At 72.4% G+C, this 54,346-nt stretch carries 56 protein-coding genes and 1 pseudogene (2 of these 57 only partly in view); 33 read left to right on the top strand and 24 right to left on the bottom strand.

Going from position 1 to position 54,346, the window contains the following annotated elements:
* The 5 genes from A3Q37_RS15475 to A3Q37_RS15455 form a co-directional block, all read left to right on the top strand.
* Positions 1–838, top strand: the 3' portion of a protein-coding gene (locus A3Q37_RS15475) for a winged helix DNA-binding domain-containing protein (protein ID WP_065484497.1). Its footprint begins 263 nt before the window's first position; 838 of the gene's 1,101 nt are visible here — the last part of the coding sequence; its start codon lies beyond the left edge, outside the window; the stop codon is at positions 836–838.
* 124 nt (positions 839–962) lie between these two features.
* A complete protein-coding gene (locus A3Q37_RS15470) occupies positions 963–1,667 on the top strand; it encodes a DUF4230 domain-containing protein (protein WP_065484487.1) in 705 nt (234 codons plus the stop codon).
* Between the two features lie 216 nt (positions 1,668–1,883).
* On the top strand, positions 1,884–2,399 hold the full coding sequence (locus A3Q37_RS15465) for a lytic polysaccharide monooxygenase auxiliary activity family 9 protein (RefSeq protein WP_065484478.1): 516 nt from the start codon (positions 1,884–1,886) through the stop codon (positions 2,397–2,399).
* A 184-nt stretch (positions 2,400–2,583) separates the two neighbouring features.
* On the top strand, positions 2,584–3,258 hold the full coding sequence (locus A3Q37_RS15460) for a TNT domain-containing protein (protein WP_065484472.1): 675 nt from the start codon (positions 2,584–2,586) through the stop codon (positions 3,256–3,258).
* A 6-nt stretch (positions 3,259–3,264) separates the two neighbouring features.
* The gene (locus A3Q37_RS15455) at positions 3,265–3,498 is read left to right on the top strand and encodes a hypothetical protein (protein ID WP_065484463.1); all 234 of its coding nucleotides are present in this window, start codon (positions 3,265–3,267) and stop codon (positions 3,496–3,498) included.
* A gap of 25 nt (positions 3,499–3,523) precedes the next feature.
* Here the strand turns inward: A3Q37_RS15455 and A3Q37_RS15450 are convergent, their stop codons facing one another.
* Positions 3,524–3,895: an iron chaperone gene (locus A3Q37_RS15450; RefSeq protein WP_065484457.1), complete on the bottom strand. Its 372-nt coding sequence runs from the start codon at positions 3,893–3,895 to the stop codon at positions 3,524–3,526.
* Positions 3,896–3,960: 65 nt separating this feature from the next.
* On the opposite strand from A3Q37_RS15450, the gene A3Q37_RS15445 reads away from it, so the two are divergent.
* The 3 genes from A3Q37_RS15445 to lepB all read left to right on the top strand — a co-directional run bounded on the left by A3Q37_RS15445 (position 3,961) and on the right by lepB (position 5,672).
* Complete coding sequence (locus tag A3Q37_RS15445; protein WP_065484450.1) at positions 3,961–4,470, top strand: mycothiol transferase; 510 nt, start codon at positions 3,961–3,963, stop codon at positions 4,468–4,470.
* Positions 4,471–4,582: 112 nt separating this feature from the next.
* On the top strand, positions 4,583–4,873 hold the full coding sequence (locus A3Q37_RS15440; RefSeq protein ID WP_030719604.1) for a hypothetical protein: 291 nt from the start codon (positions 4,583–4,585) through the stop codon (positions 4,871–4,873).
* 94 nt (positions 4,874–4,967) lie between these two features.
* Positions 4,968–5,672, top strand: coding sequence for a signal peptidase I (lepB, locus tag A3Q37_RS15435; RefSeq protein ID WP_065484448.1), 705 nt, complete (start codon positions 4,968–4,970; stop codon positions 5,670–5,672).
* A 3-nt stretch (positions 5,673–5,675) separates the two neighbouring features.
* Here lepB and A3Q37_RS15430 read toward each other — a convergent pair whose 3' ends face one another.
* From A3Q37_RS15430 to A3Q37_RS15405, 6 genes are all read right to left on the bottom strand, one after another.
* Positions 5,676–6,110: a protein-tyrosine phosphatase family protein gene (locus A3Q37_RS15430; protein WP_065484446.1), complete on the bottom strand. Its 435-nt coding sequence runs from the start codon at positions 6,108–6,110 to the stop codon at positions 5,676–5,678.
* 28 nt (positions 6,111–6,138) lie between these two features.
* A complete protein-coding gene (locus A3Q37_RS15425) occupies positions 6,139–6,411 on the bottom strand; it encodes an HPr family phosphocarrier protein (protein ID WP_065484444.1) in 273 nt (90 codons plus the stop codon).
* Positions 6,412–6,466: 55 nt separating this feature from the next.
* Positions 6,467–8,467, bottom strand: a complete 2,001-nt coding sequence (locus tag A3Q37_RS15420) for a fructose-specific PTS transporter subunit EIIC (protein WP_065484442.1) — start codon at positions 8,465–8,467, stop codon at positions 6,467–6,469.
* Between the two features lie 121 nt (positions 8,468–8,588).
* Positions 8,589–9,536 carry a 1-phosphofructokinase gene (pfkB, locus tag A3Q37_RS15415; protein WP_065484438.1) on the bottom strand — a complete coding sequence of 316 codons (948 nt, stop codon included), beginning with the start codon at positions 9,534–9,536 and terminating at the stop codon, positions 8,589–8,591.
* Positions 9,533–10,294, bottom strand: coding sequence for a DeoR/GlpR family DNA-binding transcription regulator (locus tag A3Q37_RS15410; RefSeq protein WP_065484435.1), 762 nt, complete (start codon positions 10,292–10,294; stop codon positions 9,533–9,535). Before A3Q37_RS15410 ends, pfkB begins: the two co-directional genes overlap by 4 nt.
* 190 nt (positions 10,295–10,484) lie before the next feature.
* Entirely contained in the window at positions 10,485–10,733 is a 249-nt protein-coding gene (locus A3Q37_RS15405; RefSeq protein ID WP_065484862.1) for a DUF6296 family protein, read from the bottom strand.
* A 199-nt stretch (positions 10,734–10,932) separates the two neighbouring features.
* Between A3Q37_RS15405 and A3Q37_RS15400 the strand changes: the two genes are divergently transcribed.
* Both A3Q37_RS15400 and A3Q37_RS15395 read left to right on the top strand, forming a co-directional pair.
* Positions 10,933–11,718 (top strand): PepSY domain-containing protein, encoded by a 786-nt coding sequence (locus A3Q37_RS15400; protein WP_079137813.1) that lies wholly within the window; start codon positions 10,933–10,935, stop codon positions 11,716–11,718.
* Positions 11,719–11,895: 177 nt separating this feature from the next.
* Positions 11,896–12,885, top strand: a complete 990-nt coding sequence (locus A3Q37_RS15395) for an alpha/beta fold hydrolase (RefSeq protein ID WP_065484429.1) — start codon at positions 11,896–11,898, stop codon at positions 12,883–12,885.
* Between the two features lie 42 nt (positions 12,886–12,927).
* Here A3Q37_RS15395 and A3Q37_RS15390 read toward each other — a convergent pair whose 3' ends face one another.
* The 3 genes from A3Q37_RS15390 to A3Q37_RS15380 all read right to left on the bottom strand — a co-directional run bounded on the left by A3Q37_RS15390 (position 12,928) and on the right by A3Q37_RS15380 (position 16,964).
* On the bottom strand, positions 12,928–14,259 hold the full coding sequence (locus A3Q37_RS15390; protein WP_079137812.1) for a serine hydrolase: 1,332 nt from the start codon (positions 14,257–14,259) through the stop codon (positions 12,928–12,930).
* Positions 14,260–14,378: 119 nt separating this feature from the next.
* Positions 14,379–14,882 carry a GNAT family N-acetyltransferase gene (locus A3Q37_RS15385; RefSeq protein WP_065484420.1) on the bottom strand — a complete coding sequence of 168 codons (504 nt, stop codon included), beginning with the start codon at positions 14,880–14,882 and terminating at the stop codon, positions 14,379–14,381.
* Positions 14,883–14,930: 48 nt separating this feature from the next.
* Positions 14,931–16,964, bottom strand: coding sequence for a regulator (locus tag A3Q37_RS15380; protein ID WP_065484411.1), 2,034 nt, complete (start codon positions 16,962–16,964; stop codon positions 14,931–14,933).
* A 224-nt stretch (positions 16,965–17,188) separates the two neighbouring features.
* Here A3Q37_RS15380 and A3Q37_RS15375 point away from each other — a divergent pair, with 224 nt between their 5' ends.
* The 9 genes from A3Q37_RS15375 (at position 17,189) to A3Q37_RS15340 (ending at position 25,621) form a co-directional block, all read left to right on the top strand.
* On the top strand, positions 17,189–17,896 hold the full coding sequence (locus A3Q37_RS15375; RefSeq protein WP_065484399.1) for an alpha/beta fold hydrolase: 708 nt from the start codon (positions 17,189–17,191) through the stop codon (positions 17,894–17,896).
* Positions 17,897–17,898: 2 nt separating this feature from the next.
* On the top strand, positions 17,899–18,102 hold the full coding sequence (locus tag A3Q37_RS15370; protein ID WP_065484389.1) for a hypothetical protein: 204 nt from the start codon (positions 17,899–17,901) through the stop codon (positions 18,100–18,102).
* A gap of 95 nt (positions 18,103–18,197) precedes the next feature.
* Positions 18,198–18,740, top strand: a complete 543-nt coding sequence (locus tag A3Q37_RS15365) for a DUF6630 family protein (protein WP_065484386.1) — start codon at positions 18,198–18,200, stop codon at positions 18,738–18,740.
* Between the two features lie 173 nt (positions 18,741–18,913).
* Positions 18,914–19,075 carry a hypothetical protein gene (locus tag A3Q37_RS37245; protein WP_164494013.1) on the top strand — a complete coding sequence of 54 codons (162 nt, stop codon included), beginning with the start codon at positions 18,914–18,916 and terminating at the stop codon, positions 19,073–19,075.
* Positions 19,076–19,702: 627 nt separating this feature from the next.
* Positions 19,703–21,055 carry an ABC transporter substrate-binding protein gene (locus A3Q37_RS15360; RefSeq protein ID WP_065484383.1) on the top strand — a complete coding sequence of 451 codons (1,353 nt, stop codon included), beginning with the start codon at positions 19,703–19,705 and terminating at the stop codon, positions 21,053–21,055.
* 5 nt (positions 21,056–21,060) lie between these two features.
* Complete coding sequence (locus A3Q37_RS15355; protein WP_065484380.1) at positions 21,061–22,029, top strand: carbohydrate ABC transporter permease; 969 nt, start codon at positions 21,061–21,063, stop codon at positions 22,027–22,029.
* Positions 22,030–22,047: 18 nt separating this feature from the next.
* Positions 22,048–23,001, top strand: a complete 954-nt coding sequence (locus A3Q37_RS15350) for a carbohydrate ABC transporter permease (RefSeq protein WP_176711421.1) — start codon at positions 22,048–22,050, stop codon at positions 22,999–23,001.
* Positions 23,002–23,173: 172 nt separating this feature from the next.
* A complete protein-coding gene (locus A3Q37_RS15345; RefSeq protein WP_065484377.1) occupies positions 23,174–24,775 on the top strand; it encodes a glycoside hydrolase family 13 protein in 1,602 nt (533 codons plus the stop codon).
* A 180-nt stretch (positions 24,776–24,955) separates the two neighbouring features.
* Positions 24,956–25,621, top strand: coding sequence for a 1-acyl-sn-glycerol-3-phosphate acyltransferase (locus A3Q37_RS15340; protein WP_065484374.1), 666 nt, complete (start codon positions 24,956–24,958; stop codon positions 25,619–25,621).
* 109 nt (positions 25,622–25,730) lie between these two features.
* On the opposite strand, the gene A3Q37_RS15335 is transcribed toward A3Q37_RS15340, so the two are convergent.
* Positions 25,731–26,315 (bottom strand): DinB family protein, encoded by a 585-nt coding sequence (locus tag A3Q37_RS15335; RefSeq protein ID WP_065484369.1) that lies wholly within the window; start codon positions 26,313–26,315, stop codon positions 25,731–25,733.
* A 260-nt stretch (positions 26,316–26,575) separates the two neighbouring features.
* On the opposite strand from A3Q37_RS15335, the gene A3Q37_RS15330 reads away from it, so the two are divergent.
* The gene (locus tag A3Q37_RS15330) at positions 26,576–27,364 is read left to right on the top strand and encodes a VOC family protein (protein ID WP_065484367.1); all 789 of its coding nucleotides are present in this window, start codon (positions 26,576–26,578) and stop codon (positions 27,362–27,364) included.
* A 12-nt stretch (positions 27,365–27,376) separates the two neighbouring features.
* Here A3Q37_RS15330 and A3Q37_RS15325 read toward each other — a convergent pair whose 3' ends face one another.
* From A3Q37_RS15325 to A3Q37_RS15315, 3 genes are read right to left on the bottom strand one after another with little or no spacing between them, the layout of a single operon-like run.
* On the bottom strand, positions 27,377–28,237 hold the full coding sequence (locus A3Q37_RS15325; protein WP_065484364.1) for an endo alpha-1,4 polygalactosaminidase: 861 nt from the start codon (positions 28,235–28,237) through the stop codon (positions 27,377–27,379).
* A 42-nt stretch (positions 28,238–28,279) separates the two neighbouring features.
* Complete coding sequence (locus A3Q37_RS15320; RefSeq protein WP_065484361.1) at positions 28,280–29,350, bottom strand: methyltransferase; 1,071 nt, start codon at positions 29,348–29,350, stop codon at positions 28,280–28,282.
* A 31-nt stretch (positions 29,351–29,381) separates the two neighbouring features.
* Positions 29,382–30,323, bottom strand: coding sequence for a LysR family transcriptional regulator ArgP (locus A3Q37_RS15315; RefSeq protein WP_065484358.1), 942 nt, complete (start codon positions 30,321–30,323; stop codon positions 29,382–29,384).
* 67 nt (positions 30,324–30,390) lie between these two features.
* On the opposite strand from A3Q37_RS15315, the gene A3Q37_RS15310 reads away from it, so the two are divergent.
* The gene (locus A3Q37_RS15310; protein WP_065484355.1) at positions 30,391–31,002 is read left to right on the top strand and encodes a LysE/ArgO family amino acid transporter; all 612 of its coding nucleotides are present in this window, start codon (positions 30,391–30,393) and stop codon (positions 31,000–31,002) included.
* An 85-nt stretch (positions 31,003–31,087) separates the two neighbouring features.
* Here A3Q37_RS15310 and A3Q37_RS15305 read toward each other — a convergent pair whose 3' ends face one another.
* Entirely contained in the window at positions 31,088–32,020 is a 933-nt protein-coding gene (locus A3Q37_RS15305; protein WP_065484855.1) for an NADP-dependent oxidoreductase, read from the bottom strand.
* Between the two features lie 87 nt (positions 32,021–32,107).
* On the opposite strand from A3Q37_RS15305, the gene A3Q37_RS15300 reads away from it, so the two are divergent.
* Complete coding sequence (locus A3Q37_RS15300) at positions 32,108–33,073, top strand: GlxA family transcriptional regulator (protein ID WP_065484352.1); 966 nt, start codon at positions 32,108–32,110, stop codon at positions 33,071–33,073.
* Positions 33,074–33,094: 21 nt separating this feature from the next.
* On the opposite strand, the gene A3Q37_RS15295 is transcribed toward A3Q37_RS15300, so the two are convergent.
* Positions 33,095–33,733, bottom strand: coding sequence for a ScbR family autoregulator-binding transcription factor (locus A3Q37_RS15295; protein WP_065484349.1), 639 nt, complete (start codon positions 33,731–33,733; stop codon positions 33,095–33,097).
* A 217-nt stretch (positions 33,734–33,950) separates the two neighbouring features.
* On the opposite strand from A3Q37_RS15295, the gene A3Q37_RS15290 reads away from it, so the two are divergent.
* From A3Q37_RS15290 to A3Q37_RS15275, 4 genes are all read left to right on the top strand, one after another.
* On the top strand, positions 33,951–34,838 hold the full coding sequence (locus tag A3Q37_RS15290; protein ID WP_255311826.1) for a ScbA/BarX family gamma-butyrolactone biosynthesis protein: 888 nt from the start codon (positions 33,951–33,953) through the stop codon (positions 34,836–34,838).
* Between the two features lie 14 nt (positions 34,839–34,852).
* The gene (locus A3Q37_RS15285) at positions 34,853–35,701 is read left to right on the top strand and encodes an NAD(P)H-binding protein (RefSeq protein ID WP_065484341.1); all 849 of its coding nucleotides are present in this window, start codon (positions 34,853–34,855) and stop codon (positions 35,699–35,701) included.
* Between the two features lie 135 nt (positions 35,702–35,836).
* Positions 35,837–36,550: a ScbR family autoregulator-binding transcription factor gene (locus A3Q37_RS15280; protein ID WP_079137811.1), complete on the top strand. Its 714-nt coding sequence runs from the start codon at positions 35,837–35,839 to the stop codon at positions 36,548–36,550.
* 46 nt (positions 36,551–36,596) lie between these two features.
* The gene (locus A3Q37_RS15275) at positions 36,597–37,157 is read left to right on the top strand and encodes a class I SAM-dependent methyltransferase (RefSeq protein ID WP_065484339.1); all 561 of its coding nucleotides are present in this window, start codon (positions 36,597–36,599) and stop codon (positions 37,155–37,157) included.
* 48 nt (positions 37,158–37,205) lie between these two features.
* Here the strand turns inward: A3Q37_RS15275 and A3Q37_RS15270 are convergent, their stop codons facing one another.
* Complete coding sequence (locus tag A3Q37_RS15270; protein ID WP_065484336.1) at positions 37,206–38,135, bottom strand: helix-turn-helix domain-containing protein; 930 nt, start codon at positions 38,133–38,135, stop codon at positions 37,206–37,208.
* Positions 38,136–38,297: 162 nt separating this feature from the next.
* On the opposite strand from A3Q37_RS15270, the gene A3Q37_RS15265 reads away from it, so the two are divergent.
* Together A3Q37_RS15265 and A3Q37_RS15260 are read left to right on the top strand one after the other, a co-directional pair.
* Complete coding sequence (locus A3Q37_RS15265; RefSeq protein WP_065484332.1) at positions 38,298–39,338, top strand: NAD(P)-dependent alcohol dehydrogenase; 1,041 nt, start codon at positions 38,298–38,300, stop codon at positions 39,336–39,338.
* A gap of 317 nt (positions 39,339–39,655) precedes the next feature.
* Positions 39,656–41,782, top strand: coding sequence for an FUSC family protein (locus tag A3Q37_RS15260; protein WP_065484329.1), 2,127 nt, complete (start codon positions 39,656–39,658; stop codon positions 41,780–41,782).
* A 14-nt stretch (positions 41,783–41,796) separates the two neighbouring features.
* Here A3Q37_RS15260 and A3Q37_RS15255 read toward each other — a convergent pair whose 3' ends face one another.
* Both A3Q37_RS15255 and A3Q37_RS15250 read right to left on the bottom strand, forming a co-directional pair.
* A complete protein-coding gene (locus A3Q37_RS15255) occupies positions 41,797–42,912 on the bottom strand; it encodes an AI-2E family transporter (protein WP_065484327.1) in 1,116 nt (371 codons plus the stop codon).
* Between the two features lie 89 nt (positions 42,913–43,001).
* Positions 43,002–45,215, bottom strand: a complete 2,214-nt coding sequence (locus A3Q37_RS15250; protein ID WP_065484322.1) for an AAA family ATPase — start codon at positions 45,213–45,215, stop codon at positions 43,002–43,004.
* Between the two features lie 166 nt (positions 45,216–45,381).
* On the opposite strand from A3Q37_RS15250, the gene A3Q37_RS15245 reads away from it, so the two are divergent.
* On the top strand, positions 45,382–45,828 hold the full coding sequence (locus A3Q37_RS15245; protein WP_065484319.1) for an SRPBCC family protein: 447 nt from the start codon (positions 45,382–45,384) through the stop codon (positions 45,826–45,828).
* A 192-nt stretch (positions 45,829–46,020) separates the two neighbouring features.
* On the opposite strand, the gene A3Q37_RS15240 is transcribed toward A3Q37_RS15245, so the two are convergent.
* Positions 46,021–47,919, bottom strand: a complete 1,899-nt coding sequence (locus A3Q37_RS15240) for an RICIN domain-containing protein (protein ID WP_065484316.1) — start codon at positions 47,917–47,919, stop codon at positions 46,021–46,023.
* A 218-nt stretch (positions 47,920–48,137) separates the two neighbouring features.
* Between A3Q37_RS15240 and A3Q37_RS15235 the strand changes: the two genes are divergently transcribed.
* Complete coding sequence (locus A3Q37_RS15235; RefSeq protein ID WP_255311825.1) at positions 48,138–48,800, top strand: TetR/AcrR family transcriptional regulator; 663 nt, start codon at positions 48,138–48,140, stop codon at positions 48,798–48,800.
* Between the two features lie 113 nt (positions 48,801–48,913).
* Here A3Q37_RS15235 and A3Q37_RS15230 read toward each other — a convergent pair whose 3' ends face one another.
* Positions 48,914–49,981 carry a MerR family transcriptional regulator gene (locus A3Q37_RS15230; protein WP_065484308.1) on the bottom strand — a complete coding sequence of 356 codons (1,068 nt, stop codon included), beginning with the start codon at positions 49,979–49,981 and terminating at the stop codon, positions 48,914–48,916.
* Between the two features lie 95 nt (positions 49,982–50,076).
* On the opposite strand from A3Q37_RS15230, the gene A3Q37_RS15225 reads away from it, so the two are divergent.
* Positions 50,077–51,624: an alpha/beta fold hydrolase gene (locus A3Q37_RS15225; RefSeq protein WP_065484305.1), complete on the top strand. Its 1,548-nt coding sequence runs from the start codon at positions 50,077–50,079 to the stop codon at positions 51,622–51,624.
* 36 nt (positions 51,625–51,660) lie between these two features.
* Here A3Q37_RS15225 and A3Q37_RS15220 read toward each other — a convergent pair whose 3' ends face one another.
* Complete coding sequence (locus A3Q37_RS15220) at positions 51,661–52,071, bottom strand: Ohr family peroxiredoxin (protein WP_065484303.1); 411 nt, start codon at positions 52,069–52,071, stop codon at positions 51,661–51,663.
* 113 nt (positions 52,072–52,184) lie between these two features.
* Between A3Q37_RS15220 and A3Q37_RS15215 the strand changes: the two genes are divergently transcribed.
* Positions 52,185–52,673 carry a MarR family winged helix-turn-helix transcriptional regulator gene (locus tag A3Q37_RS15215; protein ID WP_065484300.1) on the top strand — a complete coding sequence of 163 codons (489 nt, stop codon included), beginning with the start codon at positions 52,185–52,187 and terminating at the stop codon, positions 52,671–52,673.
* Positions 52,667–53,134 (top strand): annotated as a pseudogene (locus A3Q37_RS15210) (hypothetical protein); the annotation flags it as partial. The gene A3Q37_RS15215 and the pseudogene A3Q37_RS15210, both read left to right, overlap by 7 nt.
* A gap of 25 nt (positions 53,135–53,159) precedes the next feature.
* Here the strand turns inward: A3Q37_RS15210 and thpR are convergent.
* Together thpR and A3Q37_RS15200 are read right to left on the bottom strand one after the other, a co-directional pair.
* A complete protein-coding gene (gene thpR, locus A3Q37_RS15205; RefSeq protein ID WP_065484850.1) occupies positions 53,160–53,786 on the bottom strand; it encodes an RNA 2',3'-cyclic phosphodiesterase in 627 nt (208 codons plus the stop codon).
* A 112-nt stretch (positions 53,787–53,898) separates the two neighbouring features.
* Positions 53,899–54,346 carry the 3' portion of a GlxA family transcriptional regulator gene (locus A3Q37_RS15200; protein ID WP_255311824.1) on the bottom strand. It continues 557 nt past the right edge of the window, so only the last 448 of its 1,005 coding nucleotides appear in the window; its start codon lies beyond the right edge, outside the window; the stop codon is at positions 53,899–53,901.

Raw genomic sequence — 54,346 nt, 5'->3', positions numbered from 1 at the left:
CCTCGCCTGGCGGTCCCGCCACGACGCGATGCTGCGCCAACGGGTCCTCGGCGTCTACCGCGACGAGCTCAAAGGGGTCGACCTGGAAGAACTCACGGCAGACGCGCGGGAGTTGATGGCGGACGGTGAGCCCCGCACCGCGGCCGAGATCGTGCGGGCGCTCGCCGGGCGCCGGCCCGGGCCTGGGCCGCGCCCCCTGGGCGAGATGGTGGTCGCCGCCCTCGTCCCGATGGCGCAGGCGCCGCCCCGGGGGCTGTGGCGCACCAAGGGCGGAGTGCGCAACGTCGCGCTGTCCTCCTGGCTGGGCCGCCCGGTCGATCCGCCCGCCCCCGAGGACGCCGACCCGGTCGGCCAGGTGCTGGTGAGGCGCTATCTGGCCGCGTACGGGCCCGCCGCCACGGCCGACCTGCGTGCCTGGTCCGGCCTGGCCGGGCTGCCCGGCGCGGTGGCCGCCGTACGCGACGAACTGGTCAGTTTCCGCGACGTACGGGGGCGGGAACTGCTCGACCTGCCCGACGCGCCGCGCCCGGACCCGGACACCCCCGCCCCGGTGCGGTTCCTGCCCGCCTTCGACAACGCGATCCTCGGCTACCAGGACCGCGGCCGGATCATCGACGACGCCCACCGGGGCCTTTCGGTCGCCGGTGAGCGCGTTGTCCTGGTCGACGGCCGTGTCGCCGCCACCTGGACCGTCGTCGATGACGTCGTCACGGTGGAACCCCTGCGCGCCCTCTCCCGGGCCGACCGGACCGCCGTCGCCGACCAGGGGAGGGGACTCGCCGCGTTCCTCTCCGGCGGTGACAGCGACCGCGTACGGGTGGCGGCCCCGCCGCGCTGAACGGCCCCCGGGACCCTCTGGGTGTCTGCCCGTCCGTACCGGAACAGGCCTATTTTGTACGGGAGTTCAAGCGAGCGGCGGTGGGAGGCGGACTGAAAGCGCCGGATGCGGTCACACGCATACCATGACGTCCAGCGACGTAACCACAGAGCCCGCGCCGCACGGCGACCGAAAGCACACCGCCCGCCCCTCGCGGGGATGGCTGAAAGTCCTCGGCATCGGCGCGGCCGCGCTCGCTCTGCTGTTCGCCGGCAGCCGGCTCAGCCTGCTGCCGGGACTCGGCGACCTCTTCGGCGAGGAGACCCACGACCGGTCGGGCCCCGCCGTGCTCAAGTCCATCCAGGACATGAGCTCGTACGAGGCCGCCTCGGGCAACTTCCAGGTCGTCGTCGACCTGGAGAAGGACACGAAGTTCGTCCCCGACGCCCTGCGCGGCACCCGCACCCTGTTCGTCGGCGCGGGCACGGTCGACGCCTCCGTCGACCTGGGCAAGGTCACCGAGGGCGGCGTCGTGGTCAACGAGGACCGCACCACGGCCGAACTGCGCCTCCCCCGGGCCGTGCTGGGCGAACCCGCGCTCGACCCCGACCGCTCCTACGCGGTGTCCAAACAGCGCGGTCTCCTCGACCGTCTCGGCGACCTCTTCTCCGACAACCCCGGCAGCGAGCAGGCGGTCAACAAGCTCGCCGCCCAGCACATCTCGGAAGCCGCGAAGGAGAGCGAACTGACCGCCCGGGCGGAGAAGAACACCGCCGACATGCTCAAGGGGCTGCTCGGCTCCCTCGGCTTCGAACGCGTCACGGTCCGCTACGGCGACGACCAGGAGTGATCGCTTCACCCGGGCGGCCGCCCTTGACGTGAACGCGTCGGTCGGTATGGTCTAGTCCAAGTGCAAGGCCTTTCCGGACATCTGTCATGAGGCTTGTCCGGCAAGGGACTTGCAGCCCTTCGCGCCTCTTGGCCCCACACTCGCGAGGCCTCGCCGCCGAAGCCGGACCCCCCACGGTCCGCCACCGCGCGGTGCGGTCTCAAGTGAAGGAGAAGCATGCACGCGAAAAGGAAGACCGCACTCGCCGTCGGCGCCATGCTCGCCCCGGTCCTCGCCCTGAGCCTCCCGGCAAGCTCCGCCAGTGCCCACGGCTACATCTCCAACCCGCCGAGCCGGCAGGCCCAGTGCGCCGCCGGAACCGTCAGCTGCGGTGCGATCACGTACGAACCGCAGAGCGTCGAGGGCCCCAAGGGGCTCACCAGTTGCAGCGGCGGCAACAGCGGCTTCGCCGAGCTGGACGACGACTCCAAGGGCTGGGCCGTCACCCCGGTGAACCGTTCCCAGCAGTTCGAGTGGAAGCTCACCGCACGCCACTCGACCAGCACCTGGCAGTACTTCGTGGGCGGCGAGAAGATCGCCGAATTCGACGACGGCGGCGCGCAGCCCGGCGCGACCGTGACCCACCAGGTCGACTTCGGCGACAAGACCGGTCAGCAGAAGGTCCTGGCCGTCTGGAACATCGCGGACACCGCGAACGCCTTCTACGCCTGCATCGACGTCAACGTCAGCTAGCGGACACATCGGCCGGGGGTGCACACCCGGCCGGCCACCACGCCCCGGACGCGCACCGCCGCGACCGGGGCGCGGTGCTGTTCCGACTGGCCGGAAAGCGGCATGGCGCGAAACCCTGGAGTATCCGAGCGGTTACCCTACGTCAGCTGTCTGATGGATCATCAGTGCTCAAGGGGACTCCTGAATGAACCGTATGCGTACCGTACTCGCCGCGCTCGGCATCACCGCCGGACTGATCACCGCCCCGACGGCGAGCGCCGCACCGGGGCCCGAGAGGCCCACGCCCGCCGCCGAACGCCACGAACAGTGCACCGGAGAGTTCCGCGGCGACGCCCGCCTCGGCCCCAAGTGGCTGCCGAACAAGCGGCTCGCCCCGGTCGGCCCGCTCCTCAACGGCTACCAGCGCACCGGCGACCTCACCCCGAAGGACTTCCTGAAGAAGTACTGGGAAGGGCCCGCGGACACCGGCAGCTGGAAGTACCCGCCCAACGACGGCTTCGCCGAGGTGAACGGCGAGATCGACAAGGAGCCCGTCAAGCTGCGCACCGGCCAGCGCCTGGACCGCTTCGGCTCGGAGTTCGGCGGCTACCTGGCCCCCGCCGGCGACGCCTACGCCGAGCGCGCCCTACCCCCGCAGAACCTCAACACCCGTGACGCGGACACCCCGTGCGACTACCGCGTCTACAAGGTCGCCAAGCCCTTCTGGGTCTGGCAGGGCTCGATCGCCCCGTGGTTCGAGCAGCCCGGCGGCGGCCAGCAGATCAAGCTCGACGCCGTGTTCCTCGACCCGGGCGAGGGGCAGCGGCTCAATGTGAAGTGGCTGCTGGACAACGCCTACCTGACGCCCGCGGGCGCGTAACCCGGTATGGACCGCCGGGCCCTGCACGCCGCACTCGTCGAAGCACGGATCCCCGGCGGCTACTACCGCATCGAGGGCGTCCACGAGCCCGTCCCCACCCCACCGGACTTCCTCTTCGTCCGGCGGGGTGGGGACGCCGGCTGGGAGACCGGGGCGTACGAGCGCGGAACGTACGAAGTCATCGCCCGCCACCCGGACGAGGCCACCGCCTGCGCCCACCTGCTGAGCCTGCTCGTCTGAGCCGCCGCGCGCGAGGGAATCCCGGTCAGCAGGGCGTGCCGGGGGTCGCCGCCGTCGCCCGCAGAAGGTCACGTACAAGCACGAAGTCGATCTTCTGCGGGTTGCGGAACCGCAGACAGCCCTTGCCCATGTCGTGCGAGGCCAGCCGGTCCGCGAACGCGTCGCGGACATCCGTGCGCAGCAGATAGAACGAGATGTACCGCTTCTGGTCGGCGAAGGCGATCTCGCCCGTCCCCGGCCCCTCCCGCTCATAGGCGGGCATGCCGTACGCCATCACCTCGCGGAACCCCGTCAGCTCCTCGCGGCACAGCGCGCGCAGCCTCGTGAGGGCCTCCCGGCGGGCCTCCGGGGCCTCGGCGAGATACTGATCGACATCCTGCGCGCTGCTCTGCACCATGAGCCGATCGTACGGCGGTGTGTCGCACCCCGGGCCCCCGGCGCCCGGTGGGCGACAGTGGGCGGATGAACACCGCAGGCATGCTGGCCGAAGCGTTCGACCGGATCGGGGAGGCCGTCCACGCGGCGGTCGAGGGGCTGTCGCCCGACGACCTCAACGCCCGGATCGACGAGGGGGCCAACTCCATCTCCTGGCTCGTCTGGCACCTCACCCGGGTCCAGGACGACCACATCGCCGACGCCTCCGGCACGGCACAGATCTGGCTCACCGAAGACTGGGCCGACCGCTTCGGGCTCCCCTTCGACGCCACGGACACCGGCTACGGGCACAGCCGCGACGAGGTCGCCGCCGTCCGCGTGGACTCCGCCGAGCCTCTCCTCGGCTACTTCGACGCCGTACAGGAGCGGACGCTCGACTTCGTCGCGGGGCTGGAGGGCCACGCCCTCGACCGGATCGTCGACGAGGGCTGGTCGCCCCCGGTGACGTTGGGTGTCCGGCTGATCAGCGTCGTCGCCGAGGATCTCCAGCACGCGGGCCAGGCCGCGTACGTCCGTGGAGTGCTGGAGAGGGCCTGAGACCGGGGCCCGTGGACCGGCGCGCACAGACCGGTGCACAGTCCCATCCGCGGTGCCATACTCGAAGGAAATCGGCCGGACAAGCAGTGTCATCGTCCGAAAGGTGACCATCATGAGCTGGGCATCCTGGACGACCAGCGGGGTCTACACGGGCACCGGCGGAGTGCGCACCGAAGAAGCGGGCATTCTGAGCGGCGATCTCACCGTGCACACGACGTGGTTCGACGGACAGGCGTCGGTGGCCGTGCAGTACAGCGGCTCCTCCGACTGGTTCACCCTCGTGGGCAGCCCCGTGCCCTGCCCCTCCGAGGAGGAGAGCCGCACCTTCCACCAGAGCGTCGTCGAAGCCGTGCGCGCCGGCGAGGGCGCGAGAGTCCCGCCGGTCGGCGCGGAACCCGCATAGCGACCGTCATCGCGCCCCACGCCCCATAGAGTGGATCACCGACCCGTCCCCCGAGGGACGGGCACAGGCGGTTCACGGGGCGAGGAGCGGTGACATGGGGCGTGCGGGAGCGCGGCGGTCGAGTACACGGAAGAAGCGGCCGTTCTGGGTGGAGCTGCCGCTCCTGATCGTCATGGCCCTGGTGCTGGCCCTGCTCATCAAGACGTTCCTTGTGCAGGCCTTCTCCATCCCCTCGGACTCGATGCAGAACACCCTCCAGCAGGGCGACAGGGTGCTGGTCGACAAGCTGACCCCCTGGTTCGGCTCGGAGCCCGAACGCGGCGAGGTGATCGTCTTCCACGACCCGGGCGACTGGCTCGCGGGCATGCCCGTGGACGAACCCAACACCGTGCAGAAGGTGCTGAGCTTCATCGGCGTCATGCCCTCCGCCGAGGAGAAGGACCTCATCAAGCGGGTCATCGGCGTCGGCGGCGACACCGTCGAGTGCGCGGGCGACGGGCCCGTGAAGGTCAACGGCACCGCCCTGGACGAGCCGTACGTCTTCCCCGGCAACACCCCGTGCAGCAACGACGAGGACGGCGGCCGGTTCAAGGTCACCGTGCCCGAGGGCAAAGTCTGGGTCATGGGGGACCACCGCCAGGAATCCGCCGACTCCCGCTACCACCAGGACGACCCCAACAAGGGGATGGTCCCGGTCGACGAGGTCGTCGGCCGGGCCGTCGTCGTCGCCTGGCCGATCGGCCGCTGGGCCACCCTGCCGGTGCCCGACACCTTCAAGAACGTGCCCGACAAGCCCTGATACTCAGCGGGGCGCGAAGTTCCGTACGTACCGGCGCTGCCAGGGCGTTTCCACCGCCCGCGGGTGGTAGCCGGCCCGGACGAACGCCACCGCCTCCTCGGCGGGCACCCCGTCCAGGACGGCCAGAACGGCCAGCGCCGTCCCGGTCCGGCCCATCCCGCCACCGCAGGCCACCTCGACCCGCTCGTCGGCCGCCCGCTCCCACACCTCCCGGAGCAGGACCCGCGCCTCCTCCCGGTCCGCCGGGAGCCGGAAGTCCGGCCACCGCAGCCACCGCGACTCCCAGCGGACCGGGGGCGGGGTGCGGCCCAGGAGGTACACGGCGAAGTCCGGTTCGGGGCCCGGGGGGAGCGGCTTGCGCAGCCCCCGGCCCCGGACCAGCCGCCCGGAGGGCAGGGCGAGGACGCCGGGGTCGGTGGCGTTCCAGTGTTCGGTCACGCCCCCAACCTAGGGGGTGTCCTCTCGATCAGGCGGCGGAGTCGAGATCCTGGGCCAGCAGCTCCGCCAGCTCCTCGACCGCCGCCCGCGCCCCGTCGCCCTCGGCGCTGAGGACCACGGCCTCCCCGTACGGCGCCGCCAGGGCCAGCACCGCGAGCATGCTGCGGGCGTCGACCGGGTCGCGGCCCTCGCGGGCGATGGTCACCTTGACCGGCTGACGGGCGGCGGCCTTGACGAACAGCGACGCCGGACGGGCGTGGAGCCCGCTGCGGGAGCCTATGACGACGGTCTGCTGGTGCATGGATCACTCCTGGGTGAGGGACTGCGGAAGCCGTGTGTGCGGGGCGGTGAGGTGTTCAGGCGGCGACCGGGACCCGGGAGTCGTCGGAGCCCGTGGCTCCCGTCTCCCCGGCCGTGTCCGGCGCCGCCCGGCGTGCGCCCTTGAGCAGGACGACGAGCGCGGTCGCCACCAGCGTTCCGGCGGCGATGGCGAGCAGGTAGAGGAACGGCTCACCGATCAGCGGGACGACGAAGACGCCGCCGTGCGGAGCGCGCAGCGTCGCGCCGAAGGCCATCGACAGCGCCCCGGTGACCGCGCCGCCCGCCATCACCGACGGGATGACCCGCAGCGGATCGGCGGCCGCGAACGGGATCGCGCCCTCGGTGATGAACGAGGCGCCCAACACCCAGGCCGCCCGGCCGTTCTCCCGCTCGGTCTTCGTGAACAGCTTCTTGCGTACGGTGGTGGCGAGCGCCATCGCCAGCGGCGGGACCATCCCGGCCGCCATGACCGCGGCCATCACCTTCAGGCTGCCGTCGGTCGGATCGGCGAGACCGCCGACCGCGAAGGCGTACGCCACCTTGTTCAGCGGGCCGCCCATGTCGAAGCACATCATCAGCCCGAGGACGACGCCGAGGATCACCGCGTTGGAGCCCGACAGGCCGTTCAGCCAGTCCGTCAGCGCGTTCTGCAACGAGGCGATGGGCTTGCCGACCACGATGAACATCAGGAAGCCCACGACCGCCGACGCGATCAACGGGATCACCAGCACCGGCATGATGCCGCGCAACGTCGCATGGACCGGGACCCGCTGGATCGCCATCACCACCGCACCGGCCAGCAGACCGGCGACCAGACCGCCGAGGAACCCGGCGTTCACCGTGAGCGCGATGGACCCGCCGACGAAGCCCGGCACCAGCGCGGGCCGGTCCGCCATCCCGTACGCGATGTACCCGGCCAGCACCGGCACCAGGAACGCGAAGGCCGCCGAACCGATCTGGTTGAGCAGCGCCGCCCAGCTGTCCGTCTCGCCCCACACGAAGTGGTCGGCGACCGACTTGGCGCTCGCTATCTCGTAGCCGCCGATGGCGAACGACAGGGCGATCAGCAGACCGCCCGCCGCGACGAACGGAACCATGTAGCTCACGCCGGACATCAGATACGTGCGGAGCCGGACGCCGAAGTGCGCGCGGTCCGCGCCGGATCCGTCCCCGTCACCGTCGCCGGAACCGCTGCCGCCGTCGGCCTCGGACACGGCGGCGATCTCTCCGCGCTCCGCCTTGCGGCGCGCCTCGGCGATCAGCTCGGCGGGCCGGTTGATGCCCGCCTTCACGCCGACGTCGACCAGCGGCTTGCCGCGGAAGCGGGTCTTCTCCCGGACCTCCACGTCATGCGCCCAGATCACGGCGTCCGCCGCCGCGATGACCCCGGGGTCCAGCTTGGTGAAACCGCCCGAGCCCTGGGTCTCCACCGTCACCTCGACGCCTTCGGCGCGGCCCGCCGCGGCCAGGGACTCGGCGGCCATGTAGGTGTGGGCGATGCCGGTGGGGCAGGAGGTGACGGCGACGATGCGGAAGGGCGCGGACCCGGGCGCCGCGGCGGCTTCATCCTCTTCCGGTGCGGGTTCCTCCGCCGCCTCCTCGCCCCGGATCAGCGCGGCCACCGCCGCCGGGTCCGTCCCGGCGCGCAGCGCGGCGGTGAACTCCGGGTCCATCAGCCTGCGGGCCAGCCCCGACAGGATGGTGAGGTGATCGTCGTCCGCCCCGGCCGGGGCGGCGATGAGGAAGATCAGGTCGGCGGGACCGTCGGCCGCACCGAAATCGATGCCCGCCGCGCTGCGCCCGAAGGCCAGCGTCGGGGCGTTCACATGCTCGCTGCGGCAGTGCGGGATGCCGATGCCGCCGTCGAGGCCGGTCGGCATCTGTGCCTCGCGGGCGGCGACGTCGGCCAGGAAGCCGTCGAGATCGGTGACGCGGTGCGCGGCCACCATCCGCTCGGCGAGCGACCTCGCGGCGGCGTCCTTCGTTGCGGCGGACAGATCGAGGTCGACCAGTTCCGCGGTGATCAGCTCACTCATCGCGGTGCTCCTTGCTCGGGGACCGCCGGGGCGGCGGCTCGGGGGGACGGGGCGGAGCTCGCGTACGGGTGGGGACCGTACGGGAGGTGCGGGGATCGTGGGGGCATGGGCGGTGCGGGGGTCATGGGGCCGGCTCGCTCAGCGCGCGGTCCAGCGGTACGTCGGAGGTCGTCACGACCGACGGCAGATCGAGGTCGGCGGGGGTGGGCATGAGGCTTCCGGCCAGCTGCACGGCCGCGGCCCCGTGGGCGACCGCCGAGGCGAGCGCTTCCGGGCCCCGCCCGCCCGCCGCGAGGAAGCCCGCCAGCGAGGCGTCCCCGGCGCCGACATTGCTGCGTACGGCGGCCACCGGGGCGGTCGCGAAGTACGCACCCGACGCCTCGGCCAGCAGCTGGCCGTCCGCGCCCAGACTCGCCAGCACCGACCGGGCGCCGCGCTCGCGCAGCTCCTCGGCGGCCTTCAGCGCGTCGCCCACCGTGGCCAGCGGACGGCCCACGGCCTCGGCCAGCTCCTGGGCGTTGGGCTTGATCACGTCGGGCTCCTCGGCGAGCGCGGCGGTGAGGGCCGCACCCGAGGTGTCCAGCGCGATCCGGGCGCCGGCGCGGTGGCTCCGCTCGACCAGCTCCGCGTACCACCGGGGCGGCAGTCCGCGCGGCAGGCTCCCGCAGCAGGCGATCCAGTCGGCGGCGGCCGAGCGGACCCGTACCGCTTCGAGGACGTCCTCCGCCTCGGCCGGACTCAGCTCCGGGCCCGCCGCGTTGACCTTGGTGAGGGTGCCGTCGGGTTCGACGAGGGTGACGTTGATCCGGGTGTTCCCGGCGATCGGCACCCCGGCCGCCTCGATGCCCAGATCGCCGAGGAGCCGGGTGAGCAGCGCCCCCTCCGGGCCGCCCATCGGGGCGACGGCGACGGTGCGGTGCCCGGCGGCGGCGACCGCGCGGGAGACGTTGACGCCCTTGCCGCCCGGGTCGACGCGGTCCGCCGTGGCGCGCAGGACGGTGCCACGGGTCAGGCCGGGCAGCTCGTAGGTGCGGTCCAGGCTGGGGTTGGGGGTGACGGTGAGGATCATGCGCGTACTACTTCCGTGCCCCGGCTCTCGATGGAGCGGGCGTCGTCGGGGCTGAGGCCCGTGTCGGTGATGAGCAGGTCCACATCGGTGAGGTCGCCGAAGCGGGCGAAGTGCTCCTGCCCAAACTTGCCGGAGTCGGCGAGCAGGACGACCCGCCGGGCCGCCTTGATCACGGCCCGCTTCACCGCGGCCTCCGCGAGGTCCGGCGTGGTGAGGCCGCGGTCGGGGCAGAAGCCGTTGGTGGCGAGGAAGACCACGTCGGCGTTGATCTCGGCGTACGAACCCAGCGCCCAGGCGTCCACCGCCGCGCGCGTACGGTGCCGGACCCGGCCGCCCACCAGATGCAGCGCGATACCCGGGTGATCGGCGAGCCGGGCGGCCACGGGCAGCGCGTGCGTCACGACGGTCAGCGCCGCGTCGACCGGTACGGCGGCGGCGAGCCGCGCGGTGGTGGTCCCGGCGTCGATGATCACATTGCCGTCGGCGGGCAGTTCGGCGAGGGCGGCCTGCGCGATGCGGTCCTTCTCGTCGGCCGAGAGGGCGTCGCGCTCGGCGAGGTCGGGCTCGAAGTCCAGCCGCCCCACCGGGATCGCCCCACCGTGCACCCGGCGCAGCAGCCCCGCCCGGTCCAGGGCCTTGAGGTCCCGTCGGACGGTCTCCGCCGTCACCTGGAACTCCTCGGCCAGGGACAGCACGTCGACCCGGCCGCTCTCCTGGGCGAGGCGGAGGATCTCCTGCTGACGCTCCGGTGCGTACATGTGGTTTCGTTTCCGTTTCATGCCTGAGTCTGTGGTTTCACGCTCAGGTTACGTCCGGGGTGCGGGAATGTAAACACATTCGGGCGAAGAGTGGGCATGAACGGACGGACGAAGGCTCCTGCCGGGGTGCGGGCACACGAACGGGCGGGGCGCGCCCAGGTGTCCAGCGCGCCCCGCCCGGCGGGTCCGGTCACTGTGGTTCGGGCGCGTCCTCGCTCAAGGGGCGGGCCAGCAGGGGAGCGCCGGGGACCTGGTGGCCGCCGCTGGCGAGCATGCGGACCTCGCCCCGGTCGCTGATCTCGGCGCGGACGATCCCCGTCTCGTCCTCGTACACCGGGAACCCGCCGGCCCCCAGCCGGTCGGTCAGCCGGACGGAGACCACGTCGTCCGCGGCACCGGACATCTGGAAGATCAGCTCGTAACGCTCGGTGTGCACCATCTGATTCATGACGGCCTCCCGGCCGGGCACGGAGAATACGGCCCTGCCGCCATTGTTTCGCACCCCGTCGCGCCCCGCCCGGGGAGCGACGGCCAACGGGCGGAGCCGCCCGGTCGATCGGGTGACTCCGCCCGGTAGGACAACATGACGGAAGGCCTGGAGGGCTAGTCATGCGTGCATGAGACTCGATCCTCGACGAATGAACAGTGCCTCCTCCCGTTCCCGCACGCTCAAGGCGGTCGGCGCCCTTTCCCTGGCCGCGGCCACGGCCCTCCTGATGACCGGATGCGGTCAGAGCTCGGACAGCGCCGGCAGCGCGGCCACCTCCGAGGCGGCCAAGGTCGTCCCGCAGAAGCAGACGACGTCGCCGTCGGCCACCGCCCAGCTGACCGAGGACCAGCAGGAACGCAAGGAGGTGCTCGACGCCACGAAGGTCACCTTCGACGACGCGGCCACCACGGCCACCGGCGAGGTCGCCGGGGGCAAGCTCGTCGACCTGGACCTGGAGGGTGTGGACGACGACAACCAGAGCCCCAGCCCGACCGCGACCGGCAGCCCGACGGGATCGCCCAGCCCGACCGGCTCCCCGAGCCCGACCGGAACCGGCAGCCCGAGCGCGAGTCCCGGCGCCGAGGGCCCGGTCTGGGTCGGCAAGGTCGCGGAGAAGGACGGCACGATCCACACCGTCCGGATCAACGCGGTCGACGGCAAGGTGATCGAGGCCCGCGCCGACGCGGACCAGGGCGCGGACGACAAGAAGCAGACGGCCGATCGGCTCGCCCAGGCCACCCAGACCCCGCAGCAGGCGGCCAAGGTCGCCACCGAGAAGCAGAAGGGGACGGTCACCTCCGTCAGCCTCGACGACAACGACGGCGACGGCGTGATTTGGCAGGTCGACGTGGTCGGCTCGGACTGGAAGAAGACCACCTTCGACGTGGACGCCAAGAACGACACCATCGTCCGCGAGGAGACCGACGAGGACTGACCGCCACCCGCCCGACCGCTAAGGGGTACGCCGGACACCCGGCGTGCCCCTCCTTCGTGCACCGGCCACCTCGTCGTGCGAATTTGCCGGAACGGCAAGGCTGATCGCGTCGGGCGGGCACCGCGGCGCATGATCGCCGGGTACCCGCGACCGTCCGCGAGCCGAGGAGAGACTCCCATGCAGCCCGAACCGTCCGCCGCACCGCGGCACCGTACCGTCGAGGCACCGGCCGGACGCCTGCACCTGGCCGAGCAGGGCTCCGGCCCGCTGGTCCTGCTGGTGCACGGCTTTCCCGAGTCCTGGTACTCCTGGCGGCACCAGCTCCCGGCCCTCGCCGCGGCCGGCTACCGGGCGGTGGCGATCGATGTGCGCGGCTACGGCCGTTCCTCCAGGCCGGCCGCGACCGACGCCTACCGGATGCTGGACCTCGTGGCGGACAACGTCGCCGTCGTACGCGCCCTCGGCGAGGAGAGCGCGGTGATCGTCGGCCACGACTGGGGCTCCAACATCGCCGCCTCCTCCGCCCTGCTCCACCCCGAGATCTTCACCGCGGTGGCCTTGCTGAGCGTCCCCTACGCGCCGCCCGGAGGCCCCCGCCCCACCGACATCTTCGGCCGGATCGGCGGCCCCGAGGAGGAGTTCTACGTCTCCTACTTCCAGGAGCCCGGCCGCGCGGAGGCGGAGACCGAGCCCGACGTCCGGGGCTGGCTCGCGGGCTTCTACGCCGCCCTGTCCGCCGACACCATGCCCGCCGGGAACGATCCCGACCCGCACTTCGTCGCCCGTGACGGCGGCCGACTGCGCGACCGCTTCCCCACGGGCGTCCTTCCGGCCTGGCTGAGCGAGGGCGATCTCGACGTCTACGCCGGGGAGTTCGAACGTACGGGAATCACCGGGGCCCTGAACCGCTACCGCAACATGGACCGGGACTGGGAAGACCTCGCCCCGTACCGCGGAGCCGCGGTCGAGCAGCCGTCCCTGTTCATCGGCGGCGCCCTGGACGCCTCCACCACCTGGATGTCCGACGCCATCGACGCCTACCCCACCACCCTGCCCGGCCTGTCGGCCTCCCACCTTCTGGACGGCTGCGGCCACTGGATCCAGCAGGAGCGCCCCGACGAGGTCAACCGTCTACTGACCGACTGGCTCGCCACCCTCCGGGGCTGAACCGGGCGGGCTGCCCATGAACGGTGCCCCGGTCCACCCCTCCTAGTACGCGCCGCCCGGCTTCCGGCGGTCGAGCAGCCGGCAGACGAAGTCCTCCTGGAGCTTGCGGAGGGTGGCCAGCAGCCTCGGGTTCGTCGTGCTGTTCACCTGGGAGGTGAGGGAGACGGTCAGGGATCGCTTGCCGTCCTTGGTCGCCGCGGCCAGCTGCGTGTAGCCGGGGAAGTTGCCGGTGTGGCCGTACACGGTGCCGCAGCGCGTCGCGTACGAGAAGACCGCGAGACCGGCACTGTTCCGCCCGGGACCGGCGGGTTCGGAGCTGCCCGCGACGAAGGACAGCTGCTGCCGCCGGACCGCCGGGCCGATCCCCAGCCCGCCGGTGTAACCGCGCATGAAGGCCCCCAGATCCCGGGGCGTGGAGACGATGCCGCCCGACGCCCACGCCCCCGAGGCACTGAGAGCCGTGCTGACGTCCTCCGGAGCCTCCGGCGGGTCCACCGCGTAGCCGTGCAGATAGGGCCGGGGCAGCCGGTAGCCCTGCGGGAGGCTGGTGTCGCGCAGGCCGAGCGGGCGGTACACGAGTTCGGCGAGGAGCTTCTCGTACGGCCGGCCCGTCACCGCCTCGGCCATCAGCGCCACGGCGATGTTGTCGGAGTCGGAGTAGCGGTACGCCGATCCCGGCCGGAACCGCAGCGGGTCCCCGGCGACGTAGTCCAGCAGCCGGCGGGAGTCGAAGCGCCTGCGGGGATCGGCCGTCAGCTCGGCGAGGAACGTCGGATCCTCGATGTAGTCGGGGAGCCCACTGGTGTGGTTCAGAAGCTGGCGGAGCGTCACCCGGTGCCAGGCGGCGGGCAGCCGGGGCAGCCGCCGGCCGATGGTGTCGTCCAGACCGAGCGCGCCCCGCTCGGTCAGCTGTAGGGCGACCGAGCCGCTGAAGGCCTTCGCCGTACTGGCGATCCGCATGTGGTCGGTGGTCCTGGGCGGACGCCCGGTGCCGAGCCGCGACGTACCCGCCCGGTACACCTCGCTCCGGCCGTCGGCCGTGAGGACGGCGATGGCGCCGGGCGGCCCGCCCGGGGTGTCCACGAGCGCCTGGAGCCCGCGCCGCAACGCGGGGTCGGTCGGACCGTGCGGGCCGCCGCCCCCGTCCGGGCCGCTGCCGCCGCCCGCGTGGGCCGGGCCGCTCATCAGCCCGGCGAGCGAGGCGACGGCGAGGGCGGCGACGACGGCTGTCAGCGGGGCGCGGGGAAGGGAACGCGCGGGCACGGTGCCTCCTGGGGCGGTGGGCGCCGGGCGGGCGGAGCGGCATGGTCCACTTCCGCGTCCCGGCGTCGGGCGGGCGGAAGCGGTACGGTCCGCTCCCGCGAGCCCCAGCATCGGGCGGCCGGGCGGTGCTTGCCCCCGAGGTGGACCATCCGGGCGAGCACGGCCACACGGCTGGCGTCGGGCCGCGCCCTTCTCCTGCTTCTCGCCGCCGCGTGCTTCGGCGGCGGTGGTCAGCGGGCCGGGGGAGCGCCCGCGCTCAGGTCCAGGACGTACCGTCGCCCGGGGCGGTCGCCGAACATGACGTCCTCCAGCGGCTCGAACCCCGTACGCGCCAGCACCGCGCGGGAGCCCGTGTTGTCCAGCGTCGTCTCGGCGCGCAGTGAGGTCAGCCCGTACTCCTCGACCGCCAGCACACAGATCTGCTGGACCGCCCAGGTGGCCAGTCCCTGCCCCGCGGCCTTCTCCGCTATCCGGTAACCCAGCTCGGCCGAACCGTCGCGCACCTCGACGAGGTTGATCCGGCCGAGGACACCGCCGTCGGCGTCCTCGATGAGGTGCAAGTGGTGCAGCCCCGCGTCCTGCTCGGCGAGCAGGGCACGATGGCGTTCGGCGAACTCGGCGAAATAGGCGTCGCCCCGGTCGGTGATGGACGCGGCGAAGTAGGTCCGGTTCTCCCGCTCGAAGGCGAGCAGAGCCTCGGCATGGTCAAGCCGGAGTCGGCTGATCGACGTCATACCCGGATGCTAAGCCCACGCTGTCCGGGGGTCTCCTCGATTCACGGCCTAGCCGGGGTTCCCGCGCTCCAGCGCGAGGGCCAGGCCGCGTTCGGCGTCGTCGGCCGAGGCGCGCCGGTAGGCCCGCTCGTACGCCGAGTCGCCCGCGGCCTGCCGGGCGCGCAGCTCCCACTGCTCGCGGATCGCCCCGAGCTCCGGGGTGCCCCGGTGCGGGTGGCCGATCATGCGCCAGTAGGCGTGCCCCGTGCCGGACGCCCGGGCCGCGGCCACCCCGTTCCCCTGCGCGGCGATGGCCCCGGCGAGCAGATCGAGACCGAGCGCTATGCCGAGACTGTCGTGCAGCTCGTGCTTGCTCGCGAGCATCGCGCGCGCATGGCTCTCCGCATGACGGGGACGGCCCTGGAGCAGGTGGATGAGGGCGAGTTGATGATCGGCGTACGCCCGGGCCCAGTGCTCGCCGAACCGCAGGCTGATCCGCTGGAGCCGCATGGCCTCCTCGTACGCCTCGTCGAGCCGGCCGAGCGCCGACAGGGCGAACAGGCGTATCACCCGGCAGCGCAGCTGCGAGGGCGCGTCCGCCGGATCCCCCGGGTGGCTCGCCAGCGCGTGGTCGCTGACGGAGTACGCGGTGTGGGGCCGGCCCATCATCAGATACGTGAAGCTCACGGAGTGGGCCGCGAGGAGCACCGTCTCCGGGTCCCCGTCGCGGCCGGCCGCCTGCTCGCACTCCTCGCCGGTGCGGCGGGCCGCCTCGTGGTCACCCTGGAGCGTCAGCGTGATCCCCAGGGCCCAGAGCGCCCGGGTGCGGTGCGGACCTGCGGAGAGCGGCAGGGCGAGCACCCGTTCCAAATACGCACGAGCCTGGTGCAGATGGCCGCAGCAGCTCCAGAAGAGACCGGCGCACCCGGCCATCTCCATCGCCATCTCCGGGTCCTCGGCCAGCAGATGGTCCAGGGCCGCGCACAGATCCGCGTGGGTGTCGGCGATCCGGTGGTACCAGAGGACCTGCGAGGGCCCGAGCCAGCCCGCGTACGCCTGGACGGCGACATGGGCGAAGTGCCGGGCGTGCCGGTCGGCGAGGAGCGCGTCCTCCGCCAGCTCGGCCAGCCACATCGCCCCGTACTCGCGCAGCGTGTCCAGCATCCGGTAGCCGTCCCCGGTCCGCCGAAGCACGGACTGGTCGGCCAGGCGCTCCAGCGCGGGGGCGACGGCCTCCGCGTCCAGCGGCCCGCCCGCGCACACCGCCTCCGCGTCCGGGACCGTGATGACGCCGCGGAAGACGGAGAGCCGCGCCCACAGCAGCCGCTCCAGCGGGGCGCAGAGCTCGTGGCTCCAGCCGATCGTGGTGCGCAGGGCCCGGTGCCGGCGCGGCCAGACGGTGTCGTCGGTGAGGTCCTCCGGCCGGGCGGCCAGCCGTCCGGTGATCTCCTGTGCGCTGCTCTCGCGGAGCTGGGCACAGGCCAGTTCGACGGCGAGCGGTATGCCGTCGAGGCGGCGGCAGATCTCGGCGACGGCGGCCGCGCTCGCGGGATCGTCGAGCGAGAGGCCCGGGGCGACGGTGGCCGCGCGCTCGCGGAAGAGCCGGACGGCCTCGTCCCCGTCGTCCCCCGCGGACAGCGGGGGCACCTCGACGCACATCTCGCCCGCCGAACCCAACGGCTCCCGGCTGGTGGCCAGGACCGTCAGCCCCGGGGCCGCGTCGAGCAGTTCGGTGACGAGCCGGCCGCAGGGGCCGACGATCCGCTCGCAGCAGTCGAGAACGAGGAGCAGCCGCTTGCCGGACAGCCATTCACCGAGCGCGGCCACCGGCCGGCGCGGGCTGTGGTCCAGGAGGCCGACGCCGTCGCAGACCGTCGTGGCGAGCAGCTGGTCGTCGTGGAGATGGGACAGGTCGGCCCACCAGACGCCGTCGGCATACCGGCCTCGGGCACGCTCGGCGGTGCGCAGGGCGAGCCGGCTCTTGCCGACCCCTCCGCTGCCGGTGAGCGTGACCAGCCGGTGATCTCGAAGTGCCCGTTCGATGCTGACCAGTTCGCTGGTGCGGCCCACGAAACTGGTCGTCACGACGGGTAGGTTGCCCATCACGGGGGACATCCTGCCTCGCCGGGGACCACCGCCTCCGTTCATAGCGAAAAGCAGTCAGAAACGGCCGACAATGCATCCCGTTCGATCGGCGGGCGGCATCGGTCGAAAGGCGTGGAGGTGCGGGCCCGGCCCCGAGAAGACGGCGAAGCGCTGAGGGGCGAAGGGGGTACGGGGGACGGCGGCGCGGGGGCGTTGTCATACCCCTGCGCTACGTTGCCGGCATGACTCAATTCGTACTCGTGGCAGGGGCCTGGCTCGGTTCGTGGGCGTGGCGCGACGTGGAGCCCGACCTGCGTGCGGCCGGTCACGGGGTCCACCCGCTGACTCTGTCGGGGCTCGCCGACAAGCAGGGGACGGCGGCGGGGCTGGAGACGCACGTCCAGGACATCGTCGACGAGGTCGAGCGTCTCGGCCTGCGCGATGTGGTGCTCGTCGGCCACAGCTACGCGGGCATCCCGGTCGGGCAGGCGGCCGAGCGGATCGGCGACCGGCTCGCCCGCGTGGTCTTCGTCGACTCCAACGTCCCGGCCGACGGCGAGTCGTTCGTCTCAAGCTGGCCGGACGGCCGGGCCGGGGTGGAGGCCGCCATCGCCGCCAACGAGGGCTTCTGGCCGCCGCCGACCGCCGCCGACTGCGCGGGCCAGGGCCTCACCGACGAGCAGATCGCCCGGTTCCTCGGCGGCGCGACACCCCACCCCGGTGCCACCCTCACCGATCCCGCCGTCCTGGCACGTCCGCTGGGGCTGCTGCCCGCGACGTACGTCAAGTGCCTGCTTGACTGGCCCGAGCCGAGCCCCGAGGTGGCCGAGCTGCTGACGAGCGAGCGCTGGCGGCTGGTCACGATGGACACCGGGCACTGGCCGATGTTCTCGCAGCCGCGCGAGCTCGCCCGGATCCTGCTCGACACGGCGGCGGAAACGGACGCGTGACCATGACGGCCTCATCCCGCTCGGAGCGGCGCTCCCCGGCCGAAGCGGCCACGGAGCACCCGGAGATCACTTACATCGGTTGCGCGCGATGCGGCACGTTGATCGCGGGCCTCGACGGGCGGTACGCCTGCTCGGGCTGCGGCTGGGTCAACGAGTGGACCGAGGGGCATCGCCCCCTGCCCGAGGCCCGGCGCCGCCGCGGCTGAGCCACGACCGGCTCCCCGCCGACGACACCCCGACGACCCGACACCCCGACGATTCCGATGACCCGGCGGCCGCCCGGCCGCGGAGGAGACCCGCCATGCCCGACCACCCGCACACCGCCGACCCGATCCGCGCCTCCCTCGCCGAGATCGCCTCCCTGCTCGCCCCGGCGCACCCCGACGTCGCCGAGGAGGTGCTCCGCGCCCACGACAGCCCGCACGACTACGTGCGCGCCTTCGCGGACCGGCTGGACGAGCGGGGCATCGACGAGCCGGTCGACAACCTCGCCTGGATCGCGCTCATCGACGCGCTCGCCGCGCGCGGTCTGCTCGCGGAGTTCGACTGGAAGGAGGACCCGCAGGAGATCCGGGCCCGGCTGCGGAAACTGGAGTCGCGGCCCTCCGTGGACCCCTGGGTCCTCTTCGAGGCCGACGGGACGGCTCTGCCGACCGACGAGTTCCTGCACTCCTGCGGCCGCCACTACCGCGAGATCGGCGCGGCCCTGGCCGTCCTGGACATCGACTCCGACTGCTACCCGGTGGTCGGACTCCGGGCGGCCCGGGCCGACGAGCTGACCGCGCTCGCCGCCCGGGCGGGCTTCCCCGTCCACCACCTCGGTACGGGCCGCCGCCTACCGTGACGGATATCTCGCCCGCCGCCAACGGGGCCGTGCCGGGCGCCGTTCCAGCAGGTGCGGCGGGTTCCGCGCGCCGGAACGGAATCGCGACCGCCGCCACCCACCACGTACACTCGCCCCCGCCTCCGCAGACCCGCGGCGGCATTCCGCACCAGACCGACGGGGAAAGCAACCGTATGAGTTCCGCAGACAGCACCGAAGCACCGATCTACGCCGGCCTCGTGGAAGAGCAGGGCGACGTGCCCGCCGAAGTGCGCCGCGTGGCCGAGGAAGTCCTGCGCGAGGCCGACCGCGCCATCGACTTCGGCGCTGTACGAACGGCCGCCGCAGCCCGCTAGCGGCGAGCCGGGAACCGCCGGTCGCCGGCCGCCCCGGGGCGGCCATGTCCATCACGGGACGATAAACGTCCTGCAACTATTGCCATATTCTTGCGTTCGCGACGCGATGGTTTGCTGAAGAGCCGTCGCCGGTGGGCGTGGGTGAGGCCGCGGTAGGCCGGACGTCCGGACAACGGACCCGATACCACCGCGGCCCCCCCGGCCACCCGCCGCGATCGCCCCGGCGGCCGTGCTTCGGTGAGCGGCCCACGCAACCGCGTGGAGAGCGCTCCCAGCCGGCCGCCGCGGGGCGGAAACCCGCTCGTCGTGCCACCTGTGCCGTCTGTGCCGCCCGCGCCGCGCCCGCGTGCGGTGCGACCCCCGCGAAGCGCCCCGCCCGCCGGCATCGGCCCGCGCGCCCCTGGCCCGCCGCCCGCTCACCCTCCGCGCGCCCTCCGTATGCCCCGGAACCTCAGTCGATCCGACCGCTTCCGTCGGCCGTCGCGGCGCGCCACCCACAGGGACTGTCAAAGAATTACGAAACCTGCGCGACATCTTGCGGTCATTCGTCGGCGGTGGTTGAGTGTGGGTCGCCGCACAGCTCGGGGCTGTGGGCTTCCCGCACTCCTGCCCTAAAGGGGTCCACCGATGAGAAGTTCTGTTCTTCGTCGTACCTGCACCGCCGCCATCGCCACCGCACTGGCCGTCACCGGCCTGGCCGCCTGCAACTCCGAGGGCGACAGCGCGGCGGACGGCAAGACGCGCATCACGGTCAACTGCTGGCCCCAGCCGAGTGCGAAGATCGACCACAAGCGGTTCGACGAGGACGTCAAGACGTTCGAGAAGCAGAACCCCGGCATCGACGTCGTCGCGCACGACGCCTTCCCGTGCCAGGACCCCAAGACCTTCGACGCGAAGCTCGCCGGCGGTCAGATGGAGGACGTCTTCTACACGTACTTCACCGACACCGAGCGCGTCGTCTCCATCAACCAGGCCGCGGACATCACCGAGTACGTCAAGGACCTCAAGGCGTACAAGGACATAGCCCAGCCCCTGCGCGACGCCTACACCGTCGACGGCAAGATCTACGGCATCCCGCGCACCAACTACTCCATGGGCCTGCTCTACAGCAAGCCGCTCTTCACCAAGGCCGGGCTCGACCCCAGCAAGCCGCCCACCACCTGGGAAGAGGTCCAGGCCGCGGCCAAGAAGATCGCCGCGCTCGGCAACGGAACCGTGGGCTTCGCCGAGTACAGCGCGCAGAACCAGGGCGGCTGGCACTTCACCGCCTCGATCTACTCCCAGGGCGGCGCGGTCGTCAGCGAGGACGGCAAGAAGGCCACGGTCGACACCCCCGAGGGCAAGGCCGTCCTTCAGAACCTCAAGGACATGCGCTGGCGCGACAACTCCATGGGCGCCAAGCAGCTCCTCATCATCAACGACACCCTTCAGATGATGGGCTCCGGCAAGCTCGGCATGTACCTGGCCGCCCCCGACAACGTCCCGCGCATCGTCAAGGAGGCCGGCGGCAAGTACGAGGACCTGGCCTTCGCCCCGATGCCCGGCGGCAAGGGCACCCTCATGGGCGGCGACGGCTACATGTTCAACAAGAAGGCCACCCCCGAACAGATCAAGGCCGGTCTCAAGTGGCTGGAGTGGACCTTCCTCACCCCCGGCCAGGGCTACATGAACAACTACGCCCGCGCGGCCGAGGACAAGTCCCCGGTCGGCCTGCCCGAGCCGCGCCTGTTCACCGGCGCCACCGACGCCAAGGACCAGGAGCTGAAGAAGGCCTCCGCCAACGTCCCCGTCGAGAACTACCAGGCCTTCATCGACGGCGGCCAGCAGCTCGACATGAAGCTGGAGCCCAAGCACGGCCAGCAGATCTACGCGGTCCTCGACGGCGCCGTCTCGGCCGTCCTGACGAAGAAGGACGCGGACATCGACGCCCTGCTCAAGGATGCCCAGACCAAGATCGACGGAATCCTGGCCCGAGGCTGAACCCCATGAAGACCACCTCCCACCCCGCGGCGCCCGCGAGACCGCGGTCCGCCGGTGCGACGCCTCCCCCGGGGGACGCGCGCCCGGCGGGCCGCGGGCCCCGGCAACCGCTGCGCAGGAAGATCGCCGACCAGGCCACCGCCTACGGGTTCCTGATCGGCGGGCTGCTCTGCTTCATCCTGTTCTCCTGGTACCCGGCGATCCGGTCGGTGATCATCGCGTTCCAGAAGTACACCCCCGGCTCCGACCCCGAGTGGGTCGGCACCGCGAACTTCACCCGGGTCTTCCAGGACCCGGAGTTCACGGCCGCCTGGCGCAACACGTTCACCTTCACCGTGCTCGCCCTGGTCATCGGGTTCGCCGTTCCCTTCGTCATGGCGCTCGTCCTCAACGAACTGCGGCACGCCAAGGCGTTCTTCCGGGTCGTGGTCTACCTCCCCGTGATGATCCCGCCGGTCGTCAGCGCCCTGCTGTGGAAGTGGTTCTACGATCCGGGCGCGGGCCTCGCCAACGAGGTGCTCGGCTTCCTCCACCTGCCGACGTCGAACTGGACCAACGGCGCCGACACCGCGCTCGTCTCGCTGGTCATCGTCGCCACCTGGGCCAACATGGGCGGCACCGTCCTCATCTACCTCGCCGCCCTCCAGGGCATCCCGGGCGAGCTGTACGAGGCGGCCGAACTCGACGGCGCGTCCGTCTGGCAGCGCGTCCGGCATGTCACGATCCCGCAGACCCGTTTCATCATCCTGATGCTGATGCTCCTTCAGATCATCGCGACGATGCAGGTGTTCACCGAACCCTTCGTCATCACCGGCGGCGGACCGGAGAACTCCACCGTCACCGTGCTCTACCTGATCTACAAGTACGCCTTCCTCTACAACGACTTCGGCGGCGCGTCCGCCCTCAGCGTGATGCTCCTGCTGCTGCTCAGCGCGTTCTCCGCCCTGTATCTGCGACTCACCCGCACCGACTGAGAGGAGCGTCGACCCGCCATGACACAGACAGCTCCGCCCCCGGTGGCCAAGCCGCCCGCCGTACGGGCCAAGCCCTCCGGCGAGACGCCGGCCGCCCGCTCCGTACGCACCGTCATCTCGCCGCTGGCGCTCGCCGGACGCCGCGGCAAGGTCGCGTACTGGTCGGTGTTCACCCTCGTCGTCCTGCTCTTCGCCTTCGCGTTCCTCTTCCCCGTCTACTGGATGGTCACGGGCGCGATGAAACCGCCCGAGGAAGTGGTGCGCACCCCGCCCACCCTCGTCCCCGAGCAGTGGCGGCTGAGCGGCTACACCGACGCCTGGGACCTGATGCGGCTCCCGACCCACCTGTGGAACACGGTCGTCCAGGCGACCGGCGCCTGGGTGCTCCAGATCGTCTTCTGCACCGCCGCCGCCTACGCCCTGTCCAAGCTCAAGCCGGCCTTCGGCAACGTGATCCTCGGCGGCATCCTCGCCACCCTCATGGTCCCGGTGCAGGCCCTCGTCGTACCGAAGTACCTCACCATCGCCGACCTGCCGCTGATCCACGTCAACCTGCTCAACGACCCGCTGGCCATCTGGCTGCCGGCCGTCGCGAACGCCTTCAACCTCTATCTGCTCAAACGGTTCTTCGACCAGATCCCGCGCGATGTCCTGGAAGCCGCCGAGATCGACGGCGCGGGCAAGCTGCGTACCCTCTGGTCCATCGTCCTGCCCCTGTCGAGGCCGGTCCTCGGCGTCGTGTCGATCTTCGCGCTGGTCGCCGTGTGGCAGGACTTCCTCTGGCCGCTGATGGTCTTCTCCGACACCGGGAAGCAGCCGATCAGCGTGGCCCTCGTGCAGCTCTCGCAGAACGTCCCGCTGACCGTGCTGATCGGGGCCATGGTCATCGCGAGCATCCCGATGGTCCTGATGTTCCTCGTCTTCCAGCGGCACATCATCGCCGGAATCAGCGCGGGCAGCACCAAGGGCTGACCCGCGCCACCCCCTCGGTGGCGCAGCCCCACCCCGGACCCGCCGCCGTCCCCGGCCTTCCCGCCCCGCTCCGGGGCGGCGGCGTCAGACCCGCCAGCTCCCTCGCTCCTCCCTGTCGCGCGGACCGGCCCACCCCGCCGGCGACCGCGCCCGCCCGAAAGGAACCCGCCTTATGGAAGGCAGCCAGCTCGCCGCCGACGACTGGTGGCGCTCGGCCGTCATATACCAGGTCTACGTCCGCAGCTTCGCCGACGGCGACGGGGACGGCACCGGCGATCTGACGGGCGTACGGTCCCGGCTGCCCTACCTGGCCGAACTCGGCGTCGACGCGCTCTGGTTCACCCCCTGGTACCTGTCGCCGATGGCGGACGGCGGATACGACGTCGCCGACTACCGGGCCATCGACCCCGCCTTCGGCAACCTCGCCGAGGCCGAGAAGCTCATCGCCGAAGCCCGTGAGGCGGGCATCCGCACCATCATCGACATCGTCCCCAACCACGTCTCCGACCAGCACGTCTGGTTCAAGGCGGCACTCGCCGCGGGCCCCGGCAGCCCGGAGCGCGAACTCTTCCACTTCCGCCCCGGCCGCGGCGCACACGGCGAACTGCCCCCCAACGACTGGGAGAGCGAGTTCGGCGGAGTGCCCTGGACCCGCGTCGAGGACGGCGAGTGGTACCTCCACCTGTTCGCCACCGAACAGCCCGACCTCAACTGGGCACACCCCGCCGTACGCCGGGAACACGAGGACGTCCTGCGCTTCTGGTTCGAGCGAGGCGTCGCCGGGGTACGCATCGACTCCGCCGCCCTCGTCGCCAAGGACCCGGCCCTCCCCGACCTCGAAGGACACCAGGGGCCCCACCCGTACGTCGACCGCGACGAGCTGCACGACATCTACCGGAGCTGGCGGGCCATCGCCGACGAGTTCGGCGGCATCTTCGTCGGCGAGGTCTGGCTGCCCGACGCGGAACGCTTCGCCCGCTACCTCCGCCCCGACGAACTGCACACCGCCTTCAACTTCACCTTCCTCAGCTGCCCCTGGGACAGCGGGCTGCTGCGCCGCGCCATCGACGACACCCTCGCCGAACACGCCCCCGTCGGCGCCCCCGCCACCTGGGTCCTCTGCAACCACGACATCACCCGCACCGTCACCCGCTACGGCCGCGAGGACACCGGATTCGCCTTCACCTCCAAGGCGTTCGGCGTCCCCAGCGACCTGGAGCTCGGCACCCGCCGCGCCCGCGCCGCCGCCCTCCTCTCGCTCGCCCTGCCCGGCTCGGTCTACCTCTACCAGGGCGAGGAACTGGGCCTGCCCGAGGCCGACGTACCGCTGGACCGCATCCAGGACCCCATGTACTTCCGCTCCCAGGGGCGGGCCCCCGGCCGCGACGGCTGCCGCACCCCGCTGCCCTGGGCGGCCGGCGAACCCTTCGCGGGCTTCGGCTCCACCGTGGAACCCTGGCTCCCGCTGCCCGCCGACTGGCCATCCCGCGCGGCCGACCTCCAGGACCGGGACCCCGGCTCCATGCTGTCCCTCTACCGCGAAGCCCTGAAGCAACGGCGCTCCCTGACCGCCCTGCACACCGAACCCCTGCACTGGCTGAGCGAGGAGCCCGGCCTCCTCGTGTTCGCCCGGGGAGAGCACCTCGTCTGCGCCGTCAACCTCGCCGAACACCCCGCACAGCTCCCCGCCCACACCGAGGTCCTGCTCGCCAGCGGCCCCCTGGACGCCGACGGCCGACTGCCCCGGGACACGGCGGTGTGGCTGGCCGTCTGACCCCGTACGCCACACCCGTCCCGGGGAGATCGCCCCAGGGGGGCCTGAGTATCCGCACTCAGGCCCCCGGCCACGCCCGCCACGACGATGAGGGCGTGGCGGGCGAAGCCGGGAAGGGCGGACCCGGCACCGCACCGCCGTCCACCGGGACGGCCGCGCCCGCCGGACCCAGGGAGAACCGTGCTCAGCCGCATCGCCGCCGCCGTCGTCCCCTCGCTCGGACGCCTCACCGTCACGTCCGACCACGCCCCCGCCCCCGCCGCCGGCAGCATCATCGTCGCCAACCACACCTCCCTGGCCGACCCGGGCATCGTCCTCGCCGCACTGCTGCGGCTCGGCGTCGAACCCGTCGTCATGGCCACCGCCGGCCTGTGGCGCATCCCGGTCCTCGGCCGCCTCCTGGAACAGGGCGGCCACGTGCCCGTGCACCGCAACACCCACCGGGCGGCGGGCGCACTCGACGCGGCAGCCGTCGCGCTCAGGGACGGCCGCCATCTGCTCATCTACGGCGAAGGACGACTGCCCTGTCGTACGGACGCGGCGGAGGCCCCGCCGGAGAGCTTCCGCAGCGGCCTCGCCCGCCTCGCGCACGCCTCCGGAGCGCCCGTCGTGCCGCTCGGCCAGGCGGGCGCCCGCCGGGTGACCTCGGGCCGGTGCGTCAAGCAGATCTCCGGGCTCCTCACCGCCCCGGCCCGCCGCCCCCGCCTCCACGTACACATCGGCTCCCCGCTGCACCTCCCGCCGGAGGTGGAGCGGGCGACCGCCACGGCCCGCGCGGCCGTCACCGCCGCCTGGCGCACCGCCGCACACCACCTGGGCGAACCGGCGGCGCTCACCGGACGCTGAACGCACCGCGCGACACGGATCGACGTACCAGGCGAGAGCGCCGCGCGACAGGGTTCGACCCACCGCGCGAGAGCGCCACGCGGCAGCACGACGCGACCGGGGGAGCGGGCTACTTCGCGTCCCGGGCCGCCTGCTCCACACGCTGCCGGTAGTCCTCCCACCACGCGCGGTCGCCCGGCGGCATGTTCTCGTTGCCGGACCGCAGCCCCACCGCCCCGTCCACGAGCTCCCGCACGACATCGGCGTGCCCGGCATGCCGCTGGAGGTCGGCGATCACATGGACCAGGATCTGGTGCAGCGTCACCCGGCTCCGCTCGTCGGGCCACCACGCCACCCGGCCGACCGCGTCGAGCGGCAGCTCGGCGATCGTCGCGTCCGCGTGCTCCGTCACCCGGCGGTACAGCGCGAGGATGTCCTCACGGGATTCGTCGGCGGTCGCCCACATGTCCGCGTTCGCCTCGGCGTCGTCCTCGAAGGCGGGCACCACCTCGCCGAACGGCCGCCCGAACGTGTCGCCGAAGTAGCCCAGCTCCACCCCGGCGGCATGCTTGACCAGTCCGAGGAGATTCGTGCCGGTCGGCGTCAGAGGGCGGCGGACGTCGTACTCCGACAGCCCTTCGAGCTTCCACAGCAGGGCATCGCGTGCGGACTGGAGATAACGCTGGAGGTCGGCCTTCGGCTGCGAAAGGGTCATGTGCGCAGTCTGTCACCGGGCACTGACAATCCACCCCGGTTCCGCGACGGACAGGCGGCGCGCACCCCGCCCGTCCCGGGGGCCCGTCCCGGGTGGCGGCGGCGCCCGGGGCGGCGTAGGTATGGAGACGTGCTGCTCCGAGGACGTACGGCACCACGGAGCGTACCGGTCCGCGAACGGCCGGTGACCAGCAGGCCCACCCGGCCGGACCGCCGTCGGCGTCCGCCGGCTCACCACCGGGGGCGAGGAGACGGAGCCCGATGACCGAGGCAGAGCAGAGCACCCCGGTGCACGGGATCCCGTGCTGGGTCAGCCTCATGACCCGGGACCTGCGGGCCGCCCAGGACTTCTACGGGACCGTTCTCGGCTGGACCTTCCGCTCCGGCACCCTCGGCGAGGGCTTCTCCGTCGCCCACGTCGACGCCCTGCCCGTCGCCGGCATCGGCCAGATCGCGCCCGGTCTGCCCACGGCCGTCTCCTGGACCCCGTACTTCGCCGTCTCGGACGCCGACACCGCCGCGGCCCGGGTGCGGGAACGCGGCGGCACGATCGCCGTCGGCCCGCTCCGGATCGGCCCCGGGCGAGGAGTCATGGCCGCCGACCGGGAAGGGGCCGCGTTCGGCTTCTGGGAGGGCCGGACCCCGCCCTGGTCGTTCGGCCGCGACAGCGCGCCGGCCTCCCTCGAACTGCGCACGAGCCACGCCTTCGACTCCGCGATCTTCTACGCCGAGGTGTTCGGCTGGGCCTCCGAGGAACCCGGCGGCTGCGAGGTCGGCTACGCCTACCAGCAGGACGCGGTCGTCGTACGGCAGGGCGGCCGCACCGTGGCCACCCTGCGCGGCGGCGGGGACGCGTCGTCCCCCGACGCCCTGCTGCGCCCACGCTGGCACGTCCGCTTCCGGGTCGAGAACCTGGAAGCGGTCACCAAGGCAGCCCGCGCGGCGGGCGGAACGGTGGGCCCCCCGCTGGACTCGCCCGCCGACGGCAGCGAAGCGGTGATCAGGGACCCCGACGGCGGCGTCTTCACCGTCTGCGCGGACACTCCCTAGCCGCACGCAGGCTCAGCAGGCGCGGAACACGTAACCGGGCCGCCCCGCCGGGACGACGTCGAGATCCCGCCGCACCACGGAGACCTTCGCTCCCACGGACGAACACGCCTCTTTGAAGTCGCCCGCGGTGTACTCGACGACGAAGACCCTGTCGTCGTACGCGGAGGCGTAGTCGGCGCACTCGTCGTAGCGGCCGCACTCCTCGGCCACGGCGAAGTCGAACCCGATCTCCTTGCGCTGTCCCAGCAGGTCCGTCGTGTTCTTCTGGCCGATCGCCAGGCCCGCCGCGTGCGCGCGGTCGGCCAGGAGCTTCGCGAACGCCGCGTTCTGCGCCCGGGTCAGCAGCCCGTCGGAACGCTCGTAGGAATCGAGGTTGTCCGGCTCCACCGCCTGGAAACCGGAGTCCGCGCAGCCGTCGATCCACTCACCGACGATCTTCGCCAGCCGGGTGCGCTTGGCCGCGGTCGAGGTGTCGAGCAGCGCCTCGCCCCAGGCCTCGTCGTTGACCGGATCGCCGTCGGCGTCACGCAGCAGCAGATCCGGGTCGTTCTTCTCCCACCAGCCGAGGGCGTCGGGCTGGGCCTGGAAGGCGTTGACGTAACAGACGTTGTAAAGGCCTTCGACGGGCCGGGCGCCCCGGTCCCGGGAGACGGCCTCCACCCCGGCGGGCGGGGTGTACGCGCCGCCGATCTGGTAGTCGAAGGCCGCGTTCGCCGTGGGCGGCACGACCTTCGGCGCGGCCTTGTCCGGGGAGTCCGTGGCGGAGGCGTGGGACAGGAGCAGCCCCGCACCCGCCGCGACCACGATCCCGCCGGCCAGGGCCGCGAGGGCGCGTTTGCGGCGGAGCGGAGGACGGGCGGCGGGCTGGGGCATATGTACTCCTGTGCGGGGGCTTCGGACCTCGGCGGTGGCCCGTCAGGCCGGCGTGGCCTCGATGATCTGGAAGATGTTGGGCGCGGGCAGCGGCGTCACACCGCGCAGGACGAAACCGCCCGCCGTACACAGAGAGGCGAAATCGTCCACGGTCCGTTCCCGGCCGCCGACATTGACCAGCATGTTCAGGTCGCTGAGGTAGACGCCGCCCGGCGGATCGGCCGGCACGGTCGCGGGCAGCACCGGTTCGACGATCAGCAGGGAGCCGTGGGCGGGGATGACGTCCCGGATGCGCCGCAGGATCGCCGCGCACCTCTCGTCGTCCCAGTCATGGATGATGCTCTTCAGTAGATAGAGGTCGCCGCCGGCCGGGGCCGAGGCGAAGAAATCGCCGGTCTCCAGGGCGACGCGCCCGGTCAGGCCCTCCGCGGCCAGCCGCCGCGGCGCCTGCGCCAGCCCCTCGGCCGTGTCGAACAGAATGCCCTGGAGCTTCGGGTGCTCCCGCAGGACCGAGGCCAGTAGGGTGCCGTCGCCGCCGCCGATGTCCACCAGGGTGCCGAAGCGCCCGAAGTCGTAGTGGTGCGGCACGGTGGCGGCGGTCAGCCGGGTGCCCTGGCTCATCGCCTCGTTGAACGCGGCCGACAGCTCGGGGTGCTCCTTGAGATGGCTGAAGAAGTCCGTCCCGAACACCGTGTCGAACGTCGTTCCGCCCGTCGTCACGCTCTCGTCGAGCAGGTCCCAGCCCCGCAGCATGACCGGATCGGTGAACATCCGGGCCATCGCGGCCATCGAGCCGGCCGTGTCCGTGCGCAGGAAGTCGCCCGCCGCGGTGGTCCGGAAGAGGCCCGGCTCCGTCTCGGACAGCAGCTGGAGTCCGGCCAGGGCGCGCAGGAGACGCAGGGTCGCCTGCGGATGGGTGCCGAGGGATCCGGCGAGCGCGTCGGCGCTCAGCTCGCCCGGACCGATCCGGTCGAAGACGCCGAACCGCACCGCCGTGCCCAGCGCCTGGGTGGCCATCTGGCCGAGCACGAGCCGGGACAACGCCCCGCGCGCCTGCCAGTCCACCGCCGCGTCCTCGTTGTTGCGGGGCTCCCGGTCCTGACCATCCGTCATGTTCCGCACCTCCCTCTTGAGTTAGGTAAACCTAACCTCGAACGGATCGAGGGGCAATCGGCCGTCCGCCCGCGAGCGTCTCCGCGGCCTCCGCCGCCACCGCCTCGGCCACGGTCGCCAGGGCCGGCGAGTCCAGCTTCCACTGCTGCCAGTGCAGGGGTACGTCCACGGTGTGGTCCGGGGTGAGCAGCACCAGCCGGCCGTCGCGCAGCAGCGGCTCCGCCTGGACGTCGGGCACCATGCCCCAGCCCATGCCCGCCGCCACGGCGCTCGCGAACCCCTCCGACGAGGGCACCAGATGACGCCGGGCGCTCACCTCCGGCCCGGGGCCGAGGCGGCGCACGAAGGCGTCCTGTAGATCGTCGCGCCGGTCGAAGCTGATCACCGGGGCGTCGCCGATCACCTCGCGCAAGGCGGTGCCCGCCCGCCTCTCCAGCCACCGGTCGGCGAAAGCGGGACTGGCCACCGGCAGATACCGCATCCGGCCGAGACTGCGCACCGAACACCCCGTCACCGCCTCCGGCGACGAGGTCACCGCGGCCATCACCAGCCCCTCCCGCAGCAGGGCGGCCGTATGGTCCTGGTCCTCCCTGCGCAGTTCGTAGGCGAGGTCCAGCTCCTGCGGTACGCGCCGCAGGGCGGGCAGGAACCAGGTCGCCAGGGAATCGGAGTTCACCGCGATCGACACGGGCGTCGGCTCGCCGGGCCCCGACATCCCGAGCGCCGTCCGCGCGTCGCGCTCCAGCCGGGCCAGCTGGCGGGCGAAGCGCACCACCACCTCACCGGACTCGGTGGGCCGCACCGGCTTCGTACGCATCAGCAGCACCCGGCCCGTGCGCTGCTCCAGTGCCTTGACCCGCTGGCTGACCGCCGACGGCGTCAGCCGCAGCACCTGCGCCGCCGCGTCGAACGTGCCTTCGTCGACCACGGCCAGCAGTGTGCGCACCTGATCGAGAGGAAGCTCGGACATCATGAGTGCTAATGATACGTAAGAATCTTTAGCTGGACACCGTCTCGCCGCGCTCCGTAGCGTCGGCCGCATGACGAACGCCCTGACCACCGCGGCCGCCGGATTCGGCACCGGCCTCTCCCTCATCGTCGCCATCGGCGCCCAGAACGCCCTGGTGCTGCGCCAGGGCATCCGACGGGACGGCGTGCTCGCCGTCGTCGGCATCTGCGCCCTGTCCGACGCGGTGCTCATCACGCTGGGCGTCGCCGGGGTCGGCGCGGTCGTCGTCGCCTGGCCCTCGGCGCTGACCGTCGTGGGCCTGCTCGGCGGCCTGTTCCTGATCGGCTACGGGCTGCTCGCCGCCCGCCGCGTGCTGCGCCCGTCCGCCCTGCACGCGGGGGACGCCCCGGCCGCGTCGCGCCGGGGCGTCGTGCTGACCTGCCTGGCGATGACCTGGCTCAACCCGCATGTGTACCTCGACACCGTGTTCCTGCTCGGGTCCGTCGCCGCCGACCGGGGGCCCCTGCGCTGGACCTTCGGGCTCGGCGCGATCCTCGCCAGCCTGTGCTGGTTCGTGGCGCTCGGCTTCGGCGCCCGGCTGCTGAGCGGAGTCCTCGCGCGGCCCTCCGCGTGGCGGGTGCTGGACGGCCTGGTCGCCGTGATGATGATCGGCCTCGGTACGAAACTGGCGCTGGGCGCCTGAACGCCCGGCGCCCGTTCCGTACGCGCGGCAGGGGGCCGTGGCGCCCGTTCCGTACGCGCGAGAGGCGGCCGGGCGCCCCGGCGGCCTACGACACCACGAGGACGAGCTTGCCCGTGGTGCGGCCCGTCTCGCCCATCGCGTGCGCCTTCGCCGCCTCGGCCAGCGGGAAGGCCGCCTCGATGTGCGCGCGCAGCTCACCGGCCCGGACCAGGTCGGCGATGGCCGTCATACCGGCGTGATCGGCCTCGACCAGCAGGTTCTCCACCCGGATCTCCCGCGCGGCGGCCTTCGCCGCCTCCGCCGCGTCACCGCCCGGCCTCAGCGACACAAGAATGCCTCCCGGGCGCAGCACATCGAGCGAACGCGCCCGCGTCGCGCCCGCCATGGGCTCGATCACCACGTCGGCATCGCTCACCGCGTCCCCGAAGTCCACGGTGCGGTAGTCGATGACCTCGTCCGCCCCGAGCTCGCGCACGAAGTCGTGCTTGGCGGCGCTCGCGGTGCCGATGACGTACGCACCCAGCGACTTGGCGATCTGCACGGCGAGGTGGCCGACCCCGCCCGCGGCCGCGTGGATCAGGACCCGCTGCCCGGGGCGCACGTCCGCCGTGTCGACGAGCGCCTGACGGGCCGTGAGCGCGGCGAGCGGGAGGGCGGCCGCCTGGACGTGGTCGATGCCCTCGGGCTTGTGGGCGAAGGCGCGGGCCGGGCCTACCGTGAACTCGGCGTGGGAGCCGACACCGTACGGATAGGGCAGCATGCCGAACACCTCGTCGCCCGGCTTGAAGAGGGTCACCCCGAAGCCCACCGACTCCACGACCCCGGACACGTCCCAGCCCAGGACCTGCGGCAGCCGGTCCAGCAGCATCGGCCCGCCCCGGTGCTTCCAGTCCGTGGGGTTCACCCCGGCCGCCCGGACGGCGACCACGATCTGACTCGGTCCCGCCACGGGCCGGGGAAGCCGGATCTCCTCCAGTACCTCGGGTCCTCCGTAGACGCTCTGACTGATGGCGCGCATGCTCTCGTTCTTCGTCATGCGTCCAGCCTCACGGCTGACCGTCCGGCGTACCATGGCATGATTGCCATCTTTCGACAGGATCGTGCCATGGAAAACGCGCACCGCGTCGCCGTACTCGCCCTGGACGGGGTCTATCCGTTCGAGCTCGGCATTCCGAACCGGGTCCTCGGCGCGGCCGACGGCCGCTACTCCGTCGTGACCTGCACGGTCGACGGCCGGCCGGTACGCACCAACGCCGACTTCTCGATCACCGTCGAGCACGGCCCCGAGGCGCTGGAGACGGCGGACACCGTCGTCATCCCGCCCTTCGACACCTCCCTCCTCGCCCGGGAGGCGCCCGCAGCGGCCCTCGCTGCGCTCGCGGCCGTACGCCCCGGCACCCGCCTCGTGTCCATCTGCACCGGCGCCTTCCTCCTCGCCTCCGCCGGACTGCTGGAGGGCAGGCGGGCCACCACCCACTGGGCGCTCGCGGAGCTCTTCCGGTCCTGGTACCCCCAGGTGCGGCTGGACCCGGATGTCCTCTTCGTCGACGACGGGGACGTCCTGACCTCGGCCGGCGCGGCCTCCGGCGTCGACGTCTGCCTGCATCTCGTCCGCGCGGACCACGGCAGCGAGATCGCCAACCGGGTCGCCCGGCTCTGCGTCGTACCGCCCTGGCGCGACGGGGGACAGGCCCAGTACATCGAGCAGCCCGTGCCCGCCCCGGCGGTGAACGGCACCGCCGCGACCCGCGACTGGGCGCTGCGGAACCTCCATGAACCGCTGAGCCTGGCAAGCCTCGCCGACCACGCGCGGATGAGTCTGCGCACCTTCGTCCGACGCTTCAACGAGGAGGTCGGCATGAGCCCGGGCCGGTGGATCGTCCAGCAGCGGGTCGACCGGGCCCGGCATCTCCTGGAGTCCACGGACCTGGCGGTGGACGAGATCGCCGGCCGGGTCGGCTTCGCCACCGGTACATCGCTGCGCCAGCACCTGCACGCCGCCATCGGCGTCACTCCACTGGCCTACCGGCGGACGTTCCGCGGCGCGACCCTCACGGCCGGGCGGCAGTAGGGGGTCTGACCCCGGCCGCTGTCAGTCCTCGGGGTCGAGACGGGCGAGGTGTTCGGCGCGCGCGGGGGTCAGATCGAGGGCGGTCAGGATCGAGGGCGCGGCGATGCTGGGGAGGATGTGCCGCTGCAACGTGATGTGGCGGCGCTGCAAGTCCTGGTAGTTGGTGAGAGTCTGGGATACGGCCTGGGTGCCCGTGAAAGCGGCCACGTACAGGTCCGCCGTCTCGGTGGGGTTGACGTGGGGGAGCAGCTCACCGTTGTGTTTGGCCTGTGCGAGGAGGTGATGGGTGGCTTCCTGCCAGCGGAGGAAAGGGCCGCTGCGGTCGAGTCCCTGGGCCTGCTGGTCCATGGAGAGGCGCACGCCCGCCCGGGCGAGGAGACTGGTCTGGAGGCGATGGCTGAACAGCATCCCCAGATCGATGAGTTCCTGGAGCTTGAGAGGCTGCTCCGGAACGGTCTGCGGCGGCTCCTGGGCATCGAGAACACCGAGCGCGAGATCTTCCTTGGACGGAAAATGAAAGTAGAGAGCGCCTTTCGTGACGTCGGCGCTTTTGAGTATTTCGGTGATCGTCGCGGCTTGATAACCATATTTCTCGAAAGCCTGCGCCGCTGCCATCAGGATTGCCTGGCGGGTGCGGATCGCCCGGTCCTGCTTGGCCATCCTGTCTCCTTCGCTGGGCCGGATGGCCCGGGAAACGGCCGGGACGGTGTGGGGAGGGGCGACCCTGCCGGGGATAGAAAAAAAACCGCTGAGTCTGTATCTTATCAGCGCACGTGCATCGCAGGAACGGCTCGCCATCACATGACCCCTGGGGGGAGTTATGCCCGAAGCAGCAGCCCTGATCGAATCGGTGCCGGCAATGGATTCGGAGGCCGACATGGTGCATCCCGTGGGGATCGACATGGTGCACCGGACCAGGCCGGAGGACGCGTTCCCCCGTAACTGGGTGCGTCTGGCGCACGATCGGTTCTCGGTGGCGGCGGTCCTGCCGCACGATCACCCGTTCTTCGCCCCGGTCGGCGGCGACCGGCACGACCCGCTGCTGGTGGCCGAAGCGATGCGACAGGCGGCCATGCTCGCCTTCCACGCCGGGTACGGTGTCCCGCTCGGCTACCACTTCCTGATGGCGGACCTGGACTACGTCTGCCACCAGGACCACTTGGGCGTCGGCGGAGTCCCCACCGAGATAGACGTGGAGGTGTTCTGCTCCGACCTGAAGTGGCGGAGCGGACTGCCCGTGCAGGGGCGCGTGGGCTGGGCGGTGCACCGGGACGGGGCGCTGGCGGCCACGGGGATGGGCGCGACCCGCTTCACCAGCCCCAAGGTGTACCGGCGGATGCGCGCCGACGCCCCCGCCGAGGGGATATCGATACCGGAGGCGGCGCCGGTCGCCGCCGCCCGCGCGGGCCGGAGCAGGACCGAGGACGTGGTGCTGTCGGACACCGGCCGCGAAGGCGTCTGGGAGCTGCGCGTGGACACCCGGCACCCGACGCTGTTCCAGCGCCCCAACGACCATGTCCCGGGCATGCTGCTGCTGGAGGCGGCCCGTCAGGCGGCCTGCCTCGCGGCAGGGCGCGGCGGCATCGTTCCCGTGGAGGCGAGCACCCGGTTCCACCGGTACGCCGAGTTCGGCAGCCCGTGCTGGATCGGCGCGGAGGTCCTGCCGGAAGAGGCCGATGACACGGTGACGGTCCGGGTGACAGGCCATCAGGACGACGAACCGGTCTTCTCCACACTTCTGTCCGGCCCGCGGGCCGACGGCTGAGAGGTTCTGCGCCGGTGATTCTCGTGACGGGTGCGACCGGGGCGGTGGGCCGCGAGGTCGCCGGACTGCTGGCGGCCGCCGGCCCCGTACGGATCCTCGCCCGCCGCCCCGAGCGGCTGACGGTACGCGGAGACGGGGTCGAGGTCGTCGAGGGGGAGTACGGGGACCGCCCCGCCCTCGACCGGGCCCTGCGGGGCGTCGACTCGGTGTTCCTGGTGACGAACAGCCCCACGGAGCCCGACGACGAGCGGGTCGCCGGGGCAGCCGCCGCGGCGGGCGTCCGCCACCTGGTCAAGCTGTCCATGATGGCGGTGGAGGAGCCGGGCGCCGACGACTTCATCACCCGGCGCCAGCGGCAGAACGAAGAGGCGATCAGGGAGTCGGGGGTCGCGTGGACGTTCGTCCGCCCCCGGACGTTCATGTCCAACACCCTGTCCTGGGCGCCCGGCATCCGCTCGGCGGGAGTGGTGCGCGCCCTGTACGGCGACGCCCCGGTCGCGTGCGTCGACCCCCGCGACGTCGCCGCGGTGGCCGTCGCCGTCCTCACCGGTACGGGCCACGAGGGCAGGGCGTACGCCGTCTCGGGCCCGGAGGCGATCACCGCGCGGGAACAGACGGCCGAGCTCTCTCGGGTGTTGGGGCGGCCGCTGCGCTTCGAGGAACTGGGCCCGGACGCCGCACGCACGGCCCTGCTGGCGAAATACCCGCGGCCCGTCGCGGAAGCCTTCCTGGAGAGCGCGGAGCGACAGCGGGCGGGCGCGAAGGCGGCGGTGGTGCCCACGGTCCAGGAATTGACGGGACGCCGGGCCAGGTCGTACCGCACCTGGGCGGCCGACCACGCGGACGCTTTCGCGGCCGAATAGGGGCGTACGCATTCTCCGATCCCGGTCTGTTTCTCCGCCTCGCGGAGCGGATACGGCCGAAAAATGGGCCCGAGAGCCTCTGGCGTGATCTCCCGTTCCCTGGAAATGAAACCGGCAAGTTGGTTTGATAACTCCATGACCAAACAGGAGCGCGCCACCCGGACCCGACAGGCGCTCATCCGCTCCGCCGCCGTCGTCTTCGAGCAGCACGGCTACGCCCAGGCACGGCTGGCGCTGATCAGCTCCGGCGCGGGCGTCAGCACGGGCGCGCTGCACTTCCACTTCGAGAACAAGGCCGCGGTCGCGGAAGCGGTGGTGGCGGAGGCGTCCCAGCAGCTGCACGACATGTCCGCCGCGATCCGGCGCGGGACGGACACCGCCCTCCAGGCCCTCGTCGACAGCTCGCACGCCCTCGTGGAACGGTTGCGCGAGGACCCGGTGAGCCGGGCCGGGTTCCGGCTGAGCTGCGACACCGGGCAAACCGCCGCCCCGGACCTGAGAGTGCAGTGGCACCACCGCGTACGGGAACTGCTGGACGAGGCGGCCGACGCCGGAACGCTCGCCGAGGACGTCTCCCGCGAGGACGCGGCGGCCGCCACGGTCGCCGCGACGGCCGGCTTCGAGGTGCTCGGCCGCCACGACCCCGCGTGGCTCTCCCCGTACCGGCTCACCGGCTTCTGGCAGTTGCTGCTGCCCCGGCTCACCGCCGCGAGGACCCTGCCGCTTCTGGACCCGGCCGGGACGGGTGCGGCGGAGCCGGCCCGTGCCCCCGCCCTCGCGGCGGCCGCGGTCGGCGAGGCGGAGGGGACGGCGGTGGTGACGGCGGAGATGAGCGCGGAGGTGACCTGACCGGTCGGCCACCTCGGCTTTGATCACTCGTGCCGACCCCGGAGGAATGGGCATCAGCGGAGAGGCGTACGACCGGCTCTCCGGAAGGCTGCTCAGCGGCATCTACCGCCGGGCCGCCGACGACGTCTGCCGGGCCCCGCAAGGAGCCCTCGTCCTCGACATCGGCACCGGCCCCGGCCGGCTCCTCCTCGACATCGCCCGCAGGCGGCCCGATCTCCGTCCGCACGGCGTCGACGTCTCCGCCTCCATGACCGAGCGGGCCCGGCACAACATGCGGCAGCACGGCCACGGACACCGCGTCACCATCCACCTCGCCGAGGCCGACGCGGTTCCGCTGCCCGACGCCTGCGCCGACGTCGTCGTCTCCACGCTGAGCATGCACCACTGGACCGATGTGCCCGAGGCCGTCACCGAAATGACGCGGGTTCTGCGTCCCGGCGGCCGGATCGTCATCCACGACTTCCGCGCCACGTCCGACGAGCCGCTCAACCGGACCGTCGCGGCCCGCCCGGAATTCGCGGGCCGCACCGTCCGGCGCACCCTCGTCACCGGCACACCCTGGATCCCTCTCCCGCTGTTCGCCCGCATGACGGTCGAACGCGCCTGAGCGAAGACCCTCCGACACCACCTGGCGGTCCCGGCCGCAAGCCCGCCCTCACCGCTCGTCCGCCGGACCCCGTACCCCGCCGCCGATCACATCCGCCCGGCCCGCGTCGGCGCCCCAGCTCGCCAGCAGACGCAGGGCCTGGGCCGACTCCGACCCCGGCTCCGCGTGATAGGTCACCAACTGCTGGTCCTCGTCGTCCGGGAGGTTCAGCGTCTCGTACGACAGGGTCAGGTCACCGACGAGCGGATGCCGGATCAGCTTGCTGCCGTGGCCCTTCTCCTTGACGTTGTGCGTGGCCCACAGCCGCCGGAACTCCTCGCTCTTCAGCGAGAGTTCGCCCACCAGCGCCGACAACTGCGGATCGTCGGGATGGCGGCCCGCATACAGCCGCAGATAGCTGACCATGTCCGAGGCCTTGGAGTCCCAGTTCAGGAACAGGTCCCGGTAGGCGGGGGAGAGGAACACCAGACGTGCCCAGTTCCGCTCGGCCGCCGGCAGCGCGGCCCAGTCGCCGAACACCGCCGCCGCCATCGGATTCCAGGCGAGGATGTCGGACCGCGCCCCGGCCACGTACGCGGGAATGCCCTCCATGCTGTCGAGGAGGTACAGCAGCCCGGTCCGCACCCGCTGCACCTTCGCCGGGCGGCGCTTCTTCTTGTGCCGCGCCGGCCTCGCCAGATGGGTCAGATGCGCGTGCTCGGCGTCGGTGAGCCGCAGCGCACGCGCGATCGCGTCCAGCACCTCGGCCGACACATTGCGCCCGTTGCCCTGCTCCAGACGCGTGTAGTACGCCACGGAGACCCCGGCCAGCTGCGCCAGCTCCTCGCGGCGCAGACCGGGCACCCGGCGGTGCCGGCCGAACTCCGGCAACCCCACGTCCTGCGGCTGGAGCTTCGCCCTCCGGGTGCGCAGAAACTCCGAGAGTTCGGCCCGCCGGTCCAACGGCTCCGGCGCGGCGGCCTCCGGCTGATCGTCCATGGGCTCCATTATTCCTGCGACGCGTGGTCGTAGGCGGCCCAGCCTGTCCCCGTCAGTAGTAGGACCACTGGTCGTAGGCAGAGCGGTGGCCTGGGTAAACGCCGGGCACGGAGTGAGGCTGGGACACGTTCCTACCGCATCACCCAGAGGAGAACCTCCGGCATGACCACCGTTGCCGCCTACGCCGCTCCCCGTGCCAAGGCCCCGCTGGAGCGCACCACGATCGAGCGTCGTCCGGTGGGCGAGTTCGACATCCTGATCGACATCAAGTTCGCCGGAATCTGTCACTCCGACATCCACCAGGCCCGCGACGGCTGGGGCGAGGGCATCTTCCCCATGGTCCCCGGCCACGAGATCGCCGGGATCGTCGCCGAGACCGGCTCCGGGGTCACCCGGTTCAAGGTCGGCGACCGCGTCGGCGTCGGCTGCATGGTCGACTCCTGCGGGCAGTGCGACGCCTGCCTGATGGGCCGCGAACAGCACTGCGCCGAGGGCAACACCCAGACGTACAACGCGCTCGACCGCAGCGGCGAGCCCACCTACGGCGGCTACTCGACGCACATCGTCGTGACCGAGGGATTCGCCGTCTCCATCCCCGAGGGCATCGCCCTCGACGAGGCCGCACCGCTCCTGTGCGCGGGCATCACCACCTACTCCCCGCTCAAGCGCTGGGGCGCGGGCCCCGGCAAGAAGGTCGCCGTCGTCGGCCTCGGCGGCCTCGGCCACATGGCCGTCAAGATCGCGCACGCGCTCGGCGCCGAGGTCACCGTCCTCTCCCAGTCGCTGCGGAAGAAGGACGACGGGCTCAAGCTGGGCGCCGACCATTACTACGCGACCAGTGACCCCAAGACCTTCGAGGAGCTGGCCGGCACCTTCGACGTCATCCTCTCCACGGTCTCGGCCCCGCTGGACTTCGGCGCCTACCTCGGCCTGCTGCGCACCGAGGGCACCCTCGTCAACGTGGGCGCCCCCGAGGAGCCGATCTCGCTGAACCTCTTCTCCCTGATCCTCGGCAACAGGTCGATCGCGGGTTCGGCGATCGGCGGGATCAAGGAGACCCAGGAGATGCTGGACTTCTGCGCCGTGCACGGCCTCGGCGCCGAGATCGAGGTGATCGACGCCGGCCAGGTCAACGAGGCGTACGAGCGGGTTCTCGCGAGCGACGTCCGCTACCGCTTCGTGATCGACACCGCCACGATCTGACACGCCCCGCCCGTCGGAGGCGTCCGCCCCGAACACCTCAGGTGCCCGGGGCGGACGCCTCCGACGGTTCCCCCTCGTCGCGCGCGGGCACCCAGGTCCGGCCGACAATGGCGGAAGACGACCGGCGGACCGGTGACTGTGCCGCGCCGGAGGCCCGGCCCCGGGAGAGGAGCGTGCCGGATGAGCGCACAGCGGCTTTCCCCGGTCGGGACCTCGCGGGGCGCGCGGCCGAGTCCCCCCGGATCCATGGCCCCGCCGAGCGGTTCCTCGTCGCCCGCCGCCCTTCGCCCCGAGCCACCCCCGCAGGGGGCGGAACGGTGATCGCCCGGCCGCAGCGGGCCGCGATCCTCCGCCGGGCCGTCCGGGTCACCGTCGCGGCGAGCGTGGGGTTCTACCCCCTGCTGTACGGAGCCGGGCTCCCGGTCGCCGCCCTGTACGCGCTCTTCGCGGCCATCGCCATGGGCCTGCTCTCCGTGGTCCCCGGCTCCGGCCCCCAGCGGGCCTCCGTCATGCTCCGCGCCCTGCCCCCGGCACTGCTCCTCGCGACCCTGGGAACCCTGCTCGCGGTCGACACCTGGGCCGCCGTCGGCGGCATGCTCGTCGTCGGGTTCCTGCTGGCGTTCGTGGCCGTGGCCGGACCCCGCCCGGTCGGTATCGCCCCCGGCCTCCAGCTCTTCTACATCCTCGCCTGCTTCCCGCCGTACGCCCCCGGCACCCTCCTGGAGCGGCTGGCGGGACTCACGGCGGGCGCGCTGCTCCTCGCCGCCTGCGAGATCCTGCTGCCCGATCCGGCCGCACCCTCCTACCGGGAACGGCTGGCCGCCGCCCTCGACGAGGCGGCGCGCGGGGCCGCACCCGGAGGCGTACCGCCGCGGCGGCTGCGGGACGCCGGATCGACCCTGCGCCTGTCGGACGTACCCCCGGCGGAACGGCCGGCCGGCGCCGGCCGCACCGACCGCGCGCTGGAACAGGCCGGCCGCTCCGCACGCAGGCTCCTCGACCAGCTGGCCACCCTCGCCGAAGCCCCGCCCGCCCCGGCCGACCCCCAGACCGCCGCGCTCCTGGGCCGGGTCGCGGAGCTGTGTACCGCCTGCGCCCGGTTCCTGCGCACCGGCAGCCGGCCCCCGCCCGCCGGCGCGCTGGAGGAAGCCATGCGGCGCTTCCAGGCCGACCGGGTGCGGCTGGCCTCCGGGCCGCCCGGCGAACGGCTCCCCGTCGACGTGCTGCGACGGCAGTCCCGGGTGCTGGCGCTCGCCGAATCGGCGCGGATGGTCGAGATCACCGTCGACATCGCCACCCACGGCGGACCCACCGAACCCGCCGCCCCGCGCCAAGTGTTCTGGTACGCCGAACTCTCCACGCCCAGGCTGTGGGCCCGGCGCGTCCTCGGCAACGTCACCTTCCGGTCCGTGCTGTTCCAGAACGCCGTACGGACCGCGCTCGGCCTCGCCGCGGCCCGGGCGGTGGCCGGCTCCCTCGACCTCGCCCACGGGTTCTGGGTGCTCCTCGCCGTCCTGACCCTCGGACGTACGACCGCGGGAGAGACCTGGCGGGCGGTCCGCCTCGCGGTGGCGGGCAACGCGGCGGGCGCGCTGGTGGCCGGGGCGCTCGTCATCGGGCTCGGCCGGCACACCGACGTGTACGCCGCCCTGCTCGCCCCCGTCATGCTGGCGGCCTTCGCGCTGGGGCCGCTGCTGGGCATCGCGTACGCGCAGGCACTGTTCACGCTCGTCGTGGCCACCGCGTTCGCCCAGATCGCGCCGGTCACCTGGCGGCTGTCGGAGGCGCGGATGATCGACGTCGTCACCGGCAGCGTCATCGGCCTGCTCTGCGGCCTCCTGGCCTGGCCGGCCGGGGCACGGCGGGAGGTCCACCGGGCCATGGCAGGGCTGCTCAGATCGTGCGCCCCACTGGTGCCTGCGACGGCACAGGCGCTGCTCGCACCCCCGGGCGGTTCCCGTACCGCGCCGGAGATCCGGCCGGGCGTCCACCGGCTGCGCCTCGCCGAAGCGGCGTACGCCCAGTTCCGCGCCGAGACGCCCGCCGACGGGGAGAGCGACCGCGCCGACTGGCACGCCGTGCTCATCGCGGCCGGCCACATGCTCCTCGGTGCCCAGTGGCTGCCGCGCTTCGGCCTCCGCCCGGCCTCCGGCGCGACGGACGCGTCCGCCGCCTGGGCCCGGGGAACCGCGTCCGGCCTGGTGGCGGAGACCGACCGGATCGCCCGGCTGCTCACCGCCGAACGTCCGGAGCCAGCGCCGCGCACCGCACCGGAGAGCGCCCCGGACCGCGATCCGCCCTCGCCCCTGTCCGTGGACCTGGAGGTGTGGATGACGAGCCTCGCCCAGCAACTGGACCGCATCGAGTCCTCGCTCACGCCGAAGCCGAAGCCGAAGCCGATTCCACCGCCGGGCGCGGATCCGCCGAACACCCGCCCGGAATGACCGGCGTTCGCGTCCTAGGACGGGACAGGCGAATCCTCGGGCAGCTCCTCCGGCTCCGGCTCCTGCGGCTCCTCCACCAGCTGCTCGCGGAGGTAGTTCCAGACCACGGCGAGTACCGCCGCCACCGGCACGGCGAGCAGGCTCCCCACCACCCCCGCCAGGCTGCCGCCCAGCGTCACCGCGAGCAGCACGACCGCCGCGTGCAGGCCGAGCCCGCGGCTCTGGATCATGGGCTGGAACACATTGCCCTCCAGCTGCTGCACCACGACGATGATCCCCAGCACGAGCAGGGCGTCCATCGGCCCGTTCGACACCAGGGCGATGACCACCGCCACGAACCCGGCGAACAGCGCTCCCACGATCGGCACGAACGCGCAGACGAACGTCAGCACCGCCAGCGGCAGCACCAGCGGCACCCCGAGGATCCACAGGCCGAGGCCGATGAAGACCGCGTCCAGCAGACCGACGAACGCCTGGGACCGGACGAACGCGCCCAGGGTGTTCCAACTGCGGGACGCCACCTCGGGGATGTCGGTGGCGAGCCTGCCGGGAAGCTGACGGGTGAGCCACGGGAGGAAGCGCGGGCCGTCCTTGAGGAAGAAGAACATCAGGAAGAGCGCCAGAACCGCGGTGACCACCCCGTGGACCACGGTGCTCACTCCGGTCACGGCGGTGGTGACCACGCTGCCGACACTGTTCTGGAGCCGGTCGGTCGCGGTGTCGAGGGCTCCGGCGATCTGGTCGTCGCCGATGTTCAGCGGCGGACCGGCCGCCCACTCGCGGAGTTTGTCGATGCCCGCGACCACCCGGTCGGCCAGCTCCCCGGATTGGTCCGCCACCGGCACCGCGATCAGGGCCACGATGCCCGCCCCCACGAGCAGGGCGAACACCGTCACCGTCGACGCGGCCAGCGCCGGCCACCAGCCGTGGCGGCGAAGGAAGCGGGCGAGCGGCCAGGTCAGTGTGGTGAGGAACAGACCGACTATCAGCGGCCATACGACCGACCACATCCGGCCCAGCACCCACAACGCGACCGCCGCCGCCACGAGAACCAGCAGCAGCTCCGCGGAGACCCGCGCCGACGTGCGGAGAGCGGCCGCGGTCTTGGTCGAACTCAATGGCGAAGACATGGCGTCAGCCTATGGGTTCGGCAACCGCGTTCCGGCCACGCCCGTGGCCCGCCGGTACCCGGCGCCGGGCAGGCGGGCCACCCGGCCCGTCAGCGCAGCGCCGACGGCAGCCCCTCCCGGTGAACGATGCCGAGGCGCTGCGTGGCACGGGTGAGCGCCACATACAGATCGCTCGTCCCGAACAAGGCGGGTTCCACGACCAGCACATGGTCGAACTCGAGCCCCTTGGCCTGGCGCGGATCCAGCAGCACCACCGTCCGCGTCAGATCCGGGGCCTCACCCGCCGTCACCCCGTCCAGCGGGGCGGCGATCTCCTCGTGCACCGCGCGCGGCGCGATCACCGCGAGGCGCCCCTCCCGGGGCGTCAGTTCCGCGACGGCCTCGGCCACCGCGCCCGCCAGATCCGCCCCGGCCTCCCGCGTCCACGGCTTCTCACCGGTCGACCGCACCGACACGGGCGCGGTGAACGACGGGTCCTTCTCCCTCAGGACCCCGGCGGCCAGCTCCATGATCTCGGCGGGCGTACGGTAGTTGACCTCCAGCGTGACGTGCTCGAAGCGGTCACCGACGTACGGTCGCAGAATCTCCTCCCAGGACCCGACGCCCGCCTCCTCGGAGGTCTGGGCCGGGTCCCCGACCAGGGTCATCGAGCGGGTCGGCGCCCGCCGCATCAGCAGCCGCCACGCCATCGGCGACAGCTCCTGCGCCTCGTCGACGATGATGTGCCCGAACGCCCATGTACGGTCGGCGGCGGCCCGCTCGGCCGCCGTGCGGTGGTCGGCCTCCTCGTGCCGCTCCGCCATCCGCTCGGCGTCGATGATGTCGTGCGCGGCGAGCACCTCGGACTCCTCGTCCTCGAACTCGTAACTCTCCGAACCGCGCGACAGCTCCAGCACGCCCTGCGCGTACCCGACCCGCTCCTGCCGGGCGGCCTCCGCGGCCGCCCGCTCCGCGCTGTCGTCGACGCCCAGCAGCTCTGCGGCCTCGTCGAGCAGCGGTACGTCGGCGGGGGTCCACGCCCCGGCGGCCGGCCCGCGCCGAATCGCGTCGGCGTCCTCGTCCGGTACGTACACGGGGTCTGCCAGATAGTCGGCGAGGAAGCCCTCGGGGGTGAGCGGCGGCCACAGCTCGTCCACGGCCGCGTGCACCTCCTTGCTCAGCGCGACGTCCCGGCCGAGCTGGGCCACGTCGTCGGGGCCGAGGAAGTTGGGCCCGCCGTACGGGTCCGCGCCGATGCGCTCGACGAGCTGCGCGGTGAGCGCGTCGATGACCCGGAAGACGAAGTGCGGACGGGCGAGATTGTGCGGCAGCCGGGTGTCCCGGGCCGCCTGCCGGGCCTCGTAGGCGATCTCCCAGTCCAGGATCAGATCCCCGCCGTCCTCGTGCGGGATCACCATCGCCGCCCCGGGCTCCGGCAGCCGCTGCCGGTCCCGTACAGCCAGGGCGAGGGCCTCGGCCATCGCCGCGCCGCCCTTGACGGCGGCGGCGCGCGGCGTGTCCGTCCCCGTGGCGTGCACCCCGGGGAACAGCTCGGCCTGGGTGGCGAGGAGCACCCCGGTCTCGCCGAGCGACGGCAGCACCTCCGCGATGTAGCGCAGGAACGCCGGGTTGGGGCCCACGATGAGCACGGCGCGCTTGGCCAGCAGCTCACGGTGCTCGTACAGCAGGAACGCGGCCCGGTGCAGCGCCACGGCCGTCTTTCCGGTGCCGGGGCCGCCCTCGACGACGAGGACACCGCGGTGCGGGGCCCGGATGATGCCGTCCTGCTCGGCCTGGATGGTCCGCACGATGTCGCCCATGCGCCCGGTGCGCGCGGAATTGAGCGCCGCGAGCAGCACGGCGTCGCCGTTCGGATCCTCGAAACCGGTGCGGTCGTCGTCTCCGAGATCAAGGATCTCGTCATGGAGCTCGGTGACCGTGCGGCCCTCGGTGGTGATGTGGCGACGCCGGCGCAGACCCATCGGCGTGTGTCCCGTGGCGAGATAGAAGGGACGCGCCACCGGCGCACGCCAGTCGATCAGAACGGGCGTGTGGTCGGCGTCGTCCTCCCGGATCCCGATCCGGCCGATATGGTGCGCGAGCCCGTCGGAGCGGTCGATGCGGCCGAAACACAAGGAGCCGTCCACCGCGTTCAGCGCCGCGAGCAGCCCCGAGCGCTCCGCCACGAGGATGTCCCGCTCCAGCCGCGCCTGCTGGCCCGTGCCGACCGGCGTCAACGCGTGCTCGACACCCTCGGCCGCCACCCCGCGCAGCGCGTCGACCCGGGCATGGAGCCGATCGATGAATTCCTGCTCTTCCCGCAATTCGTCGCTTTCCCGGTTTGACAAAACGGCTCCCCGCCAGATATATTCGTATCCATAAGGCCTCCGCGTGGGGCCTTTCTGCATGTGCGCGGAAGAATCCAATATACGCGCGATAAACCCCGGACCGCAATGACGGCCCGGGGAGCCGGGAAGACCGGAGAGAGCCATGAGCACACAGTTCGAAGCCACGGTCGACATCGACCGCCCCATCGAGGAAGTCTTCGACTATCTCGCGGACGGCCAGAACGACCCCGAGTTCAGCCCACGGGTCCAGCGCATCGAGAAAACCCCCACCGGCCCGACCCACGTCGGCACCGTCTTCCACAGCACCGTCAAAGACGCGGGCATGACCACCCGGCGTGATTTCGAGATCAGCGAACTGGTCGCCCCGACCCGCATCCGCTGGCAGGAGCAGTCCAAGAACCTCATCACCGCTGCCGAGGGCGGCTACGACCTCGAAGCCACACCGGACGGCGGCACACACGTGAGGCTCTTCAACGTCCTCGAAGGCCACGGAGTCGGCAAACTGCTGGTCGGCTTCGCGGGAAGCGCCGCCCGCAAGGACGCACCGGCGTTCGGACAGCGCATCAAGGAAGCGGTCGAAGGGACCTGATCCGCTGTCAGTCCGGCAGGGGGACGCGGATCACCCGGTCGAACGGGTGCTTGTCGAAACCGCCGCGCACACCGCGACCTACTGGCGCCGTCACCACACCCCGCGTCGGCGAACACGCGCCGCGGCGGCTCCCCTGGTCCGGAGAGCCGCCGCGCTCCCGGTCGCCCGTGTCAGGCTCCCGGTCGAGGTGTGTCAGCGGGTCAGGGCGAACACCTGGGCCGAGGAACCGGAGCAGGGCTGCTGCGAGAGCCTGGCCCCGTTGGCCGTCGAGGAGTTGTCGACGGCCAGGCACTTGCCGCTGTGACGGGCGACGAAGCGGTACTGCCCGGCACCGGCCAGGGCCTCGGGCCGCCACTGCTGGTTGACGCCACCCTCGTACGACCACAGGTGCACCTTGGTGCCGTCGGCGGTCGCCCCGGCACCGCCGTCGACGTCCCAGGCCTTCGCGTTGTGCCGGTTCACCACCTGGTAATGGCCGGAGTCGGTCGGCCGGAACTGCCAGCCCTGGTTGGCCCCGGTCCCGCAGGCCCACTGCTGCAACGCGGTGCCGTTGGCCGTACCCCAGTCGGCCGCGTCCAGGCAGGCGCCGCTGTTGGCGTTGCGCACCTGGTACCAGGCCGCGGGGTCGATGGAGCCCACGGGCGGCTCGGTCGTTCCGCCGCTCCCGTCCCAGGTGAAGGTCGCGACGGCCCCCGCGGGCAGGGTGTACGCGAGCGACCTGCCGTTGTCCGTCAGGGAGAACCGCTGAGAGCCCGAAGCGGTGTTGACGACCACGGCCGCCCGGCTGCCGTCGCTGTTCTGGAAGGCGACGTTCTGCACCCCGCCGGCGCCCTGGCTGGTGGAACCGATCCGGTCCGCCCCCGCCTTGATGAACTTCGAGACGTGGCCCAGGACATAGAACTCGGCGTTACGGGTGACCTGCCCGCCGTCGATCTCGACGATGCCGTTGCAGCGGTTGGTGCAGTGCCCTTGGTGAGGGCCGCCGTTCCGGTCGAGTGCGAGGTTCCAGTTGATGACCGTCTCGCCGCCGTTACGCATGTTCTGCACGACGAGGTTCTCGGCGTGCCACCTCAGCGTGTCGCCGAACGTCGTCGCCGGGTTCTCGCTGTCGGTACCGGAGCACTCCGTGAAGAAGACCCGCTTTCCGGCGTCGGCGATCTGCTTCTGCGCGGCGGGCGCCCCGCCGTAGCAGTGGAACGCGGCGCCGACGATCCGCTGGATGCCGCCCGTCCGGGCGAAGACGTCGAGCGGATAGTTCGGGTGGTCCCAGTTGTGGTCGTAGGCCAGGATGTTGGTCGGCAGGTTCGCGGCGGTCAACGTCTGGTCCAGCACGCGCAGGAAGTCCGCCTGCTGGGCCGAGGTCATGCTCATGGAGGGGTAACTCGTCGCGAACTCCGGCTCGTTCTGCGCCGTGAGATCGGTGAGCGTGATGCCCTCCTGCCCGTACGCCCTGATCGCCTTGACCAGATAGTCGGCGTAGGCCTGGTAGTGCTCGGCGCGCAGACTCCCGCCGTTGAGCGAGTTGTTGGTCTTCATCCAGGCCGGGGGCGACCAGGGCGAGCCCATGAAGCGGATGGCCGGGTTGACGGCGGTGGCCTGCTTCAGGACCGGGATGATCTGGCTCCGGTCCCGGTCGATGGAGAACGCGCCCCGGGTGTCCTCGTACGTGTACGGGTCGGTGTTCGCGTCGAAGTCGGTGCTGCCGAGCGGCTGGCGCAGGTAGTTGAGCCCGATGCCGTCACCCTCCGTGGAGAACAGCGACTTCAGGACCGTGGTGCGCTGCGCCTGGGGGAGACCCTGGAGGAGATGGGCGGAGGCGCCCGTCACGGAGGCTCCCGCGCCCGTGAACTTCTGCCCCTTGTCGGCGGCGTCGATCCGGATGTCGATCGCCTGCGGGGACTCCGTGAAGGGGACGTCGCCCTCCGGGGTGAGCTTCTTGGACCCGTCGGGCGTGGTGACCCACACCTGGGCGACCGGGTCGGCCGCCCGGGCCGTTCCGACGGTGCCATTGACGCCGAGTGCGGCGACGGTCACGACGAGCGCGGCGCCTGCCGCGCGCGCTCTGAAACGCGGGGGAGTGGAGCTTGGCATGGTTGCGGCTCTCCTTGGGTTCGTACCTGCTGACAGGCGGCACCCGGCGGACGGAGGGCGCGGCGGACGCCTCGGCTCCGGGGCAGGCCGGTCACGAGAGGGCGGGACAACGGCATGAAAGCACACCCACTAAGTGGTTAGTAAGTAGTCGGTTCCGGTGTTCTCGCGCGCTGTCCCGAAGATCTTCACCAGGACTCCGGCAGGCTTAAGCTGATCCGGTGAGCAACCAGTCAGTGAGCAGACCGGCACGCGGTCCGGCGGGACCCCGAACGCCGCGCAGCCCGGAAGCCCGGCAGCGGCAGCAGGACATCCTGGCCATCGCCATGGACACCTTCGCCGCCCGCGGCTACAACAACGCCTCGCTCGCCGAGATCGCGGACCGGGTCGGCCTCACCCAGGCCGGGGTGCTGCACTACTTCCGCTCCAAGGCCCTTCTCCTCACCAGCGTGCTCGAACTGCGCGACCAGCGGGACATCGAGCAGCTCGGCCCCGACCGCCCCCAGGGGCTGGACTTCCTGCGCCACCTGGTCAACACCGCACTGCGCAACGCGGAGCGCGAGGGCATCGTCCGGCTGTACGCGGTGCTCTCGGCGGAATCCGTCACCGACGACCACCCCGCCCAGGACTACTTCCGCGACCGCTACGACGGGCTGCGCGCCTTCGTCGCCGACGCCCTGCGGGAGGCCTGCGAACTGCCCGCCGACCGCGCGGATGTGGCCGACAACGCGGCCAACGCCATCATCGCGGTCATGGACGGGTTGCAGGTGCAGTGGCTCCTGGCGCCGGAATCCGTGGACATGGCCGCCTCGACGGATCTCGTGGTCACCTCGCTGCTGGCGACCCTCGCCCCTGAACGGTTCGGCCCGCACGCGGCAGGCTGAGGACAGGCCGGGCGGACCACCCACGGAGGGCGAACGGACTACCTGCCGGGCCGCCCACGCCGGGCCGAACACGCGTAGGGGCCACCTACGCAGAGGCGACCGAAGCCGGCGCCTCACCGACGGGCAGGCGCCTCACCGACAGGCCCGCGCTTTATCGGCGGGGCCGACGCCTCACCGACGGCCCCGCGCCGCGCACCACCGTGGCCGGACGCCGCCTCCAACTGCCCCTCCAGGGCCGCGAGGAGCCAGTCGTGCGCGGACCCCGGGGTCGGCTCGGGAGGGCCGCCCGGAGCGCTGATCACCTCGGCCGTCAGCTCCCAGTACCGGTCGATGCGCGGATCGTCCGCGAGCCGGCCGGCCAGGACGCGGCGGAAGCCAGGCGTGTCCCGGAGGCCGTACGTGCTCGCGTACGCGTCCACGAATCCGTCCAGCGCCTCACCGGGGAAGGGCTCCGCGCCACGGCGCAGTTCCGCCCCCGCCAGGTCGTACGCCTCGGCCAGGCCCGCGTACAGCACGGCCGACGCACGCGCCCCCGCGCCGCCGTGCGCCCGGGGCTGGCAGGACCCGGCCCCCACCCCGCCGCCGCACGGCCGGGTCACGAAGGCGTGCAGCCGGGCGAAGGCGAGGACCTGGGCCGGCCGGGGGTCGTCGGGCGGAGGCGGAACCGCGGCCTCCAGGAACGCGGCGACGGACCGGGCGGGCATCCGGGGCGGCAGCCACGCACGCCAGAACCGGGCCAGCGATGCGGTGCTCGGCGGGGCGGCGACCGCCCCGACCAGCCGTAGCCGACCGGGCCGTTCGGCCGGCGGGCATTCCTGTACGAGCCTCAGCGCGGCCTCCCGCCAGCGCAGCGCGGCGAGCTCGGACCCCAGGACCCGCAGCCGCCCGGCCACGGCGTCCTCCAGCGCGCCGCCCGCCCCGGCCCCCTCCCGTGCGCCCTGCGCGTCCTGCTCGTCAAGGATGCGGCGCACTTCGGGAACCGACAGATCCAGGCCGCGCAGCGAGCGGATCATGCCCAGCCGCTCCACGGCGTCCGGACCGTATCTGCGGTGCCCGCCGGCGCTGTGGGAGGCCTCCGGCAGCAGCCCGCGGTCCGAGTAGAAGCGGACGGTCTTAACGCTGACGCCCAGATGCTCGGCCAGCTCACCGATGGTGCACAGACCGTCGTGCGACGAGAACACTTGAACCTCCACCAGGGGGAGTTCCTACGGTACCGGCGAGCGCTGCCGGGAGCTTCGGGTCCGGGGCGCGGGAGACAGCGTGACGAGGAGGGATCATGACCGTATTCATCCTGGTGGCCGGGGCGTTCACCGGACCGTACGTCTGGCGGGACACCGCCGCGCAGCTGACGGCGGAAGGCGCCGAGGTCCACGCCGTGGCACTCACCGGACTCGGCAAGCACCCCACCGATGAGGGCGGGGCCGTCGACCTGGAGACCCATATCGCGGACGTACTCGCGGTGATCGACTCGGTGGTCGACGCGGCGGCGGCCGAGCCCGGTGGGGAGATCGTGCTCGTCGGCCATGACTACGGCATCCACCCGGTACTCGGCGCGGCCGACCGCCGGGCCCGGTCGATCGCCCGGATCGTCTACCTGGACTCCGGGATGCCGCAGGACGGCGTCCCCGCCCTGGCTGCCGTGCCGGACCCACTCCTGCGCGAAGAGGTGGCGGAGCGCGCCGCCGGGGCCGGGGCCGGGGAAGGGGCGACGGGAGGTGAACTGCCACCACCGGCCAGGGAAACGTGGCCCCGGTGGGGAAGCACCGCGGGCCTCTCCGGCGCGGCGCTCGAGGGGCTCACCGCCCTCGCGGCGCCGCAGCCGCTGGGCACACTGCTCCAGCCGCTGCGGCTCACCGGCGCCGCGGCGGCGGTACCCGCGACGGGGGTGCTGTGCACCCAAAACGGGCCGGGCGTCGAGATGCTCCAGATCATGGTGGACGTCGGCACCCCCGCCCTCCAAGCGCTCGCCGACGCCCGGGTGACCTTCTTCGAACTGCCCACCGGACACTGGCCGATGCTCTCCTGCCCCGGAGCGCTGGCCGAGACCCTGGCCGAGGCCGCGTCCGGCGGGGGACACCTGCTGACCCCCGCCGACCCCGGCCGTACGCCCGCCCATCTGCGGCCGTTCCTCCTCGACGTACCCGAACGCCCCCGCGAGCGGACCGGGAACACCGACCTGTATCTGCCGGACGGTCCGGGGCCGCACCCGGCCGTGGTGTTCGTGCACGGCGGCCCGGTACCCGCCGAGGCGACGCCCACGCCCCGGGACTGGCCGACCCTGACGGGGTACGCACGCCACGTCGCCGGACAGGGAGTCGGGGGCGTGACGCTCGACCACCGTCTGCACGCCGTGACGGACTACGAACAGGCCGCCGCCGACGTGGCCGACGCGGTGGAGCGGGTGCGCGCCGATCCACGCGTGGACGCGGACCGGATCGCGCTGTGGTTCTTCTCGGGCGGGGGCCCGATCACGGCGGAGTGGCTGACGGACCCGCCGGTGTGGCTGCGCTGCCTGGCCGCGAACTACCCGATTCTCGCGCCGCTGCCGGGCTGGGGGCTGACCGGCTCCCGCTTCCACCCCGTCCGGGCCCTCTCCCGCGCCGGTGACCTCCCCGTCGTCCTGGTCCGGGCGGGCCGGGAGAGCGCCGAGATCGCCGCGACCGTCGAAGAGTTCGTGACCGAGGCGACCCGCTGCGGGGCGAACCTGGAGATCATCGACGTACCGGAGGGGCGGCACGGCTTCGAGACGCTCGACCCGGCCGACGGGGCACGCGAGGTTGTGCACCGTGCGGTCGGTGCGGTGCTGGCCCGCTTGAAGGAGTGAGAGCCCGGGCCATGGCCCGGACCCCGCCGATGCCGGCTACTCGATGACCAGCTGGACGTCGATGTTGCCCCGGGTGGCCTTGGAGTACGGGCAGTAGGCGTGGGTGGCCTCGACCAGCTTCTGGCCGGTCTCGCCCGCGAGGGAGTCCGGGAGCTCCACGCGCATGACGACCGCGAGCCCGAAGCCGTCGCCGTCCTTGCCGATGGAGACCTCAGCGGTCACGGACGCGTCCTTGGTGTCGACCTTCATCTCGCGGCCGACCGCTGCCATCGCGCTGGCGAAACAGGCCGCGTAGCCCGCGGCGAAGAGCTGCTCGGGGTTGGTGCCCTTGCCGTTGCCACCGAGGGCCGGCGGCATGGCCAGGGGCAGGTCGAGCCGGCCGTCCGAGCTGACGGCACGGCCCTCGCGGCCGTTGGCGGTGGCGGCGGCGGTGTACAACGCGTCCATGGGATGACCCTCCTCTGGAGCCCCGACCCGGCTGGTCGCGGCTACGGATATAAAGATTGCACACAACTAAGTTGTGCACAACTCGATGGGGCGTGCGGCGGTACGCTGGTTCCATGACCACTGCTCCGAGCGCCTCGCCCGACCTCTCCGCCATCCCTGACGCGGAGCTGCTGCGACTGGACCACCAGGTGTGCTTCTCGCTGCACGCCGCCTCGCGGGCGTTCGGCGGTTACTACCGGCGGGCGCTGAAGGATCTCGGGCTCACCTACTCGCAGTACCTGGTCATGCTGGTCCTCTGGGAACAGGGCCCGCAGTCGGTCAAGGCCATCGGGGAACGGCTCCACCTGGACTCGGGAACCCTGTCGCCGCTGCTCAAGCGACTGGAGAGCGCCGGCCTGGTCCGGCGCGAACGCAGCCGCGAGGACGAGCGCTCCGTCGTGATCGAACTGACCGACGAGGGCGCGGGGCTGCGCGAGCGCGCGCTGTCCGTCCCGCGCGGCGTGCTCGTCGCCACCGGTCTGTCGCTGGAGGAGGTTCTCGGATTGCAGGAAATCCTGGGCCGACTCACGGGCGCGCTGGGGGAGGCGGCGGACGCCGACTGACAGTGCAACCTGTCGACTACCGCACCGCCGGAAAGCCCTTCGACGCCGCGCTCATGGCCGCGCCCGACGTGCAACTGGCGATGCTGCGGTCGCTCTACGAAGCCAAGCGGTCCGTCGACCGGCCGGCCGAGAGCGCGGCCACCGTCGCCGGACGCGGTGGCTCCAGCTACGCGCAGCTCGGCGCGGCCTGGGGCGGCATCAAGCGCCAGTCGGCCCGCCTCAAGTGGCCCCACGCGGTACCGGAGAAGTCCGCCAGTGAGTCGATCCCGCTCCACTACGCGGGGGGTGACGCCGTGATTCACCACGACCCGGGCGCCGACGCCTGGTGGTACACCGCCACGGGCGCCGACCTCCAGGAGGACGAGTCGGAGGCCGTCCACGGCACATCCGCCGAGGCCATCGCGCGGGCGACCGAGTTTCTGCTGACGCACGCAGGGCCCACGCGGCACGACACCACGTGACCGCGTCGCAGAGGAGGGGGCGGGCTCAGCCGCCGGCCCCGTGGCGGAAGTCCCAGGCCTCGATGTCGCGGTAGTGGATCGGCCCCGGACCACGGCCGATGTTGCTGCCCACCAGGTGGAGACGCCCGGCCTCCCACTCCCGGCCGCCGAACGCGGCGAGTGAGGCCGCGGCCTCCACCGTGTCCGCGTGGTCGCCCCGGCGGGACCGGGCCAGCGTCAGATGCGGCCGGAGCGGCCGCTCGGGGAAGGAGACACCGCACTCCCTGACAAGCGTGCGTACGTCGACGGCGAGGCGGTGCAGCCCTTCGAGGTCCCCCGTGACCCCGGTCCACAACACCCGCTCGTCGAAGTGCCCGCCGCCGTTCAGCGCCAGCCGCAACGGCCGTTGCCGGGCCGCGAACGCGGCGAGCGGAGGCATCAGGGGCGGAACGGCGGCGACCGGAAGTTCCCCGAGGAACGCGAGGGTGATGTGCCAGTCCTCGATGCGGTTCCACCGCATGCGCGGATAGGCGTCATAGGCCGGACGCAGTACGCGCGCCAGCTCGTCCTTCGCGTCGTCGGGCGGTGCGAGCGCCAGGAACACGCGGGTCGTCAGGGCCGGGACACGTCCGTCCGCAGGGTGGCCGGTCACGGCTTCGAGCGGTTCGTTCACCTGCTGTACCGTACGTGCCGGCCACACCCCCGCCGCGACGCGGGGCCGACGACGGGCTCCGGCGCCTGCCGTGCGAGCGGCCCCGCTCGGCGGCGCCCGTCCGCGGCAAGGCTCAGCCGTCCACCTGTGCCGCCGCGCCTGCCGCCGTCGCCGTCGTCCGGAACCGGGCCCGGTAGTGGGTGGGGGAGAGGCCCAGCGTCTGCTGGAACGCCCGGCGCATCGTCTCGGCCGATCCAAAACCCGCTCCCTCGGCCACCGCCTCGATGGGATCGGTGCCCGAGGCCAGGAGCGCCTGGGCGGCCTCCAGGCGTACGGATTCGATGTACTGGGCGGGCGAGAGCCCGGTCTCGCCGCGGAACAGCCGGCTCAGATGCCGGGCCGAGACCCTGCCGAGCCGGGCGAGCGTGGCCGGAGAGTGCGGACCGGCCGGGTCGGCGCTCACCGCGTCCATGGCCGCCCGTACGGCGGGATGCCCGGCCTCGCGCGGCCGCAGCCGGGCGCTGAACTGGGACTGGCCGCCCGGTCTGGCCATGAACACCACGAGCTCCCGCGCGGTGTCA

It is taken from the genome of Streptomyces sp. PTY087I2 (genome assembly GCF_001687325.1).
Classification (GTDB): Bacteria; Actinomycetota; Actinomycetes; order Streptomycetales; family Streptomycetaceae; genus Streptomyces.
The sequence above is the reverse complement of the archived record's forward strand: the minus strand, read 5'-3'. Positions and strand labels throughout refer to the sequence as shown.

What these genes read in the sequence shown, in the direction of transcription:
- A3Q37_RS15305 (WP_065484855.1), bottom strand. Translation starts at nt 32,020, where the DNA reads ATGCGCGCCATCAGTCAGAGCGTCTACGGAGGACCCGAGGTACTGGAG.
- A3Q37_RS15320 (WP_065484361.1), bottom strand. Translation starts at nt 29,350, where the DNA reads ATGACGGATGGTCAGGACCGGGAGCCCCGCAACAACGAGGACGCGGCG.
- A3Q37_RS15400 (WP_079137813.1), top strand. Translation starts at nt 10,933, where the DNA reads ATGAACAGTGCCTCCTCCCGTTCCCGCACGCTCAAGGCGGTCGGCGCC.
- A3Q37_RS15215 (WP_065484300.1), top strand. Translation starts at nt 52,185, where the DNA reads ATGACCACTGCTCCGAGCGCCTCGCCCGACCTCTCCGCCATCCCTGAC.
- A3Q37_RS15420 (WP_065484442.1), bottom strand. Translation starts at nt 8,467, where the DNA reads ATGAGTGAGCTGATCACCGCGGAACTGGTCGACCTCGATCTGTCCGCC.
- A3Q37_RS15280 (WP_079137811.1), top strand. Translation starts at nt 35,837, where the DNA reads ATGACCAAACAGGAGCGCGCCACCCGGACCCGACAGGCGCTCATCCGC.
- A3Q37_RS15275 (WP_065484339.1), top strand. Translation starts at nt 36,597, where the DNA reads ATGGGCATCAGCGGAGAGGCGTACGACCGGCTCTCCGGAAGGCTGCTC.
- pfkB (WP_065484438.1), bottom strand. Translation starts at nt 9,536, where the DNA reads ATGATCCTCACCGTCACCCCCAACCCCAGCCTGGACCGCACCTACGAG.
- A3Q37_RS15265 (WP_065484332.1), top strand. Translation starts at nt 38,298, where the DNA reads ATGACCACCGTTGCCGCCTACGCCGCTCCCCGTGCCAAGGCCCCGCTG.
- A3Q37_RS15255 (WP_065484327.1), bottom strand. Translation starts at nt 42,912, where the DNA reads ATGTCTTCGCCATTGAGTTCGACCAAGACCGCGGCCGCTCTCCGCACG.
- A3Q37_RS15345 (WP_065484377.1), top strand. Translation starts at nt 23,174, where the DNA reads ATGGAAGGCAGCCAGCTCGCCGCCGACGACTGGTGGCGCTCGGCCGTC.
- A3Q37_RS15465 (WP_065484478.1), top strand. Translation starts at nt 1,884, where the DNA reads ATGCACGCGAAAAGGAAGACCGCACTCGCCGTCGGCGCCATGCTCGCC.
- A3Q37_RS15390 (WP_079137812.1), bottom strand. Translation starts at nt 14,259, where the DNA reads ATGCTGGGGCTCGCGGGAGCGGACCGTACCGCTTCCGCCCGCCCGACG.
- A3Q37_RS15315 (WP_065484358.1), bottom strand. Translation starts at nt 30,323, where the DNA reads ATGATGTCCGAGCTTCCTCTCGATCAGGTGCGCACACTGCTGGCCGTG.
- A3Q37_RS15245 (WP_065484319.1), top strand. Translation starts at nt 45,382, where the DNA reads ATGAGCACACAGTTCGAAGCCACGGTCGACATCGACCGCCCCATCGAG.
- A3Q37_RS15365 (WP_065484386.1), top strand. Translation starts at nt 18,198, where the DNA reads ATGCCCGACCACCCGCACACCGCCGACCCGATCCGCGCCTCCCTCGCC.
- A3Q37_RS15405 (WP_065484862.1), bottom strand. Translation starts at nt 10,733, where the DNA reads ATGGTGCACACCGAGCGTTACGAGCTGATCTTCCAGATGTCCGGTGCC.
- A3Q37_RS15385 (WP_065484420.1), bottom strand. Translation starts at nt 14,882, where the DNA reads ATGACGTCGATCAGCCGACTCCGGCTTGACCATGCCGAGGCTCTGCTC.
- A3Q37_RS15440 (WP_030719604.1), top strand. Translation starts at nt 4,583, where the DNA reads ATGAGCTGGGCATCCTGGACGACCAGCGGGGTCTACACGGGCACCGGC.
- A3Q37_RS15460 (WP_065484472.1), top strand. Translation starts at nt 2,584, where the DNA reads ATGAACCGTATGCGTACCGTACTCGCCGCGCTCGGCATCACCGCCGGA.
- A3Q37_RS15360 (WP_065484383.1), top strand. Translation starts at nt 19,703, where the DNA reads ATGAGAAGTTCTGTTCTTCGTCGTACCTGCACCGCCGCCATCGCCACC.
- A3Q37_RS37245 (WP_164494013.1), top strand. Translation starts at nt 18,914, where the DNA reads ATGAGTTCCGCAGACAGCACCGAAGCACCGATCTACGCCGGCCTCGTG.
- A3Q37_RS15240 (WP_065484316.1), bottom strand. Translation starts at nt 47,919, where the DNA reads ATGCCAAGCTCCACTCCCCCGCGTTTCAGAGCGCGCGCGGCAGGCGCC.
- A3Q37_RS15270 (WP_065484336.1), bottom strand. Translation starts at nt 38,135, where the DNA reads ATGGACGATCAGCCGGAGGCCGCCGCGCCGGAGCCGTTGGACCGGCGG.
- A3Q37_RS15470 (WP_065484487.1), top strand. Translation starts at nt 963, where the DNA reads ATGACGTCCAGCGACGTAACCACAGAGCCCGCGCCGCACGGCGACCGA.
- lepB (WP_065484448.1), top strand. Translation starts at nt 4,968, where the DNA reads ATGGGGCGTGCGGGAGCGCGGCGGTCGAGTACACGGAAGAAGCGGCCG.
- A3Q37_RS15290 (WP_255311826.1), top strand. Translation starts at nt 33,951, where the DNA reads ATGGTGCATCCCGTGGGGATCGACATGGTGCACCGGACCAGGCCGGAG.
- A3Q37_RS15225 (WP_065484305.1), top strand. Translation starts at nt 50,077, where the DNA reads ATGACCGTATTCATCCTGGTGGCCGGGGCGTTCACCGGACCGTACGTC.
- A3Q37_RS15395 (WP_065484429.1), top strand. Translation starts at nt 11,896, where the DNA reads ATGCAGCCCGAACCGTCCGCCGCACCGCGGCACCGTACCGTCGAGGCA.
- A3Q37_RS15295 (WP_065484349.1), bottom strand. Translation starts at nt 33,733, where the DNA reads ATGGCCAAGCAGGACCGGGCGATCCGCACCCGCCAGGCAATCCTGATG.
- A3Q37_RS15300 (WP_065484352.1), top strand. Translation starts at nt 32,108, where the DNA reads ATGGAAAACGCGCACCGCGTCGCCGTACTCGCCCTGGACGGGGTCTAT.
- A3Q37_RS15445 (WP_065484450.1), top strand. Translation starts at nt 3,961, where the DNA reads ATGAACACCGCAGGCATGCTGGCCGAAGCGTTCGACCGGATCGGGGAG.
- A3Q37_RS15450 (WP_065484457.1), bottom strand. Translation starts at nt 3,895, where the DNA reads ATGGTGCAGAGCAGCGCGCAGGATGTCGATCAGTATCTCGCCGAGGCC.
- A3Q37_RS15325 (WP_065484364.1), bottom strand. Translation starts at nt 28,237, where the DNA reads ATGCCCCAGCCCGCCGCCCGTCCTCCGCTCCGCCGCAAACGCGCCCTC.
- A3Q37_RS15310 (WP_065484355.1), top strand. Translation starts at nt 30,391, where the DNA reads ATGACGAACGCCCTGACCACCGCGGCCGCCGGATTCGGCACCGGCCTC.
- A3Q37_RS15330 (WP_065484367.1), top strand. Translation starts at nt 26,576, where the DNA reads ATGACCGAGGCAGAGCAGAGCACCCCGGTGCACGGGATCCCGTGCTGG.
- A3Q37_RS15355 (WP_065484380.1), top strand. Translation starts at nt 21,061, where the DNA reads ATGAAGACCACCTCCCACCCCGCGGCGCCCGCGAGACCGCGGTCCGCC.
- A3Q37_RS15220 (WP_065484303.1), bottom strand. Translation starts at nt 52,071, where the DNA reads ATGGACGCGTTGTACACCGCCGCCGCCACCGCCAACGGCCGCGAGGGC.
- A3Q37_RS15350 (WP_176711421.1), top strand. Translation starts at nt 22,048, where the DNA reads ATGACACAGACAGCTCCGCCCCCGGTGGCCAAGCCGCCCGCCGTACGG.
- A3Q37_RS15370 (WP_065484389.1), top strand. Translation starts at nt 17,899, where the DNA reads ATGACGGCCTCATCCCGCTCGGAGCGGCGCTCCCCGGCCGAAGCGGCC.
- A3Q37_RS15425 (WP_065484444.1), bottom strand. Translation starts at nt 6,411, where the DNA reads ATGCACCAGCAGACCGTCGTCATAGGCTCCCGCAGCGGGCTCCACGCC.
- A3Q37_RS15380 (WP_065484411.1), bottom strand. Translation starts at nt 16,964, where the DNA reads ATGGGCAACCTACCCGTCGTGACGACCAGTTTCGTGGGCCGCACCAGC.
- A3Q37_RS15375 (WP_065484399.1), top strand. Translation starts at nt 17,189, where the DNA reads ATGACTCAATTCGTACTCGTGGCAGGGGCCTGGCTCGGTTCGTGGGCG.
- A3Q37_RS15410 (WP_065484435.1), bottom strand. Translation starts at nt 10,294, where the DNA reads ATGTACGCACCGGAGCGTCAGCAGGAGATCCTCCGCCTCGCCCAGGAG.
- A3Q37_RS15455 (WP_065484463.1), top strand. Translation starts at nt 3,265, where the DNA reads ATGGACCGCCGGGCCCTGCACGCCGCACTCGTCGAAGCACGGATCCCC.
- A3Q37_RS15335 (WP_065484369.1), bottom strand. Translation starts at nt 26,315, where the DNA reads ATGACCCTTTCGCAGCCGAAGGCCGACCTCCAGCGTTATCTCCAGTCC.